Below are 52,371 nucleotides of genomic sequence, written 5' to 3'. Positions count from 1 at the left end.
ATCCACACGAAATGGTACTTCAGGTCGAAGCGACTATGCGAACCAGTCCGGTACTTTTCCATCACCCGATCATAGCAAACCGAAAAACCTCAAGGGTTCGCCTGACGGCGAGGGATTTAGACCCATCGCATGGACATTAATCGACGTCTACTGAGCGCAAATGCTTTGGCCTCGTAGACCCAAGCTATTTCACCGAGGCGAACTTCGCGGCCGCGGTTTCCTGCGGTCGGGCGGACTTCGGCTGGGTGGTACTTTTTTCTTGCAGCGCGTTGACCTTGGCCGCCAGGCGACGAGCCTTTTCGGATTCCTTGCGCTCGCGCCGCTCGGCCAACCTGCGTTCGCGATTCTCCTGCTTTTTGGCAGTCAACATGTTTTCTTGTTGCTGCAAATAGGCCTGCTGCAGTTGTGCCTGTTGTTGCTGGTAGGCCAATTGCGCCTGGTACTGATACGCCATTTGCGCTTGCTGCAGCGCCGCTGTAGCTGGACTCGTATTCAACGGCGACATCATCGAACCCATACCGGGTGATTGCATGCCACCTCCACGAGAGCAACCTTGAGCATACGCCTGGCTGACGAGCAGGCTTGCTAGGATGATCGAAAGCAATAGCGCCGTCTTCATCTGTGCCTCCTCCGCGATGTTAAAAGACGACCGGCCAACGTCTCTTCAGGCCCAGGGGCAAAGGGCCCGACTAGCGAGTGATCGGGTCATCACCGTTGGCCAGGTCGTCACGCTTCGTGTCGCGCTCAACTCGTCGTATGACTCAGATGATTTCGCCTGAATCAAGGCGACGACCGAGCGCTAAGAATCCCTCCGAAACTCTCTCCACTACTTTTTTGCAATTGCTTGCCTAATGACGCCGGAAAAACGATCGAAATCCATGCGAGCTACTCGACGCTGTCGGAGTCGCCAGCGTGCCGCTCAATGTTCCCACGGTAACCGTGCTGCCGGCAGCGAGCGTTGTCGGGAAGTTCGACGGCAAGGCCTGCTCATTCGAGGTCTTGGGATCGCTCGAAAGCGTCAGCGAGCCGGCACCATTAGTGTCAGTCGTAACTTGACCAACGACGGTGCCGTCGATGGCCACGTCCAGTGTCGTGCTGGCCGCGGCGCCGGCGACGGTAACCTTAAACTTCGTCACCGTCGTACCGTCAGTCGAGGTTCCCGTGGAATACGAGACGCTGCCGGTGGCGGTGCTGCTGGTTTCCGTGAGTTGAGCCGTGAGACGCGTAACGTCGCTCAGCCCTCCTCCTTCTCCACCGCAGCCCCCTTGCATGCCGGTCGACGTGGCCAGCGAACCACTGAGGGTTCCCACGGTGACGGCCGCGCCGGCGGCTATCGACGTGGGGAAGTTCGACGGCAGAGCCTGCTCGCTCGAGCTGGGATTGCTCGACAAGACGAGCTTGCCAGCGCCGTTTGCATCGGTCGTAATCTGACCGACAACGGTTCCTGCGAGCGACACGTCGAACGTCGTATCGGCGGCCGCGCCGGAAATGCTGACTGCAAACCTGGTTGTCGTCGTGCCGTCGACGGTGCCGGGCGAATACGTGGCCGAGCCCGTGGCGGTGCCGCTTGCGTCCGTCAACTGCGTCGTGAGCACGGTCTGCGCCGTCGAGGACGTCAAATGCGTCATCGCCGAGGTTACCGTCGGGGCAGATACCTGGGCGCTGGTCGAGAGCCCCAGGTATGGACCGAATTGTTGTAATGCCGGACCGAACGCCAGTCCGTGACCGGAGAGCATGTCTCGATTCTCAAGCTGTTCACACAAGCCGAGTCGGCGGAACGACGACGACTTCTTACGCGGATTCTTTGGTTGCATCTGCAGACCTCCTAACATCCTGGTGTGCCGCCTGTGGTGTGTGGCCCGCGTTTCCTAGCATCCCTGGCGATCGATGGCACTGCTGGCAGCAGCAGAATTGGTCCGGCCGGCCTCTTGAATGCTTGCTGCCGGGCGAGCGCTTCGCCGCGGCCAACCGCGCGCAAACGCATGCCGACGACCTCTCGATCGGCAAACGATTTGCTACAGCAGGCCGCAGGCGAATGCGCCGCAGCCCTTAGATCCTCTGTTTCAACCCCGTAGCGGTCCCGCGACTGATGGACGCGGAATTTTCGGCCGCAAGCGGATCAACACATCATGAACCGCCTGCGGCCTTGGCCTCTCTGATGGGTTAGTCACGGGCGGATTGCAAAAACCGCCGCCCGAGAAGGAATTTCTTGAGTTACTGGCAACCTTTCTGGGTTTGCAGGCCGTCGCGCCGTGCCCAAGAAGAAGCGCCCCCGTACACGCGAATTCCTGCCTCGACAGCGTGGGATCGCCGGGGAGTGAATACTTTTCCTGGTATCTTGCGGCGGATTGATTCCGTTTTGGTGACTATTTCGGCAGGCAGCCAGTAAGCGGAGAATGATCCTTCGAGATACGATTGATGGGAGGCCTTGCGGGGGCGAGGTTCCCAACGAGCGAAATCAACGACTCATGATGCCTACTGGCAAGCGGGGCTTACCGGCCCCGGATCAGCCCGACGCTTATTTAATGACAGTTTCTGAATCTGGCCCGAACCCTGATGAGCTGATTGCGCTGGCTAAGCGCAACAGTGAGGGTGCCCTGGGCCAACTGCTCGAGTTATATCGCAGCTACCTGGCGTTGATGGCGCGTGTGCAAATAGGTCGTCGCCTGCAAGGGAAGGTGGACGCGGCTGATGCTGTGCAGGAGACATTTCTCGAAGCACATCGAAATTTCGCGCAGTTTCGCGGCCAGAGCGAGGCGGAATTCGTTTCCTGGCTGCGGCAGATTCTTGGAGCCCGGCTTTCGAACCTGGTGCGGCACTACCTGGGAACTAAGGGACGCGACATACGACTCGAGCGAGCCATGGTTCACGAGATCAATCAATCGTCCGCAATCATGAACTTCCAGTTGGTCTCGGCTCAGGAAAGCCCCAGTAGTCATGCTTCACGCCGCGAGCACGCCGTGATGCTGGCCGATGCCTTGGACCGGCTGCCGGAAGATTATCGCGAAGTGATCGTATTGCGTCATCTCGAAAGCATCGCGTTTGCTGAAATCGCCACACGCATGGGGCGTAGCGAGGACAGCGTACAAAAACTGTGGGTGCGCGGCCTGGCGCGGTTGCGTCAAGAAATGGGAGCGACGGCGTGACGTCTGACGCCAACAACATGACACGCCCCGACGCGCTGGACTCAAATCCGCGTGCCAGCTACGTCGACGACAGCCCGGACGACCCGCGGGTTGCCCGCGCCTTGCACGAGTATGTGGCCGCGATCGAGGCGGGCGACCCTCCGGATCGCGAGGAGTTCTTGGCCCGGTACTCGGATATTTCGTCGGCGCTCGCGGCATGCTTGGATAGTCTGGCCTTGGTGCTGGCCGCAGCGCCGCGGTTGCGGCTGAATCCGGGAGACGACGCCGCATACTCGAGTCCCGTGGCGCTACCCGCGGCGCTGGGAGATTTTCGCATCATCCGCGAGCTTGGGCGCGGCGGCATGGGAGTTGTCTACGAAGCCGAGCAATTGTCGCTGGGCCGGCGCGTAGCTTTGAAGGTGCTGCCATTCGCATCCGCGTTAGACTCGACGCGTTTGCAGCGATTCAAGAACGAAGCCCAGGCCGCGGCGCAACTGCACCACACGAACATCGTGCCGGTGTATGCCGTCGGTTGCGAGCGTGGCGTCCATTTCTACGCCATGCAGTTGATCGAAGGGAAAACGCTATCGGCCGTAATTGTGGAAATGGCGCACGCCGCGCGTGGTGAGAACGGACAGCCCGGCGCCGTGGATGCCAGGCAGACCGAAGACTGGGTGATCGTCAAAGCCGAAGGACCATCCGCTGCAGCAGCAGGCGCGCGGCACCGCCGCCCTGAATCGCCAGCCAATCCGGTCAAACACGACCGCGACACCGCGTTTGCTCAAGACACGGCCCCCTTCACGGGACGCCGCTCGGCCGAGCGCAAGGCATCGCGGACCTCGTATTTCCAAACCGCGGCCCGGTTGGGGGTGCAAGCGGCCGAAGCGCTTGAGCATGCGCACCAGATGGGCGTGATTCATCGTGACGTCAAGCCAGGCAATCTGCTCCTCGACGAGCGAGGCAAGCTGTGGATCACCGATTTCGGGCTCGCACAGTTTCAAGCCGAAGGTGGCTTGACGCTGACGGGCAATCTGCCGGGCACAATTCGTTACATGAGTCCCGAGCAGGCGACCGGCAAGCGTGTCCTGCTGGACCATCGCACCGACATCTATTCGCTCGGGGTCACGCTGTACGAGATGTTGACCTTGACGCCGGCCTTCGACGATTCGGATGGTCGGGTCCTGGTGCGACAGATCGCGATTGCCGAGCCTGTTTCGCCACGCACGATCGATCCGTCGATTCCGCTCGATCTGGAGACGATCTTACTGAAAGCAATGGCCAAAGCGCCCGGCGATCGTTATGCGACCGCGCAGGCCATGGCTGATGATCTGCAGCGGTTTCTCGAACATCAACCGATTCAAGCCCGGCGTCCGAGCGCCTTGGACCGGTTGGTGAAATGGGCGCGCCGTCACAAACCCCTGGTGGCGGCGGGCATATTGCTGCTGGTGATCACGTCCGTCGGCTTTTTGGCGAGCACGATTTTGATCGCCCGCGAGCATGCCAAGACCAAGATCGCCTATCAGCGGGTGGTCGAGGAGCGGGCCGCGGCTGAGCGAAGCTTCCTGCAAGCACGGCAGGCTGTCGACACCTTCACGCAACTGGGCGAAGAGGAACTGGTTAGCAAACCGTCGATGTATCAGTTGCGGCGCAAGTTCCTGGAAACCGCCTTGGATTATTACGAGACGTTCCTCGAGCGTCATCGTAACGACGGTGCCGTCCAAGCCGAGTTGGCCGCGAGCCGGCAGTGGGTTTCAAAAATCATCGACGAACTATCAGCGCTAAGCAGCGTCCGCCCGCTGATGTTGCTGACCGATGAACGCGTGCAGGAAGAACTGGAGATCGATCCCGCACAGCGTCCTAAGGTCGAGGCTTTGATCGATCAGCTCTGGTCACAGCGAGCCGAAACGGCGAACGATCCCCAGCTCAATCGCGAACAGCGGCAGCACGAGTTGGCCGAGACTCTGCGCTTGCACGAAATGCAAATCACCGACGTCGTGGGTTCGGCGCGGATGAAAAGGCTTCGGCAGATTTCGCTGCAGCAGCAAGGGCCCTTTGCCTTCAAACGCCCCGAGGTCATTGAAGTGCTCGCGTTGTCGACCGATCAGCGCAAGCAGATCGTGGACATCATCGAGAAGCACGCACCGCATCGCCGAGGAGGCGAAATGCGCGACCATCCATTTCCGGGTGGTGGTGGCCCGCCTGACTGGCACGACGGGCCGCCCCCAAAACCAAAGATGCCTAAATCGGCGCGGGGGAGCGCGGCACCGCAACCTCGAACTGGTGAAACGTCGACGGCCATAGCCGTGGACGATGGGCGCGTCGCCTTTGAAGTGCCGCTCGCGGACGACGCAGACGATGAACGATCCGCCGACGAGCGCCGAGACTTCGAACGCAAATCACGATTCGATCACAAGCCACCGTTCCACGATCACTATCACGACTTTGGCGGCGGCCCGGGACATGGTCCGCCGCGGTCGCGAGAAATCAGCGACACAATGAAGCAAACCGTGGTGGAAATTTTGACCGTGCTGTCGCCAACACAATTGCAAGCGTGGCAACAACTGATCGGCGAGGCGATTTCGTTCGAACTGCATCATTCGCCGGAGGATGCGTTTCTGTACTAGAGGCGATTGCACACCCTGGGCCCGGAAAATCGTTACTCTCCGGCACGAACATTTGCGGAATATTAAGACGCCATTCGCGCAGCTTAAGATCACGTAAGAAACCATCAACTTGCTGGACAATCGTTATGTCGATCGGTATCGTCGCAAAAAGCCAGTTAACGGAACCAGGGGAGTGTTCTGGCCGGCCACTTTTCTGCCGGCTAAGGAACCATGACATGGTCCTGCGTCGTCTCTTGCGAGGGGGATGGGGCATTTCGAACTTCGGCCGCCGCAATTTCAGCGTGCCGAGCTTCAGCTATTGGGCAACGGCGATTGCTTGGCGGTTCGTGTATGCCGTGAGCGGGGCGGCATTGTCGCTAGCACGCAACGATCGAGGTGTAAATCCGCAATCAGCATTCGCGAAAAGCGATCTGCAAATGCGATGGACACGTACGCATGCTGTCCAACGCATGAATCGCAGGTAATGCCGCGACCGCACGTTTCGTAGTCGCGCACGCGGCTCTAACAGTTGTAAATCGACCACGAGGAATGAGAATCTCGCGATGTCGGCAGAAATGTCTGATGTCGCATCGAAGTCAAAGTCGTCCGATCGGGCCGGCGACGCACGTAGGCGTTGAAAAACCTTGAAGGGGTTGGCATAGGGACAGGTTACTTCACAATGGCTCGACAGCACCGATCGCGCAATTCACTCGTCAATAAGGGCCGTAAAGGCCGCGTCCTTCGCCTGGAAGAGTTGGAGGTACGAACCCTCCTGACCGCCACGGCCACGGCACATACGGATTACATCGAGATACCGGCCGCTTCGAGCGGCATTTCGGGCTATACCCCGGCTCAGATCAAGGCTGCTTACGGCATCAGCAGCCTGTCGTTCGGCTCGACATCGGCCGACGGCACCGGCCAAACGATCGCCATCATCGATGCCTATAACGATCCGAATATCGCCTCGGACCTGGCGGCCTTCGACTCGGCCATGGGTATTGCCGCGCCTCCCAGTTTCAAAGTCGTTAATCAAAGTGGCGGCAGCACGCTCCCTGGCACCGATCCCAGCCAGGGTTGGGAGGGAGAGATCGCCCTGGATGTCGAGTGGGCACATGCAATCGCGCCGGGTGCAAACATCGTTCTCGTCGAAGCGAACGACGCGTCGGATGCCAATCTGTTTGCAGCCGTCAATTGGGCTCGTCAACAGGCAGCCGTGTCGGTGATCTCGATGAGCTGGGGAAGCGACGATAGCCTCGCGAACGCCGCGAACGATCAAAGCCTCAGCTCGAAATACCTGGTCACCCCCAGCGGTCATCAGGGAATCACCTTCGTCGCATCCAGTGGCGATGACGGTGAGCCGAACTTCCCGGCTGAATCTCCGAACGTGCTGGCCGTTGGCGGCACGGATCTGCACCTGACCTCGAGTGGATCGATCACCAGCGAAACGGCCTGGACGCCAACCACCAGTGGTGGGCAAACCTGGAGCGGTGGCGGCGGAGTGAGCCAAGAGTTCGCGGGCCGTGACGTCCCTGACGTGGCGTACAATGCCGGCGTTGGCATGGCGGTCTACGACACGTATGGCCCCGATCATGGTTGGGTCAGCATCGGTGGCACTAGCGCCGGAGCGCCGCAATGGGCCGCCCTGATCGCCATCGCGGATCAAGGGCGGGCGCTGGCCGGCTCTGGTACTTTGAACGGCGCGTCGCAGACGCTGGCCGCAATCTACGCCGCACCGGCAAGCGACTTCCACGATATCACCACAGGCAGCACCGAATTCGAATCGGCCGGTACCGGTTACGACCTGGCCACCGGACGCGGTAGTCCGATCGCTAACCTGCTGGTCCCGTTCCTCGTTAGCTATGGGGCCTCGGGCAGCACCGGCGGGACAGGTACAACTTCGTCGTCTCCCACGGCGCCTACGAATTTCCAGGCGTCGGCCCTCTCAACGACGCAAATCAGTCTCAGTTGGTCGTCGTCCACCAATGAGACTGGCTATCGCCTGTACGAGCAAGAGAATGGCCAGTCGGTACTGGTTGGCACTTATGCCGCTGGCGTCACCTCGGCCACGATCAGCAATCTGACGGCCGGCACCACGTACAGCTTCGAACTGGTTGCCTACAACTCGTCTAGTACAGCAGCTACCTCGTGGGTCGAAGCAACGACGCAAACCGCAACGACAACGGTATCAGCTCCGCAAAACCTCACTGCCACGGCCACGTCGACGACCTCCGTACAACTCTCCTGGACCGCGTCGGCAGGCGCTACCGGGTATCGTGTCTACGAATACGTGAGCGGACAGGCCGTGCAGGTCGCCTCGCTGGGGGCCTCGGCGACCTCGACCACGATTAGTGGTTTGAAGCCGGGCGGGATTAATTATTTCTTCGTGACGGCGTACAACTCGACCTCGTCGGCTGCAACTTCCTGGGTAATGGCAATCACGCCGGCCGCGACGACGGTCAAGGTCAGTGCTCCGACAAACGTCGCGGCCACGGCCACTTCGAGCACCACCGCACAGGTGTCCTGGAACGCCGTGACCGGCGCCACCGGTTACCGTGTCTACGAGTACGAGGGTGGACAGGCCGTGCAAGTGGCCAGCGTCGCGGCCGGCACAACCACAGCCACGATCAGCGGCCTGACAGCAGGTTCGACCGATTACTTCTATGTCTCGGCCTACAACTCGACCTCCACGGCTTCGTCCGGCTGGGCCAGCGTCGTCATGCCAGCGGCCGCCTCGTTGACGGCGCCTAGCGTGACTGCCACGGCGACGTCGGCCACGGCTGGCAAGCTTTCCTGGACCGCGGTGGCGGGGGCAACCGGCTATGAAGTCATCTACTGGAATGGCATCCAGGCCGTGTTGCTCGGGAATTTCAGCGCGACAACCACGTCGGTGTCGATCAGCGGCATGACGGCAGGCTCGACCAATTACTTTGCTGTCATCGCCTATAACAGCACGCAGAGCGCCGCCTCGAATTGGATTACGCTGTCGACGCCCACGTCGAATGTCGCGAAATTGGCCGACATTTACTTCGCCCAGGCGGCGACCGCCGCGAATCGGCCGAACTGGTTGTTGTAGTTCGCTGGCGCAGGCGTCGGCCTGCGCGGCTGCATTATTATTTCCAACGAAAACGCGCCATTACCGGATAGTGATCTGACAAAGGAATTGTCGGATCGTGCGACTCCAGCCGGCGCCATGACAGCGGCGCCAGCGCAGCGTCGTGATAGAAGATGTGATCGATACGAGTGCCATCGCGCGTCGTCGGCACATTATCGTCGCGTCCATTCTCGCTGGCGGCCGAACAGGCTCGATACGCATCCTGCCATCCGTTCGACGTCAGGCGCGCATAGTCGCCGCGCTGCTGATCTGTATTGAAGTCGCCCAGAAAGATCATGGGTGCCCCTTGTTCCGCAAATGGCGCGAGGCGTTCTTCACACAGCGCTGCCATCTTCGTCTGGCAAGGTTGCGTATTGTCGAAGTGCGTATTGAAGACCAGTATCGTTTTGCCTGTGACCTTGTGCCGCAGCTTCGCCCAGACAACCAGTCGCGGCAGCACATTCCCGAAACCGATCGACACCCGTTCGGGCGTCGGTGACAACTACCAGTGGCCTCGCTCTTTTTCGAGGAAAGATTCTTTGCTGAAAAGCAATGTCGCGTCGGTATAGCCCTTGAAGGTCACAGCTTCGTAGCCCGGCAGTTCGTCGAGCAGGAATTTAACTTGGGCGGGGCTGGGTTCTTGCAGACCAATCAGGTCGGCGTCAGTCGTCCGCAACACACTCGAACAGAGAGCTTTTCGCTTGCTCCAGGCAGGCACCTCGGACGCGGGCGCAATATCAACCAGCACGTTGAAGGTTACCACTGTCAGCCCAATTTGCTCGTCGCGGTTCGCCGGTACGTCTTCTGCGCGCAAATCTCCCGTCGACAAGAAGAGAGTCGTGAGCCATACCGAAAGGGAAAGAATCGTTATCCCAATGCGGTCATGCATGAGCATTTCTTTTCGACTCCGATTGCCGCGCCGCTTCGCGTTGGTCGCAACAGCATTATCAGGCGACTCCATCGTGTTTGAATCTTTCGTCGTGACTGTGGAACTTTCGTCTACCAACCGCCTCTAAGTTCCCTGCAAGTGCATCGCACCGAACCTTTTCCACGTCTCCACGTCCAATCGGCACGATTCTAGCATTACACTCGGGTACTGCGTTTGGGACGTGGCATGTTCTCCGGCTCTGTAAGCTCCGTGGAGCAATTGCGCCCACAACGGACGCCGGCCAGCCACCCAGGGGCTTCATTTCTCGAGATTTTCTGGCTGGACGCGGTTTTCACTCGACAGCACAAGGCCCGCAGCAGATTATGAATCGCAACAATTCCGCTTCTGGGCGCACAGCGACGATGGCGGACCGCAGCCCGATCACGAACCTCCCGAATAGCCACGACGCCTCTGCGTCCGATGGCCCGTCGGATTCATTATTTCCGCTCAGCTTCACGCCTTTCGAATTCTATTATCTCCTCGAAGACCGCCCCGAGTACGCGTCGACTTTTCCGGTTCGTCTGCAATGCAGCGGGCTCTTGGACCGCGAGGCCTTCTCCCAGGCGTTTCGACTGGCGATGGAGCGGCATCCATTTCTCTCGGCACGCATCGCATTCGATCGGCGCGGTTGGCCGCGCTGGGAAGCCGGCGAACCTGGCTCGATTCATTGGGCGCAAATACCGGTCGATCCGCATGCCCCTTGCGATTCTACGTCGGTTTCGTGCGGCTTGAAGATGACGATCACGCAAACGGGCGACCTGACGGAATGGGAAATTGTCTTTCATCATGTCGCGGTAGACGGGCTGGGCGCGTTTCAATTCATCATGGATTTATTTCTGGCCTATGCGCATTTATCGACTGATAGCTCTGGGCCGTTCCCCTGGCGCAAGATCGATCCTCTTCGATTGCGCGACCGCGACGGCCATCAGTTGTTCAAGCAAGGAGTGCGGCTAGGCGACTTAGTGCGATTGGCGCGCGTTACGCTGCCACTCAATATTCGTCGCGCAGCCATTGTGAGTAATCACGCCCACCTACCAAGCGATGACGAGCTGCCCTCCTCCTCGGACGATCTGGTGCATCATCTGACCGAGCACGAGACGTGCGAGCTGTCCCGCATCGCGGCTATGCAATCCGTGATGCTAAACGATCTGTTGGTGCGCGATTACTTCCTGACGCTCGAAGCGTGGAATCGTGGCACATCCGAAGCGGAGCGTCCGATACGTATTCTTGTCCCGACCAATCTAAGGCGCCGCGAAGACTATCGCATGCCAGCGGCCAATGTCTTTAGTTTCAGCTTTTTGTCCCGGCGGTCGCGCGATTGTAAAAATCGTGACGAGCTACTAGATTCAATCCGCGATGAGATGGTCGAGATTAAGCGGCAGAAGCGGGGACTTTATTTCGAGGCGGGCCTGCGTATTTTCTGCATTTGGCCCGCATTGCTCCGCTGGTCACTGGGGCGCCCCTGGCCGTTTGCGACCGCGATCTTCAGTAACTTGGGCGCCGGGCTCGACAATGTCCCATTGCCGCTATGCAATGGACGGCGCGTTTGCGGCAACCTGGTTTTCGAAGGGGGCTCAGGCGCCGCGCCAATTCGGCCCGATACGAGGGTCTCGTTTGCCATTCACAGCTATTCCGGCCGGATGGCGGTCTGCTGCCGTTGTGATCCGCGCTCTTTCAGCCCCCAACAACGGCGCGAACTGCTGGATGCTTACGTCGAGCAGTTGCGAACGACGATTGAATGCGAATCCTGACCAACGGACTCACCGCGGTTGCCGAGCCAGCTCGACAGCCTGATTGCGAGCTGCCGGCAACGAGAGCATTTCTTGCCGCAGGAGAGTGGTCACTTCCGGCGAACCGCTGTAATAACGCCAACCATGATTGCGGCGCAGCGCCCCGCGCATGTCGAGTTCGATCAATTTCGCTTGGGCAGGCCCCAATCGCGCCCGTTCTACGACGCCCGACGCTCCCAGCGCTGCCGGCCCGCCGCGCCCCCAAAGCATTGGATAGAAATGCAACACTGCGTCGTCGGGATTGACTGTCACGAGCAGGCGTTCAACTTGCGTCCAGGCGCGGTCGTGCGGCATACCGGGCAAAAGCGTGTTGTTTGGCATGGCTGCACCGAGCAGCACGGCGTGGATTTTGCTGGCCTCGGGCGGAGCGGGGTCGGCGAGTCGACGCCCCTCTAGAACGCCGCCGCCGAGAACGTGCAGGGCCCCAGTAACCACGCCCGCACCAGAGCTGTAACCGACAACGCTGGTGGGACCTTGCGGCGATAACCAACGCAGACACGTCCCGAGAAAGTAACCTTCGATGCCCAGTCGAGCGGCGCTGGCTTGCGTCGTTTTTCGCACGCGAAGCGTCGTGGTCTCATTGGGCCAGGACCAGATCACGAATCGAGTCGGCGGCCCCGGCGTTGCCGGATTACCCAAAAGTTGGCCGTATAGCGTTGTGCCGCCACGCAGCGCGTAGTCAGCGTCCGTATCGTTCCCATGCACGAAGACTGTCGTCACAACGCCGCCGCCTCCGGCACTGACCAGTTCGTTAAAGCTCGCTTGAATCCATCCCCGCGCGAGCACATAGACATGCACATCCGGCGCAAAGTCGGGCGATGTGGGATTTCCACCGGGATAGGGCAGCCGGCGCGTGCTGACTAGCCACAGGCTGGTCGCTGCCGGCGGCACGGTCGATTCCGGCACGCCTGATATCGGAGGCGCCATCTGCCAAGGACCCATCCCGGGAACCGGCGCTATCGCGGAATCTGTTAACGCGGACTGCGGAGGTGGGTCCAGCGGCGACCGGCTGCCATCGACGTTGGGCAACCGGACCAACGGCAACGTTTGCGGAGCAGTCACAGCGACGGTCGCCGCCGTGGGCGTAACGGCCGTGGGGACGCGAGCGTAAATGCTCGGGGGCGCTGACGGGGACCGCGGGCCCTCATGATTCGAATCTTGTTGCGCAGCGAGCACGCCGCCCGTCGTCAGCCAGGCCGCCAGCGCGATGGCCCCTACGCAAACGGCACTTGCGAATTGGCGATTCATGCGGCGTCCTGCGCAATTCCCGACGTCGGTCCTCCGAGACCGACACGAAGGTTTCCTACTTGCATCAACGAGAGGGGCTCGCCGGGACGAGATGCACGCGCAGGGCGCGCACCATCCCCCCCGAACTGTTCCTCGTGGGGGAATGATAGCAATCTTGCGTCAATTGCTCGATACGAGATTTTCAGGCAATGCTATGGCAGCAGCATCGATCCTCAGGCTCGTAAAGCGAACGTGCCGACGGATCAGGTGGTCGTCGCTGCCTTCTGCGGACGCTGACGCTGTCCACGCCATTTATTCGGACCTGGCGATTTGCCGAAACGAGCCTTCTTCGGCTTGCGGAAGGAGCGGTTATCGGCACGATACTTGTTCGGCCGCTGGCCGGACTTCTGATCGGCCGGACGCGCCTCGGCGGGAGGAGCCGGCAGGTTCTGTGCCCCGTGAGCGGCATCGACCGTGATGGGTCGACGAATGAGACGTTCGATAGCATACAGATGCTTGCGTTCGTCGTAGTCGCAGAACGACACGGCGATACCCGCAGCGCCGGCTCGGCCGGTACGACCGATGCGATGCACGTAGGTTTCGGCCTCGTTCGGCATGTCGAAGTTAAAAACGTGCGATACGCTGTCGACGTCGATGCCACGCGCGGCCAGATCCGTGGCCACCAACACCGGCGGACGCTTCGACTTGAAGTTGGCCAGACTGCGCTGCCGTGCGGCCTGACTTTTGTTGCCGTGGATCGCCTCGGCGTTGATGCCGGATTGATTCAATTGCTTTGCGACGCGATCGGCGCCGTGCTTGGTGCGCGTGAAGACCAGGGCGCGCGTGACCGGAAGATTGCGGAGCATATCGGTCAAAAGTTGCGGCTTCTGCTTTTTTGGCACGAAGCACACCGATTGTTCGATCAGCTCGGTCGTGGCCTTGGCCGGCGCAACTCGCACGCGAATTGGATCGCGCAAAATGTCGCTCGCCAGTTGATCGATCGGGCCGGGCATCGTGGCCGAGAAAAAGACCGTCTGCCGCTCAACGGGCAGCTTGGCAATGATGCGGCGCAAATCAGGCAAAAAGCCCATGTCGAGCATACGGTCCGCCTCGTCGAGGACGAACGTCTCGACCGAACGCAAATCGACAAATCCCTGATTCATCAAATCGAGCAAACGGCCCGGCGTGGCAACAACCACATCGACTCCGTGACGGAGCGCCCGAACTTGCGGATTCTGCCCGACGCCGCCGAAGATCACCGAGTAGCGCAGCGCCGTGTGCTGGCCATAGCCCTGAAAGCTCTCGCAGATTTGCAGCGCCAGTTCGCGCGTCGGCGAAAGAACCAAGACGCGAACGCGGCGGCCCGAGCCGCGGGCCGGATTTCCAGAATTCGTCAAACGATGCAACAGCGGCAATGCAAAGGCGGCCGTCTTACCAGTGCCCGTCTGCGCGCAGCCCAGGACGTCGCGACCGGCCAGCACATGCGGGATCGACTGCGCTTGAATCGGGGTCGGCGTTTCGTAACCAGAGGCCGCGACGGCGCGCAACAATTGCGGCGCCAAACCAAGTTCTTCGAACGTCATTCGGGATTCCTAGACAGAGTTCCAGGACCGAATGCGATGAACGCGAGTCGCGCTCTCAGAAAACCATTGGACCTGGCAAATAATCCAATGGCCAAAAAAGCACTTTGCCGAGTGGATCAAGATAGCCAACTATACCACGCCCGGGCTAAAAGGGCCAGGGCACCCTCACCGGAGTTCCGTGCTGATTGCCCAAGAATTGTCAGCAATCGAGCGTATGCTGGCGTTCCCAGGGGGACACAAATCGCGCGTAATCGCGCCATTCCGCGCGCTTTAACTTAACAAACGAATCCGTGAACTTTGCTCCCAAGCCTTCGCGCAAGATTTCATTTGACTCAAGCGCCCGCAACGCATCGAGCAGATTATCCGGCAACATGGGCAATGTTGCCGCGGTCGCCGCATCGCGATAAATATTGGCATCCAGGCGCGGCCCCGGATCGCGCCGGTTCGCGATGCCGTCATATCCGGATTCGGCCACGGCCGCGGCCATGAGATATGGATTCGCTGCGCCGTCGGGCAAGCGTAGTTCGACACGCCCCGGCGCGGGAATGCGAATCATGTGCGTGCGATTGTTGCCGGCGTAGCTGATCACGTTGGGTGACCACGTCGCGCCTGAACTGGTCACCGGAGCGTTGATGCGCCGGTAAGAATTCACGGTCGGATTCGTCAGCGCGCAAACAGCATCGGCCGAGTGCAACAATCCGCCGATGAAGGAATAGGCCAACGACGTCAAACCCATCTCGTCCTGAGGGGAGTGAAACAGGTTTGTTCCTTGCTCGCGATCCCACAAGGAAACATGTACGTGGCAGCCGTTGCCGGTCAGATGGTCGAATGGCTTCGGCATGAACGTGGCGCGCAGCCCATGCCGCTCGGCGAGCGATTTGACCATGTATTTGAAAAACGCCTGGCGATCCGCCGTGACCAGCGCGGGGGCGAAGGCCCAGTTGATCTCGAACTGGCCCGTCGCGTCTTCGTGATCGTTTTGATAGGGACGCCAGCCGAGTTCCAGCATGCAGTCGCAGATCTCGGCGATCAGATCATAACGACGCACGAGCGATTGCTGGTCATAGCACGGCTTTGCTTGGGAGTCTTGTGCGTCGGCCACTGAATGACCATCGGGGGACACGACAAAGAATTCGCATTCGACCCCCGTGCGCAATTCATATCCCTGCCGTTCGAGCCGCGCCAGCGATCGCTTCAGCACATTGCGGGGCGCTTGCGCAAGTGGTTCGCCGTTCATGTGCAGGTCAGCCGCCAGCCAACCGATTTCTCGCTTCCACGGAAGCTGCACCAGGCTTTCCACCGCCGGCACAGCGAAAATGTCAGGATCCGCCGGGGTCATGTCCAGCCAGGTGGCAAAGCCAGCGAAGCCGGCTCCGTTCTCACAGACCTCGCGGATCGCGACAGCCGGCACCAGCTTCGCCCGTTGTGTGCCAAACAGGTCCGAGAACGACACCAGGAAGTACTTGATACCCAGCTCTTTCGCCTTTTGCTCCAGCATGATTCGCACCTTCGGTGTATAGGCCTGCCGCGGCCGCGAAGACACTTGTCGATCGGCAGCGTGCAGGATTGCTAGGCAGCCAGCAATTCGGCGATCGCGGCACGGATGAATGCTTCGTCAGCCGGGCTTTTCTGGGGATTACCTGCGCGGTGCCCCCAGAGGGAAGGAATGGAACGAAACTGGGCGTGCGGAATGAGGCGTGATTCGGCCAGGGCGTCTTCGGCCGTGAAGTACAAATCGGTAGCCGAGGGCATGATCAACGTGCGCGCCGTAATCGAACCAAGCGCGCGCGGCAAGTCGCCGTGATACCGATCGTTATCGCTGATATCGGACCGTTTCCAGGTTTCGATCATCGATAGTAGGTTGCCGGCATCGCGGCGCAAAAAGCTGGCTTCCCAATCGCGGATCAGAAAATCCTCGAGCGATGCATAACCGATCTCACGGTACAGTTGCTCGCGGTAAAAGGCCTGTGACAAGGCCCAGCCTGCGTAGACGCGTCCCAGGGTGCGCAATCCGCGTTCTGGTTTAGTGGTGAAGCGGTGGCCATTCCAGGCAGCGTCTGCGGTCAGCGTGGCTTGAATCCCTTCGAGAAACACGCGATTGTGAATCGAGGTCTTGGCCGAGCTGCAAATTGCCGCGATGCGCTCGACGCGATCGGGATACAGGGCGCCCCAGTGCAGGGCTTGCTGTCCTCCCATCGACCAACCATAGACCAATGCCAGGCGTTCGATGCCTAGGACTTCGTCCAGCAACCGGCGCTGCGCCCCGATATTGTCGACGTGCGTGAATGTTGGCCACGGACGGTCACTCCACTGCTCGCCGAGATTGCTAGGCGAAGTTGATAGTCCGTTACCGAACATGTTGACGATGATCACGAAGTACCGCGTTGGATCAAGAATCCGATCGGGCCCGATCAACCATTCGATGTCCGGATGCTGCGCCCCGTAGGACGTCGGATAGAGAATGGCGTTCGATTTCGCGGCGTTGAGCTGCCCGTAGGTCTGGTAGGCAAGCTGCGCTCGGGGAATTGTCTCTCCCGACCGCAAGAGCAGGGTATCGAACTCGACAATTTCCACCACGATCCCCCTACCCCGCGGATCAAGCCTGGGCCGTTTCCGAAGGTTCGCGCACCGAGAGCGAATGGACAACGCTACGATTTGCCGCCGTGTAGCTGGGCGCCAAGTGCATCAACCGTTCGCGCAATTTCCGATGGGCGCTCGGCAACTGGTGAAACGGGATCGACGGATACAGGTGATGCTCGGCGTGAAATGGCATGTTCCACATGTAGAGCCGCACCGGCCAGGCCGTGAGTGTGGTGCGCGTGTTGGTAAGACCGTTGGCGTCTTCGCTGCAGCCGGTATGCTCGACAATCAGCATGGCTCGCAACAGCGGCTGCGCCAGCAGGGCCGGCAAAAACCAGTAATACAAAATTGCCGTGTTACGCGTGGCGAGCGAAACCGCGATCGCCGCAAAGTAAACGCCGACCTGCGCCGCACCAGATAACGTCACGGCGCGGCGAGAATCGTCGGTAATGTAGGGCAAGTGCCGCGTTCGGCCGCAGGCGATCATTACCAATTCGCGCGGCTTGGCGAACCAAAATGGTAGGCCGCTCACGTGAATCACGTAATCCAGCACGTGCCGTGGGCGCGGCGTGGATAACTCGGGATCGCGCTCGAGGTCTTGCGTGTAGCGATGATGCCAGGTGTGATAGCGGCGGTAATAGGTCGCGTTGTAAAAGCAAATCAGGCCCGCGATCCAGCCAAACAGATCGTTCAGTTGTCGTGTCTTGAACGCCGTGCGATGGATGCATTCGTGCATCGGGGCAAACATCGTCACGATCCCGAAACCATGCAGGATCATGGCGGGAATCAGCAAGTACCAATGCGGCCGGGCCAGCCAAATCAGTGTGCCGGTCGCAAATAAGCACGCCAGGTGCGTGCCGAAGCGCAGAAATCCTCGCGCGTCCGAGCGCTGACTGAGGCCGCGGACGATGTCGATCTCAAGGACGTGCCGGCCCGGCAGCCCGGCAGTACCCATGTCTCCCGGATCGCTGGCTGTCTCGCCCGTTGAAATGGCGGAATCCGACGATTCACTTTCGGCCGTTGGTTGACCAATACAGTCAGAGGGACGCGGCATAACAGAATCCCAGCAGGAACGAGAGACGGTGCGTCGCGCGCGAACCGCCTGCTGGGAAGCCGCCTGAAGGTGTGCCAGGACGCGTAACCCAAATCCGCGCTAACTGACGTGATTGTATCTGGACGACTTCGACGCGACAACCACGACCATCGGTGCGCGATCATTGGCCTCGTCTATCAATCGGGCAATTAGGACCAACAAAAAAGGCGTGCCGTGCATTGGCACGACACGCCTCGATTCGAATTGCAGTCCGATCTGTCGATTACGGATCAGAAACGCCTACTTGCCTGCGCGGCGACGATACGCCTTGATGCCCGCAAACGCTGCCAAGCCGCAAGCGGCCAGCACGAAGGTCGAGGGCTCGGGAATCGGGTTGACCGGCAAGTTACCGACGAACAGGTGCAGATGGCTTTCGCCTTGACCCGTAACGCTCTGCGCGATGAGGCTGCCGTTGATCTGCCCGCCCGCAAAATTCACGGCCGCATTGGGGGCCAAAATCGTCCCCTCGATGCCAATCTGGTTTACCGTCAAGCTCGTGGCTTGCGAGAAGTTGTACAGCACGTGCTGATTGTCGACGCCCGCGAGCGAGATGCCCATGCTCTGGAACGAATCCGCAGTGCCGTCCACGTTTACCACCACGGTCGATCCGGAGGGAGCCGAAATCGACAGCCCGTGGTTGGCAGCAGCCGCGAGTTGGGCGCCAGTTACGTCAAAGACGTACAGTCCCTGCGGTCCGGTTGCCGTTAACGACACAGCCTGGAAGTTAATTGCCGTGGTGCCGTTCGGCGTCAGAGAAGCAAGGTAATTCGACTCATTCTGCAGTTGCGTCTTGACGCTGGCGAAATTAAACGGCAGCGGCGTGACAGTAGCCGGATTCTGGTTGGAGGGAAAGTAGTTCGGCGCGGAATAGGTTCCGAAAACGTCGACGGGGCCATTGATCTGGCCACCACTATTGCCAAACGAAGCGTTGCCGTTAACGGCCAACGAGCCTTGGATCGTGGGTCCCGTCCAACTGACGTTACCGTTGACTAGTACATTGCCGCGTACGGTATTGAACTGATTCGAGAGACTGCCGCCGACGATCAAATTCGTCGTCGAGCCTGAGGCCTGCGTGCCGATCGTCCAGCCGCTGGCGCTGAAAAATGCGTTTCCACCGACGGCTACGCGCCCTTCGGTATCGCTATTGCCTTGTGTGTCGTCGCCGAAAACGAAGATGTTGAAATCTCCGGCGGGTCCAAGAGCTACAGGACCTGCAAACGCCGGCATCACGCCAAGCGCTGCACAGAGCAGGACCGAGAGTCCTGCAGAAAGACCGAAATTACCTCGCGACCGATTCACTGGCATTCTCCGTTCCAAATACTACTGACCACAACCGCCTTGTGCAAACTCTACCGAAGTCGCGCAAGACAGACAGGAGCCATCCCGTGGATCCTGTGTTCACACCAGCTTTGTCGACAAGTCAAAAAATAACGACCCCCCTGCCGGGCCGCGTGCAAGACTTCGCCGATCGAGTGAGGCGAGTTAGAAGCGTTACTTCTGTGAGAATCGGAAGCATAGAGGAAATACCCTAGCTCGATAGTCCGGAGAATCGTTCCAGGAATCAGGCTGTTTCTGCATGCGCATTTCCCATGTTAGTAGAGAGACCCTAATGACTTACGAGATGTTCCACGTCCAACATTTTGATGGTGGAATTCATCGAAAACTAATCGCTTAGGCTGCAAATAGAAAACAGCGCGAACGAATTCCCCGCTCTCGAAATCATGAAAAATAATTCGAAAATCGGACGTAAAGCGCAGTGAACACGCAGCCGTTTAAAGGACGACCACCTGAGTATGAATCGATCGGCGCAGCGAATAGCAACACGCGGCCGTTACGATTGCCAACGAGGCACAGCGACCAATGAAAAGAGTGCTGACGGGTCAGCACGACCACGGGCGCGGCGTTCGGAGCGGAAAGAAAGAATGGAAACGTGCGCGCGCTGTCGCGCGACACGTTATCCATTTCAGGCGAGAACTAGCGCACGCCACTCGAGCGCCCGCCGGCCGCGGGGATGTAGCACTTCTCGACGTAATCGCGCACCATGCGATCGGCATTGAAGCGCCAGCCAAGCGTGCGGATCGCGGCCTTCATCCGCGCGATCCAGGCGATCGGCAGCCCATCCTGATCGCGGTTGTAGAACAGCGGAATCACCTCGTTGGCCAACACGCCGTACAGCGAGTCGGCATCGAAGCGATCGTGGACGTCGGTCAACACATGCGTGTCTCCCGTGCCGACGGCGAAGCCATTGTTGCCATCGTATGCCTCGGCCCACCAACCATCGAGGACCGAGAAATTCAGCCCGCCGTTGAGCACCACTTTCATGCCGCTGGTGCCCGAGGCTTCCAACGGACGACGCGGCGTGTTGAGCCACAGGTCGACGCCCTGAACCAGGTGCTCCCCAACGTTGATGTCATAGTTCTCGACAAACATGATCTTACCGAGAAACTGCGGATCACGCGTAAACTGGGCAATCTCCTGCAGGACCTCCTTGCCGGGGATATCGCGTGGATGCGCCTTACCCGCGAAGATGATCTGCACCGGTAGTTGAGGGTCGTTCAGCAGGGCGGCAATTTGTTCGAGGTCCTGGAACAGCAGGTTCGCCCGCTTATAGGTGGCAAAGCGCCGGGCGAAGCCGATGGTCAGTGCGTCCGGACTCAGTGCGCGTCCCAGCCGCTGAACAGTCTCGCGCGGCTCGCCTCGTTGCTCGGCTTGCCGCATGGCACGGCCACGGACAAAGCTGATCAGCTCGCTTTTCAAGACCTGATGCGTTTCCCACAATTCGCCGTTGTCGATCGAGGGAATTTTGTCCCAAAGCGTCGGATCGCTGCTGCGGCGAATCCATTCGGGCCCCAGGTGCCGATCGTACAATTGCCGCATTTGCGGTGCGAGCCAACTCGGAACATGAATTCCGTTGGTAACATGATCGATGGGCACTTCGTCTTCCGAGCGGCCAGGGTACAAACACTGCCACATAGCTCGGCTGACGTCGCCGTGCAGGGAAGCCACGGCGTTCGCGCGGCGCGAGTTCTTTAGCGCCAGCACCGTCATGCAGAAATCCTCTTCCGGGTTGCCGACGTCGACCCGCCCTTGTGACATTAAGTCGTCGGCGCTGACGCCCAATCCGTCGCGCAGCGGGCCCAAATGTTCTTCGATCAGCGACTCCGGAAAACGGTCATGGCCGGCCGGGACCGGTGTGTGCGTTGTGAAAACAACTTGTCTCGCCACGCGGCGCCGCGCCTCTTCAAAGCTGATCCCTTCGCGCTGCATCCGCTGGCGGACCATTTCTAGGCAAGCGAAAGCGCTATGTCCCTCGTTCAGATGCAAGACGCCTGGGACGATGCCCAACGCCTCGAGGGCGCGCACTCCGCCGACACCCAGCAGCAATTCCTGGCGAATGCGGACGCGTTGGTCACCTCCGTAGAGCCGGGCCGTTAGATCGCGATCCTCGGGTGCGTTGCCATCGACGTCCGAATCGAGCAGGTAGAGCGTGTTACGGCCAACAGAAACTCGCCAAACACGAGCGAATAGCTGACCGGTTCGCGTCTCCATCGCCACGGTAATAGGACGCTGGTCACGTCCCAGCGCCAACTCCATCGGCAATTTTTTGACATCGACTTCCAGGTAGTCTTCGCTCTGCCATCCTTCGGTTGTCAGGTGCTGGCGGAAGTATCCCTGGTCATAAAACAGCCCCATTCCGACAAGCGGCACGCCCAGGTCGCTTGCGCTTTTGAAATGGTCGCCGGCCAGGATCCCGAGTCCACCCGAGTAAATGGGCAACGACTCGTGCAAACCGAATTCGGCCGAGAAATAAATCACGGGCCGGGCGCGTAGCACACCGGCATGGGCCGCGCCCCAGGTGTCGTCGGATTTGACGTACTCCTGAAAGCGGCGGTAGGTGTAATTCAAGCTGCTATGTAGCACGTGCCGCCGCGAGCGCTCTTCGAGCTGTTCCATCGAGATTTCGCTCAACAGCGCGATCGGATTGTGATCCAGCTCGCGCCAGCGGACCGGATCCAACTCGCGAAAGAGCGACTCGGCAACCGGGTCCCAACTCCACCATAGATTCCGCGCCAAGGCCCAAATACGTTCGTAGGCCGGGGCAATAAATTGCTCGAGAGTCCGCGCCTCGGTGACGATCGGCGCGACCTGGTTGGCCGCTGCGACCATCATGGCTGTTTCGTCACGTGAAAAGCTACGCGAGTCGCGCGTTTGCACGACCAGCACTCCCTGAATCACGCCCTGATCCAAGAGCGGCACGCCGACAAACGAGCGATAGGGCTCCTCGCCAGCCTCGGCGAAGTACTTAAAGCGAGGGTGACGCGGGGCATCGTCGACGACAATCGGCCGCAACTGCTCGGCAGCTAGGCCAGTTAGCCCTTCGTGCAGCTTCATCGAAACGCGGCCAACACTTTCCGGCCGCAGGCCAACGGTGGCCGCGAGGACCAGATTCGCCCGATCCGGCTTGATCAGGTAGATCGAGCAGACGTCGGTCTGAAAATGCTGTTGGATCGCCTGGACGACGCTGTTCAATGTGCCGGCCGGATCTCCGGCACCGGGAACAAGCTGATTGAGGGCCTCGATGGTCGAGGGAGCGGAACTTGCGATTGTAGGGTCCACGGCAGGATGATCGAGCAGGCTCATGGTGGATGCTTCCCCGAGGGCTAAGGGAGCGAGGGCGCAAAACGTCTCTGTGCCGCCCTCTGCGTCCGCCGCATGAGGCACTTTACATGCCGCTCGCGCGAAACCATTTCGCAACCGACACATCCGGGCCAATTTGGCCCGTCATAAAGTCAATGCACCACGGCACAAATCGATCGTCAATTGCCCGACTGCACGGCGCGCAAAAATCGACAGGAACGCGCGAATCACTAATCTTCCCGCCGTGACTGCTAATGCTGTAGGCAGTCACCGCTCAAAACTTCACCCGTGCAACTTGCTATTCCGGCCACGAAGCCAGGTCTTACCCAGGCCCGAAATGCGGTCGCGCTCTGCAAACTGCGGTGGCGCTAGTGCTTTTCTTCGCCAATGACGCCGTGGGTCGCGGGCGCCGGTAGCTTGGTACGGCCTTTGCTTCTGAAAGGCGGGCTGCTTCGACGTCACCCTGAACACAAACGCATGAAACGCATCGGCATTCTTACCGCCGGCGGCGATACGCCCGCTCTCAACGCCACGATTTACGGGGCCGTCGTCCGGGCAAATCAATGCAAAATTGAGGTGCTGGGCTTCATCAAAGGCTTCAGCAGCCTATTCAACCCGCGGGTTCCTCACCTACGGCTCAACCCGCTTTTCACGACGATTCCCGAGCTTAACCCCAACTATGGTGGCACGATCATCGGGGCGTCGCGCGACTACGTCGACCCTCGCGACCGTGGCACGATCGAGGAAATCGCCGATCGGATGAAACGGCTGGGGGTCGAGGGGCTGATCTGCATCGGGGGCGACGGCACGCTCAGCGGTATGCAGGTCCTCTCCGACTACTTTCCGACGGTCCTGGCACCAAAGACGATCGATAACGACCTGGGACTGAACTATCGGCACGAGCCCGACGAGTGGCAGCGCGAGCCGTGCGAAGCTCCGCCCGGATATCGCTACCAACGGACACCCTCGCGGACGAAATTCGAACTCGACCACGTTATCAACTACGTTACGCCCGGCTTTGCCACGGCGGTCTATGTTTCGGCCGGCGGCGTGCAGCGCATTCGCACCACGGCTGAAAGCCATCGGCGCATCGCGATTGTAGAAGTCATGGGCCGGCATTCCGGCTACCTGGCCCTGGGCTCCGCCTATGGCCAGCCGGACATGGTGCTGATTCCGGAAGTTCCATTGAACGTCGATCGCGTCGTCGAGCGCGTCATTGAACTTTACGAGTTGCAGAAGAACGTCGTGATCGTTTGCGCCGAAGGAATCGTTGACGAACACGGACGAGAGTTGGGCGCCATCCATAATTCCACCGATCCGGCCGGAAACAAGATCCTCAGCGGCGCGGCCGAGGCACTCCGGCAGGTCCTCATCGAACGGATGGGAGACAGCTACTTCACCAGTAAGCGGCGCAACGAATCAGCCCGGGCCGCGATCTTCACCCGCAAAGTCGGCCACACCCAACGTGGCGGACGGCCGATTCTGTTCGATTCGTTTTACGCCACGCAACTTGGTGGCCATGCCTTGGATCTGCTGCTGCAGGGACAGGTGAATGGCGTCGCGATTCTGCAATATGACCGCGAGCGTGGATTTTACGTTAGCGGCATCAACGGCAACGACTTCCGCGATCGCTGGGGAATGATTCACGCACGGCAGGCACATGCCTCGTTCTACGATCCGGAACGGCTGGGACTGTCGCGCACGGGCATCGATTATTTGCTGCCGATTTTCAACAACGCACTTGGCCTCGATGACCTGGAACATGTGCGGCAAACGATGTTTCGGCGCAGCAATCTGGCCGAACCCTACCATTCGGTCAACGTCGACGTTAACAAACGCATCTGCTTTCTCGACTGACGGATGTTTCTTTTATGGCGGAAGCCCTGATTGCCCAAACGGAGTTGGCAGCCCGATTCGAGCCCCGTCTGGCGGGGAAGAACGGCGCCCCGCTGGCGGAAGAGCCTGGCCTGGAGTTTGATACACGCATGCTCGATCGAGTGCTCGATGAGACGATCCTTCGTCTCGAGGGGGAAGAAGCGTTTCGGCTGGTCGACGAAATTCGTACCGCGGGCCAGGAGCTGCGGGCGACTCCCTCGGTCGATGCGGCGCGGGTTTTGCGAGACCGGCTGACGAAGCTCGACCTGCGCCAGCTACGAACGCTGTCGCGTGCCTTTAGCCTGTATTTCGATCTCGTCAACCTTACTGAGCAACAGGCCCGCGTCCGCGCCTTGCGCAATCGAACCGAGCAAAACCCAGGACAACCGCTGCCGGAAACAACGGCCATCGCGCTCTCGCGGTTGCGCGATCGCGGCTATTCGGCCGACAAGATCGCGGCACTTTTGGATCGCGCCTTAGTTCGTCCTGTATTCACGGCTCATCCCAGCGAGGCCCGGCGGAGGACCATTCTCGAAAAACTCGATGCTATCGCCAGCCAGCTCGATCGGCTGGAGTATTGCCAGTTACTGCCCGTCGAACGTGCCGAGGCGATGTCGTCTATCACAGCCGAGGTCGAGGCCTTTTGGTTCAGCGACATCGTCCGCAACGAACGCCCGACCGTCATCGACGAAATCCGCCACGGATTGGGCCTGGTCAGCGACACGCTCTTCGAAATCGTGCCACGTGTCTATCGTGACGTGGAAGAAGCGCTCGCGGGCACTTTCCCCGACGACAAAATGCCGGTGCCACCGCTGTTGAGATTTGGATCTTGGATCGGCGGCGATCGCGATGGAAATCCCCACGTTACGCCCGAGGTGACGCGTGAAGCGGTTCGTTTGCATCAGGAAACGATCCTCAAGTTCTACCTGAAGCAGGTGCGCGAGCTTGGCCGGCGATTGAGTCATTCGAGCCATTTCCTCGAGCCAGGAGCGGCGCTGCGTGATTCGTTAGCCGTTGACGAAAAGCTGCTTCCCGAGGCGATTCGTCCCGGAGAGCTTGAGCCGTACCGCAAAAAATGCCGCTTCATTGCCGCACGTCTACAGCGCACTTTAGACAACCTGAAGACGACCACTCCCGATTGGTATCGGGACGCAACGCCGCCGGCGCCGGGCGTCTATCGGGACCCCTCGGAGTTGCGCGCTGATCTGACTCTGATCGGCGACGACTTGCAAGCCTCGCGAGTCTCGCACCTGGCTGCGGGACGGGTGCGCGACCTGACGCGGCAGGTCGACGTGTTCGGGCTGCACATGCTGTCGCTCGATGTTCGCCAGCACGCGAATCGGCATAGTCGGGCCTTGGAGGAAATCTTCGATTGGGCTGGCGTGTGCCCGCGCTATTCGAAACTGACGCCCAACGAGCGCTTCGAATTGCTCGAGAACGAGCTGGCGCAGAACCGCCCCCTGCTTCCCGCGCATTTGCCTTTTACGCCCGAAACGCGCGAAGTCGTGCAGACGTTTCGAACGATCGCGTCGATCCTCGAAGGGCAATGCAGCGAGGCGATCGATACTTACATTACCAGCGGGACGAGCGAGCCAGGCAATATGCTCGAAGTTCTGCTGCTGGCCCGCGAGGCAAGACTCTTCCGCCCGGCCGACGGTGTCAGCCGGCTGCAGATCGTGCCACTACTGGAATCTCTGGAACCATTGCGCGGCGCGGTACCGTTCGTGCAACGACTACTTAGCCAGCCGGTCTATCGACGGCATTTGGAACTGCGTGGCAACATTCAGGAAGTCATGCTCGGTTATTCGGATTCGAGTAAAGAGGCGGGCTTCCTGCAATCATGCTGGTCGATTTACAAGGCACATCGTGACCTTGGCGAATTGATGCGCCGCACGGGGGTGACGATCCAGATTTTTCACGGCCGTGGCGGATCTGTCGGCCGCGGTGGCGGTCCCGCCAACCAAGCAATCCTGGCCCAGCCGCGCGGCGCCGTGAATGGCCGCATTCGCATCACCGAACAAGGGGAAATGATCGCCGATCGTTACGGCCGGCCGGCGATCGCGCATCGGCATCTGGAGCAGGTTCTCAACGCTGTGCTCCTGGCGAGCTTCCCGGAAGAAGAACAGGTCGACCCGAGTTGGGATTGGGCGATGGAACGATTGGCGGCCAGCGCCTCGCGCCATTACCGCAGCCTGGTTTATGAGACGCCTGAGTTTCTTACCTATTTCGAACAGGCCACGCCGTTTGCGGAAATCAGTCAACTAAAGATTGCGTCGCGGCCGGCGTTCCGCGGCGCGACGCGCACCATCGACCAGTTGCGGGCGATTCCCTGGGTGTTCAGTTGGATGCAAAGCCGGCATACGTTGCCGGGCTGGTTCGGCTTCGGCAGCGCTGTTGGGGATTTCCTTCTCGATCACGGTGGCGATGTTGGGCAATTACAGGATATGTATCGACGCTGGCCGCTGTGGCGCACACTGATCGATAATACCCAGATGATTTTGGCCAAGGCCGACCTGACGATAGCCCGGCTGTATGCAGACCTGGTTCAGGACCAAGCGCTCGCCGATGAAATATTCCGTCGAATCGAAACCGAATTCCACGCAACCGTGGACTTCGTCCTAAAGATCACCGGGCAAGAACGCTTGCTGGAGAATGTTCCGGTGCTGCAGCGCTCGATCGATCGCCGCAATCCGTATGTCGACCCGCTCAGCTTTATTCAGCTGGTGCTACTCAAACGGCTGCGCGCTGGCGAGGAGCCGCACGCCGAGTTGCTCACCGCCGGGCTGGAGAGCGTCAACGGCATTGCCTCGGGCCTGAAGAATACGGGCTGAAGCAACATGCGTTTATTCACGACGCTCGCCTCAGCCGTTACTTCGCGGCATTCGCCTGCGCGTTGTCGTTTTGGAAAAACTTCGTGACACGCGTCAAGCCGTCGAAAATAAATCGCATTGCCGAGTAATGGCCGGCGTCCAACCAGACGATTTCGGGCTCGCCAAAGGCGTGCCACAAAGCCTCGGTGCAAACCTTGGGAATGATCTCGTCGTGGGTGGCGTTGAGCATCAGGATCTTGCGACCGCGCACCTTGTCGCCGTAGGTGACCGGGTCGATTTGCTTGATGATGTCGTAGAATTCCTCTTTGTTGCCGCCGCGCGCCAGCCAGCGCTCGCGCACTTCCTTAACCTCGGGCGACTCCCAGGCGATTTTCGCCATGTCTCCGCCCGCTAGCATCATGCAGATCTTCTGGAAACGCGGTTCGGCGGTGCCGGCCAGTGCGCTTGTGATTCCGCCCAGGCTAATGCCAAAAACGCCGAGCTGGTTTTTGTCGATGTCATCCTGATCGGCAAGAAAGGCGGCGCCGGTGCGAATATCGAGAATACCCTGCCGCATGTTGGCAACCGTGATCTTAGGATCGTCATTGATCATGCGCATTTCGACCCCCTCGGCGCGGCGCGGTCCATAGTAAGGGAGCTTTACAAACAGGGCCGAGATCCCGTGCTGCGCCAAGTTGCGGCAGAACAAGCGGGACAGGTCGAAGTCCCCCCCCAGGATGTGCAACACGATCACGCCCGGATGCTTACCGGGGCTCAAAGAGCGGAAATATTCGCAGTGGACGGTGTTGTTTTCGGGATGCGGCGTCACGACCGGCGAAGGAAACGTGACGAGCGAGATTTCCATCGCCGTCGAGGCCGTCTTTTGAAATTCCTGCTGGAACTTGAACGTGTGCGGTTCCATGCGGAACAACTCGGCCACGGTCGGCTCCTTGTCCGTGATCTCGAACTTGATTTCCCCTTCGCGCGGCGGAGGCAATGCCTGGGCCGTGGCGACGAAGAGCGAAAAGCCGATCAGTGCCGACAACGATTGGCGCAGGTTTTTCACGGTCTGAATATCTCGTAATGACGGGAATGTTGGGCGGGAATGGTCGATGAAAGGGAACAGAAACCTTGTGCCCTGCGACCCGCTCTATGGGAACCACTATACCAAGCGGTCGACTTGACCGCCCAGAGCCCTGGCGATCGGCGTTGGCCGGCCAGATCACGACGGTCCGCAGGGCGGTAAAGCTCTATTGGCCGATGTTCGGCCGGCGGATTATGATCCCCCACCCCGCCCTGCCCCACCTGCCGTATCCACCGGAGGATTAAGGGAATGCCTCAAGGAAATCCCCGTATCTTGATCGTCCGCCTCAGCGCCATTGGCGACTGCTTGCACACGCTGCCAGTGCTGTGCGCGCTACGAGACCAGATGCCGGGGGCCTTTCTGACCTGGGTCGTCGAGGGGCGATCGGGGGATTTGCTGCGTGAGCACCCGGCGCTCGACGAGCTGGTGATTGTGCCGCGAGGCTGGCTGAAGTCGCCACGGCTGGTTTGGCAACTCCGGCAGAAGCTGCGGCAACTCCGCTTCGACATTGCCATCGACGTGCAAGGACTAACCAAGAGCGCCGTGGCGGCCTGGCTATCGGGTGCCCCGCGCCGCATTGGCATGAAAGGGGTCGACGGGCGGGAAATCAGCTCCTGGATCAATAACGAACTGGTCGAACCACAAGACACCCATGTCGTTGATCGCAACATCGAATTGCTCAAGCCGCTGGGTATCGACGTGCATACGCCTCGGTTCGGACTGCCGCGAACTTCGCTCGAAGAATCGCGAGCCGATCAGATTGTCCGTACGGCCGAGGTGACATCCGGATTTGCAATCATCAACCCCGGTGCGGGCTGGCCTTCGAAACTGTGGCCTGCCGAGCGTTTCGCTGCTGTGGCGCGCTTTCTGGGGCACGACCACGGACTGCCCAGCCTGGTCCTATGGGCTGGCGCCAAAGAACGAGCTATGGCCGAGTCGATCGCCGCAGCCTCGGAGGGACACGCCTTGATGGCGCCGCCGACCTCGCTGCCCGAGCTTGTTTCACTTGCGCGCCGAGCGCGGCTGTTTATCAGCAGCGACACCGGCCCTTTGCACATCGCCGCAGCCGTAGGAACTCCTTGCGTGGCCATGTTCGGTCCGATGCCGGCTGAAAGAAACGGCCCCTACGGCTCCGGACATATCACGCTGCAGAATATGCGGCTGGAAGGAAATAGCCGCAGCCGCCGCACCGCTGGCCCCGAATCGATGCTCTCGATCAGCGTCGACGATGTGGTGAAAGCCTGCGGCAACGCGTTGCGTCGCCGGGCACAAGCCGCGTAAGCAGCTAATCGTCCATTTGGTGTTCACCAGGCTCCGAATTGCAACGAGAATTCATTACTCGTAGCGAATCTCTGGGCAAGTAGCGCGCAGCCGTGCCTTGAGCTCGATGATGGTAAGGACCAAGCGTTGCGGTTAAGCGACTTTCTTTGCCCCGCCGTATAAATACGGGTTCATGGTCGGATCGTTGTACATCTTAAGCTGACGGTAGAGCTGTAGACGCTTACGTCCACTCGAGATGTCGTCGACCAACTCAGCAAGCGCCCCGGAGAGATCGGAGCGCTGTCGCAAGCAGATCGACAACCGATCGGCCGCCTTCTGGCGGTGCTCCTCGGTCGCGTCGGCCCGTTCCATCTGCTCCTGCATGTGATAAATACGCAAAGAGATAATTGATAGTCGATCGACGGCGCTGCCTGGAGTTTCGGTATTCAGGCGCGCTCCTTTTTGCGGAGTGACACCTTCGCGCGACAGCCATTCCATCAGGAACATGTCCAGTCGCTCGATATGATCGTTGCGCTGCTGGTTATAACGGTCGATGGCGCGTTTGACTTCTGCGATGCGGGCATCCGTGACGTCCGTGCTGCGGGCGATGTCCTCTTCGTGCCACAGCAGGTAATTGAATTTGTGCTGTTCGCACGCGACCTGCAGATAGCCGTGGTAGGGATTTCGAACTTCTTGCTGATGCCAGAGAGCGACCGTGCTGGAGTGGAGATCGAGGACGTCCTGAACCCGAAACATAGCGCATTCCTTGCTGTTGAAAGGGCGACTTCGCCAGCGGCCTGCCCAGGGCCTGCAAATCTGGTTCCTGCGATTTCGGTGGCACGTCCGCGAGACGCCCCAGGGCGGCCGGATTATAAAAGAGGTTGGTAATTTTGACCAAGGCGAGTTGGGCCGGAGCCCGCCGCGCGGGAGCAATCGCCAAGGGCTATATTGAAACGGGCGGCACCCGGTTGCCGGATCATGCCGCACTTGTTCGCCGGTCCGTTGAGCCGTATCTTTTGGCCGACAGCGTCATTCCCGCGAACGGGGTGCTCGTAGCCCCGGCGAACCAGGGCCCGAAGGCTGTTTGATGGACAAACTCGCGTCAGAAAACGGAGCAAAAATGGCGGACGAATCGAATAACCTGCGCGAGACTTTGGCACGCTTGCACGACCAATTGCGCGGTGCGCCGAACGTCAGTCCCGAGACACGCACCGCCCTGCAGGACCTGCTAGCAGAGATTCGCGGGCTACTTGAACCGGGTACGTCGCACGATGCGTCAACGGTCGGCGGCACGTCGCGAGCCAAGCAGCATGAATCGATCGTGACACGCTTGGGGACTGCCGAACGTGAGTTCGAGGCCACGCATCCGACATTGGCCGGCATCGTCGGCAGCATCATCGACGCGCTGGGCCGGATGGGCATCTAGTCGTCACACGACGAAATCGATGCCACGATAAGGTTGCGATACCCGTTATTGATCGCCCTATCGTTTGGCGGACTTGGTGGTCTTCGATGACTTCTTCTTTTTCGCGGGAGCTTTGCTCGTCGACTCGAGCGGTTGAGCAAGCGTGATCGTCACATCCTCGCCGAAGACATGCCCCGGCTGCTGCCCGGAAGGGGGTTGCACGGTTCGTCCGCGCACGACAATTTCGTCACCGGCCGCGGCCAGAGTGTAATCGTCGACCTCGACCTTGATTTCAGCTTCCTTCGCCAATTGCACTTTCACCGGCTTGCCATCGGCCATGACCTGCAACTGATCGTCCTTGAGCAGCTTGATAGTGCCGATGACGACGCAGTTTTCGACAGCCGCGCGCTTTGCGGGGCGTTGCCCTCCCTCTTCGTTATTCTCACCGTTCTCACCGCCAGCCGCGGCGGCGGCCGCGATGTCCGAGTCGGAATGAATACCGGGCTGCGATGTTTCGGACTGCGTGACCACGTACAGCACTTCGAGTGGTCCGCTCTTGGGTTGCATGCGCTTGTCGAATTCTCCTTCGAAGCGCACCAAGACCCCCGGCTTCAGGTAGGAGCGGTCGGCCGTCCCATTGCACTGCACATGCGTGAGGTTGGAATCGACAGAAAGATTGAATGCCTGCCCTTCACACTTGATCGCCAAGCCATCGGCCCCGACTTGCTCAACCGTTCCTTTCAGGTCAACGACCGGCAGTTGCATCAACTGCGCTTTACGGACGAGAAAATTCGGATTGTTGTTATTGCCGCTATTGTTGTATTGAGCGTGAACTGTGCCAGCTAGAAACGCGAGCGCGACCGCCGCGGCCTGCCCTGCTGTGTGACCGTTCATCCGTGTCATCATTGCCACCTCTTCCCGCCGGATTCGTAAACCTGCCGCCCAATGGATTGAGCGCCCTGTCGCCGACTCTACGATATCGTCTGGCCGACAACTCGCCAACTATTTGGGGGCTAACGAGTTTCGCCGCGGCGTACACTTGAACGACCAACGACGTCCGTAACGGACTGCCTGTAGTATGGGCCTCGCGGGCAGTAGCATCGGGCGGTTGTCAGCCAAAGCCCCGCTGATAACAATGCCCTCGGCCTGTCGTCGCACGGGGGGCCGCCGGCCATTCCGCATCCACGTCCGCTTTCAACCAGGGTTCCATGAGTAAAGAAGACGGCCCGCTGACGGTGCCAAAGTTCGTGGCCATGAAGGCCGCCGGTCAGAAAATCAGCATGCTCACTGCCTACGACCATGCGATGGCGGGGCTGTTGGACGACGCAGGAGTCGACGGAATCCTGGTCGGCGACAGCCTTTCGATGGTCGTGCAAGGACATCCCACGACCCTCTCTGTGACCCTCGACCAGATGATTTACCACGCCGAAATGGTCGGCCGGGCCGTCCGCCGGGCCCTGGTGGTGGTGGACCTACCGTTTCCGACCTGCCACCTGGGTCCGTATAAGGCAGTCGAAGCGGGCAGCCGTATACTGAAGGAAACCCACTGCCGAGCGGTGAAGTTGGAGGGGGGCGCTGAGCAGGCCGAAACCATTCGGGCCTTGGTCGCCGCCGGTATCCCCGTAATGGCACACTGTGGGCTGCGCCCGCAAAACGTTCACGTTCTGGGTGGATACAAAGTGCAGCGCGAGGAAGAAACCTTGATGGCTGACGCTCTCGCGGCCCAGCACGCAGGCGCCTTTGCCGTGCTGCTCGAGTGCATCCCGACGCCGATCGCCGAGCGGATCACCGCCAAATTATCGGTCCCGACGATCGGCATTGGCGCTGGGCCCGGTTGCGACGGACAGGTGCTAGTCGTCAACGACATGCTGGGAATCACCAGCGGCTATCTGCCGCGTTTTGTGAAGTCCTACGCCGACCTGGGAAGCCAGATTCGCGAGGCGGCAACCCGCTATCGTCAGGAAGTGCAGGACGGCACTTACCCGGACGCGGCGCACTCGTTCAAATAAGAGCAAGCCGTGTCCCCGGGCGCGCGGCTTGGCGCTGTCGCCGGACTTTTGCCGAAGCAGACGCGCTGTTTCCTGCCACGCCCTCTTTCGAAGAACGTGCCCCGATGCCAAATCGACTGGCCAATGAGACCAGCCCTTACCTTCTGCAACACGCCGGAAATCCGGTGGATTGGTATCCGTGGGGCCCCGAGGCGCTTGCGCGATCCGTGGCAGAGGATCGGCCGATTTTCTTGTCAATCGGCTATTCGGCGTGCCACTGGTGCCACGTGATGGAGCACGAAAGCTTCGAGAATGCCGCGATTGCGGCGCAATTGAAGGCCGGCTTCATTTCGATCAAGGTCGACCGCGAGGAACGGCCCGATCTGGATCATATCTACATGAACGCCGTGCAGATGTTGACCGGCCGCGGCGGCTGGCCGATGTCGGTTTTCCTCACACCGCAATTGAAACCGTTCTACGGCGGCACCTATTTCCCGCCGCAAGCTCGGATGGGGATGCCGGGCTTCGACCAGGTGTTAACGGCGGTACTTAACGCTTGGAATAACCAGCGCGCGGAAGTCCTCGCCGCGGCCGATCGCCTGACCCAACAATTGACCGCCATGACCAACATGGCGGTGTCGAAGAAGGCGCCCACCCGCGCGGCGTTCGAAAATGCGCGGCGGGAGTTGGCTCGACTCTTTGACGCGCGCGAAGGAGGATTCGGCGGCGCTCCAAAATTCCCTCATCCACTCGAGCTGCGATTACTGCTGCGACTGTGGTGGCATGATCGGCAGGACGAGACGCTCGATATGGTGCGATTGACGCTCGACAAAATGGCCGCCGGCGGAATCTACGACCATCTCGGCGGTGGCTTTCATCGCTATTCGGTCGACGATCACTGGCTGGTACCGCATTTCGAAAAGATGCTCTACGACAACGCGCTGCTCGCCTCGAGCTACACGGAGGCGTACCAGGTAACAGGCGAAGAGCGTTACGCTCACGTGGTGCGCGAGACGTTGGACTACGTACTGCGTGAAATGTGCGATCTGGACGGCGGATTTCGCAGTACACAGGACGCCGATAGCGAAGGAGTCGAAGGAAAATTCTACGTCTGGCGTCCTGAAGAGATCGAAGAAGTGCTCGGCCCTGACCGGGCTGAAACCTTTTGCCACGCCTATGACGTCAGTGCTGCGGGGAATTTCGAGGGAAATAATATCCTCAACCAGCCCAAGTCGCTCGCCGAATGCGCGAAGATGCTGGGGCGCGATCCCGTTGAATTGAGCAAGGAATTGCAGGAGAGCCGTGCTCGCTTGCTCGAGGTACGAAACCGGCGCGTACCGCCGGCGCTCGACGACAAGGTACTGGTGAACTGGAACGGCCTGATGATCGGGGCCATGGCGCTGGCCGGCAGCGCATTAAACGAGCCTGCTTACGTTGCCGCGGCGGCGAAGGCGGCGGATTTTGTTCTCACGCGCATGCGGCAGGCCGACGGCCGGCTGTTACACACGTACCGCAATGGCCAGGCACGATTTGACGCTTACCTGGACGATTACGCATGTCTGGCCGATGCGCTGGTGACGTTGTACGAAGCCGATTTCGACGAGCGCTGGATTGCCGAGGCCGTGTCGCTTGCGCAGGTTATTCTCGACCGATTTGCGGACAAAGCGTCGGGAGGATTCTATTTCACGGCCGATAATCACGAATCGCTCGTCGCGCGCCCCAAGGATGTGCAAGACAGTTCGACTCCCAGCGCGACCGCGATGGCGGTAACCGCACTTTTGCGTTTGGGAAAACTCACAGGGCGGACTGATTTTCTTGACGCGGCACATCGCACGCTGAACTTGTTCACGGACCTGATCGAACGGCATCCGATGGCGGCGGGCCAGATGCTCATGGCGCTCGATTTCCAACTCGGGCCGACGCCGGAATTGGTACTCATCGCTGAGCCCGGGAACGCGTCTCGTAGCGAGGTGCTGGAAGGTCTGCGACGTCGCTTCTGGCCAAACAAAGTGCTCGCGGCGCGGCCGGGGGGACACGAGTCCGATGTTCTAACGCCGCTCTTTGCCGGCAAGGCCGTCGACGGCCCAACTACTGAGCCGGCGCTCTACGTTTGCCAAAACTTCGCCTGCCGTGCGCCAGTCATCGGCGTCGAGGCCGTTAAAGCGGAGATCGAACGCGTGACGAAATGAGTTTGGATCGCAACCGCGCAACTGCCAACGCGGCACCGGCGACCAGGCTGAGCAAGACTGTCGCCGGTTCCGGCACAGGCGCCATTGTGTTTGCGTTGGCCAAGTCGCCATGTCCAAGTGAAGTCCCCAGCCAATTCGACGAGGCCAGCGCCAGGTCTTGCGCGTTGACGATACCGTCGTTGTTGAGGTCCCCCTGCAGGAAATAGCCGTTATGGCTCCATTGGCTGGCGATCGTGGCCAGGTCCTGGGTGTTAACAATGCCGTCGCCGTTGGCATCGCCGTACAGCGGGATCACTGTGACGCCATTCATCGCCTCAAACGCGGGCCCCGCGCCGTGCGTTGCGTCGGAAAGTAGGGCACGATTGCCGGTCAAAGGATCGATTGTGAGTAGGCCGTTGGCATTGTGTCCCTGAACTGTCATTAGGATTGTGCCAGCCGATCCGATGGCCAACTGCATGGTTCCCGTCGTATCGAGCGGTCCATTTCCTACCGTGCTGCTAGACACGACCGAACGATTGCCCGTCACGGGATCGATGCGAAAAACGCCGTAGGTCGCCGCGTTCGATGATTGACCGGCGCCCGAGACATAGATCTGGCCGCCGTACGCAGCGGCGCTGTATCCCACCGTAAAAGCTGGTCCGGCACCGGCGTTTGCTCCAGAAAGGAGAATTCGGTTGCCGGTTGCCAGGTCGATCTTGAACAGGCCTTGAAAATAGCCCGGGGCAAATAGCGAGTTACCCGAGGCCACCATGCCGCCCATCCATTCCGGCGCAGGTCCTGTTCCGACATTGAAGTTAGAAAATATGGCACGATTGCCGGTTGCTGGATCGACAGTCATCAGACGTCCCGCCAAATTCAAATCACCATTGTTGTTGGCGGCACTTACCAGAATTTGATTGCCTACCTGCCTGGCGTAACCGGCTGCGCCGAAGGCAGGGCCCGATCCGATTTCAGAATAGACCGGGCTAGACGTGGTCAGGCTGTCCTGCGAAATCACGGTGCGATTGCCTGTCGTGGGATCGACGATGTACAGACGCGCCGGGGTCGCGGGCGGAAGACTGTTCGTGGATACTGAATCCGGGACCGGCACCGGCGTATCCGCCGATTGGTAAGGCGTCCCACCATCGGCCACAAGCAACTGGCCGTTGCTCATCACGCTTACGTCGTTGGGATACGTGAACGGCATCCCTGTCCCATGAGTATTGTCGGATAGAATCGTGCGATTACCGGTCGTGGGATCGATCAGCATTAACCCCGGGTCACCGCTAGTGATATCGGCCGTGACGACGATATCTCCCGCAGGCAGGCCCGCCGCGCGACTTTCGGAAATCAGAATTGCAAGTCCAATCATCGAAAGATGACCGGCAACGACGAAAACGAAGACCGATCGCACACCGCTCGCAGTCGATGTCATGGTCGCCTCCGACATTTCATTATCAGACGAATTACGCGCCGACGATTCAACCTCTTCGGCAAACGCGAAACGATATCGCCCCTTTAGAACAAGCCTTGCTCTGTATTTGCCAAGCGGCGTCGGCTTGTTAGTTCCGATGACGTAGTCCACAGAACGTGGATTTAAGAAATGATTCTCGCTCCGACGCCCAGCTTACATATTTCACCTTGGCATTTACAAGCAAAAACTTACCAGTATCAGGCGCCTCACGGGCGCTCTCGAGAGCGGCGACACTAATTAAGATCATAAGCGCGCTAATGCATCGTGAAAATCGAACCAGGGATCAATCTGTCAAAACATAATTCGCACGCAACGTGCGTTTCATACGGTCAAGTTCCTCGGCCGTGAGTGCGGGCTGTTTTTGCAAGCCCTCCTGAACCGTTTTCGCCTCGGCCACGCCTGGTTGCTGCACCAGGTTGACGATGCCGCTGGAATCGTCCACGGCAAACCAAGTCGGCTCGAGCTTCATGTTGTTGGGATTGGTCGCCGTCAGGCGCAGCGTGCGAAATCCTCCCAGTTTGGCGTCGCGAAAGCGGACGATCACGAACCCTTCGCCATTGCCGGTGAGGCCCATGATCTCACTCTTTTCACCGGGCTTTGGGACGCGCACCGCGTAGAATTGTCCGGGCTGAATGACAAACCCATCCGACCACTTGACGCCGTCAGCACGGTGAAACTGCACCGTGAACGGGCGCGCGGTCAGATTATACAATCGCCCTTCGCCGCGCGGCATCGCCGTTTTTTCTGCCGGCGCCACTTGCCCGAAGGCTTCGCCCGCGCCAAGGGCGGAGATCGTGATCAGCGCGATAACTACGAATGCCGCCCTGACCATTCGCGTGATCGCCATTGTCGCGAGCGCCATGTTACTTCTCCTGAACGTGATTTCGAACATTGATGAATAGTAGTTGGTTTAACCTTGCGTCGAGCATTTCGACACTCGGCAGCAATCGACTTTGCCCCTTCCCGCTATTTCGCTAGCGCTGCAGCCAGACCGGGCACCTCGCCGGCACCGACGGGCACGGTGATGCTGGAACCTGTGAATGCCTTCCCGATCGGCTCGTAGCGTCCGCCGAGATGCTCGGCGAGAAAAGCTTCGCTAACGGCGAAGAACGACATTCGATTTTCCGGACGCGCAAAGCCGTGTCCCTCGTCGGGGTACAACACGTACGTTACTGGGATGTGCTTTGCTTCCATCGCGGAAACGATCTGATCGGCCTCGGCCTGCTTCACGCGCGGGTCATGGGCGCCTTGCCCGATCAACAATGGCTTTTTAATATTCGCGACGTGCGACAACGGCGACAGTTTCGTCAGTGTGGTTTTACCTGCCTCGGTCGTGAAATCCCCCACCCGATCCTTGAACAACTGAATCTGTGGCTGCCAATAGGGCGGAATCGATTGCAACAGCGTGATGATGTTCGACGGCCCGACGATGTCGATGCCGCAGGCGAATACGTCCGGCGTCATCGTCATGCCGACCAAGGTCGCGTAACCGCCGTAGCTGCCGCCGGTGATGGCAACAAGCTTTGGGTCCGCGATCTTTTCGGCGACCGCCCAATCCACGGCGTCCAGCAAGTCCGTGTGCATTTTGCCGGCCCATTCTTTGTTGCCGGCATTGACGAATTCTTTGCCGAAGCCGGTCGAGCCGCGGAAGTTGATGCTCAGCACAGCGTAGCCTCGGTTAGCCCACAGTTGGTGCGTCGCATCGTATCCCCAGTCGTCGCGTGCCCAGGGGCCACCGTGTACGTCCAGCACCATCGGGAGCGGCTGCGAAGGCCGGGCATCGCCGTCTTCATCGGTCCCCTTGGGAAGCGAGAGGTAGCAAACCAGATCCAGACCGTCTCGTGATTTTACGACAAGGTCGTGCATTTTCACCAGCGGAAGACCATCCAGATCCTGACGATTCGTGAATAAGAATTTCGCCTTCTTCTGCTCATGATCGTACAGGTAATAGCGCACCGGTCCGTCGTCGGTCAGGTAGGCGACGGTCCACCAGCGATCGTCCAGGGTACGGCTCGTGACCTCGACGTCGCCGCGCGTCACGGTGGCGAGGTAATCCAGATCCGGTTTGATGGCCTGATCGAGTATCTGCCATTGCTTGCGACCGTAAGTGAACGCCACGGCTTGAATTGTCTTCTCCGTCGGGTGCGTAAGCACGCCTGACACGTCAGCCTTTGGGTTGTCGGCCAGCGTCGCTTGCTTGCCCGTCTCGAGATACACCGTGGTAAGAGCACCCGTGTTACGATCGCGACTGTCGATCAGGTACAGCAGATTGCCGCTTTTGTCGAAGCCCGACGGCTGCGTTGTGAGCGTGTCAGCCATGGGAACCTTCATAAAGTCGTCCCATCCGCCCGCGCCATTCGGCCGGAGAATCACGCTGCTGCCATCGGGCAAATACTGCATCGCGAAGCGCACTTTCAAATCTTCATCCGTCAGGTAACCGGCGAAGCCCTGTTTGTTTTGCTCGACTAATTTGCGCTCGCCCGTCGAAATATTGACGCGATAAATGTCGTGGTATTGCTGATCGCGATCGTTGAGGCCAATCAAGATTTCCTTAGGCGCGCGCTCGCTGACCGCTTCGATCTGCGCCGCCACGTTTGCCAGCGGAGTCAGGTCCTGGGTCGTATTGTCAGCCAGGCTTACTGCGTATACGTGCCAGTTCTCGTCACCATTCTGATCTTGAACGTAGAGGACGTGCTCATTCGTGTAGGCCCAGAAATATGCGCGGATGCCACGCTTCTTGTCTTCCGTGACCGCCTTCGCCGCGGCAGGATCGTCAGCCGGCCCCACCCAGACGTTCATCACGCCGTCGACCGGCGCGAGAAAGGCCAGCCGCTTTCCGTCGGGGCTGATACGGGGGCTCGATTTTTCCGGATTGCCGAAAAGCGCTGTCCGCGGGATGAGCGGTACGCCGTCGAGATATTTTAGAGGGGCTGCGGACGCTTTGTCGGGAGCATCGGTATCGGTAGCCTTGATCGAAGCGGTTTCGGTTGGAGTGGAGGTGCTCGCAGGCGCCACGTCGGTCTTGGCCGATGGGGCTGTAACTTCTGCTGGCGCCTCGGTAGCATTCGCTGCATCTGTAGAGGCTTCCCTCGTGGCAGTCGCGGCACCGGCCGGCGGCGCGATCTCTTCGGCGGGCAAAGTTGCCGCCGAACTTGTAGGCTTCTTCGCCTTCTCGCTCACTGCGGGATTGCACGCGGATAAAATGCCCAAGCCCAGCACGCAAATCCACGCCATTAATCCTATAGGGCCGCGATGCATAGCTACACCTCCTGGAGTCGGTTCTGCAAATCGTCTCGCGAATCATCCGTGACTTTTGGCGCAACATAGCGGATTCGGCGAGGGACCGCCAAGGCCGTCCTCAGCGCGCCAGAGGCCCGCTCGCGCGCAGGAAGGCCGCAAAAAACTAGCATCGCGGCCCTCGCGGGCCTACAGTGCATCACTGCCGGTGAATCGAAAACACTGCCGTCAGGACCGTTCGTGTGACCGCGCGCCGCGACAATAGAAACGTCCGAGCGACGACCGGCTATCAACCGTTGGTCGTCGTCGCTGTAGCGGTTTGCGCGGGAATTGTCGTCGATCATTTGTTGCCGGCGCGCTGGACCGCCTGGTGGCTTGCTGCGATTGTGCTGTGGGGGGCTTGGCTCGCCGCGTGGCGCCAAGCAAGACTGCGCATCGCCGGAATCATGATGCTCGCCTGTCTCGCCGCAACCGGCGCCGCATGGCACCAGGTACGCTGGGCACTTTACCCAAATGATGAGTTAGGCACGTTTGCGCTCGATACAGCACAACCGGTTTGCCTCGAAGCTATTGCACGGTCCAGCCCGCGACGTATGCCTGCGCCCGAATTCGATCCGATGCGGCCCGTCACATCGGGCGATCGCAGCCGGCTGACGGTTCATTTGCTACGTATTCGCGATGGCGATCGGTGGCTGCGGGCCTCGGGAACGGCAACGCTGGACGTCGATGGCCACCTGCTCGGCATCCAAGCGGGCGACCATCTACAGGTCTTCGGGCAACTGCGCGCGATCAGCGCCCCTGCCAACCCTGGCGAGTTCGATTTCGCCGACTACGAACGAGTCGATCGCCGCTTGGGCCGGCTATCGGCCGATCATCCCGAGTGCGTGACCGTGCTCGCCCCGGGTTCACTCTGGCAACCGCGACGATGGTGGGACAAAGCGCGATTGGCCGGTGATAACGCGCTGTGGAACTCGCTCGGTCGCACACATTCCGGTTTGGCGCTGGCGCTAATTCTGGGCCAGCGCGAACAACTCGACGCGGCCGCCACACGGCACTATTACGAGACCGGCACCGTCCATCTGCTGTCGATCTCGGGCCTGCACGTGGGATTGCTTGCGTTGGTGCTGTTTCGTGGGTTGGAATTTGGATTTCTTCGCCGCGGCCCGGCGCTGGCCGCCGTGGCGATCATCACGGCGTTGTACGCGCTGGTGATTGATGCCGAGCCACCGGCGGTGCGCGCCACGGTCATGGTGGCGATCGTATGCGCCGCGTTGTACGCGGGCCGGCCAAGTTCGATGTTCAATCTCTTGGGCGCCGCGGCCGTGATCGTTATGGCGTGGAATCCTGCCGAGGTCTTCCGCGCGGGCACGCAATTGTCGTTTCTGGCCGTGGCAACAATGGCCTGGTTAGGACCGCATGCCTGGAAAAGACCAGCGCTGGATCCCTTGGATCGATTGATCGCACGAACGCGACCTTGGCCCCAACGCATTGCAACCAGTCTGGGCGCCGGGTTCGGTCGCATGATGCTCATCACGACTGCGATTTGGCTCATCTCGCTACCGCTGGTCCTGGCGCGTTTTAATCTGATCTCGCCGGGCTCGTTGCTGCTGACTCCGCTGCTGGCTGTTCCTGTCGCACTAGGATTATTCACCGGCTTCGTCCTGGTATCCGTTGGTTGGCTGATCTGGCCCTTGTCGATTCCCTTGGGAATGTTATGCGATACCTGCATGGCAATCGTGGGCAACTCGGTGCGTATCGTCGATCGACTACCTGGAAGCCATGTTTGGTTGCCGGGGCCGCCCACTTGGTGGTTGGTTGGGTGTTACGGACTGATCGCGACCTGGGCCGTCGACGCGCGGTTGCGACCACCACGGCGCTGGTGCGCGGCGCTGCTCGCTGGCTGGATTGCTGTTGGATTCTTTGCCTCGCAAGGCGCTCGACCCCAACGTGACGAACTCGAATGTGCCTTCTTATCGGTAGGGCATGGCTGCGCGGTCGTGATGTCGTTGCCCGACGGTTCCACAGTGCTCTACGACGCGGGACAGCTTGGCTCGCCCACGGCCGCGGCGCGATCGATTTCCGGCTACTTATGGTCTCGCGGTCGCCGACACATCGACGCCGTCGTGATCTCGCACGCGGATATCGATCACTACAACGCCTTACCCGAACTGCTGCGACGTTTCAGCGTCGGCGCGGTTTATGTTTCGCCCGTCATGTTCGACGATGGCGGAGCCGGCGTTGCCGCTTTGCGGGACGCCATTGAAGAAGCCGACGTCCCCCTGCGCGAGATATCGGCCGGCGATCGCCTGCGCGGTTCGAATGAATGTTCGTTGAACGTACTTCATCCGCCGGCGCGCGGCGCCTTGGGCAGTGACAATGCGAATAGCATCGTGCTCGAGGTCATCTATCGGGGGAGACGGTTATTGCTGCCCGGCGATCTCGAATCGCCGGGCCTTGACGATTTACTGGCTGAAAGCCCGTTGGATTGCGATCTTGTCTTGGCGCCGCATCACGGCAGCGCCCAGAGCGATCCGCCAGGTTTCGTCGCTTGGACGACGCCGGAATTTACCGTGATCAGCGGCGATAGCCGATCGAATCGTCCCGAAGTCGCCGGCGCCTATCGCCGCCACGGAGCGCAGGTGTTTAACACATCACTCTTGGGCTCAATCATGGTAACGATCGACGCCCGAAACTTGCGCATCTCCTCATGGCGAGATGAACCGTCGCGCATGCCGGTTGTGCCCTGGCCCCCTGACGAAGGGGAACAATAAACCACTCCTGTGGGCTGTCTGCGAATCGACGATCGCGCGATCGTTGAGGCGGTCGCTCGTGCTATGACGTGAAGTTTTCCATGCGATTTCACGCGCAGAACGCCAGCGCGCTGTGAACAGCGCACCTAGTAGTGCTCTGCTCGTTCTTGGACCAGGTCGAGTCCTCGACAACAGGACGGATTCACGGCGCGCGGGACGGGGCTCTAGCCAGCAGCGCCCGCACATTTTCCGCGACCGTCACCAATTATCAGACGGCCGACGTAACTGCTGGCTCTGTCTATGGATATGGCGTTATTGCCGTCAACTCGCAGCGCCGTCTGTACCGATAGCAGAATTGTCGCCATTAGCGGGCGTGCGCGTCGCGCTCTGTACACGGCGTATGCGTTAAGGATTTGTGATCTTGCAGGCGTTCAGGCGGGCTCCTGCTTCTTCTCCTAACCCAGGAATAACGGAGTGTGGGTCATGAGGTTAACCAAGCGAGCGATGGCACTCGCCATTGCCGGCCTGCTGGCTGGAGGCCAGGCCGCCATCGCGCAACAACCGTCGCGGGTGACGGCGCCTGCCCGAACGACGGCGTACGAGTACGACAGCTACTACGCGCAAGAATCGGAAGGCGCAACTCCCGAGGCCGCTCCCCCCGCTGCTGCCCCCGCAGCGCCGGCTAGCGGCGGCTGTGCCACAGGGTGCGGCGAAAAGAATGGCTGCGGCGATAGCTCCGGCTGCGCTAGCGCCTGTGGTGATGACGCATCTCCCGAGATGTGCCATCTGTTCGAAACGTGCTGGACGAAAAAGGTCGGCCTGCAAATCGGCGGCTGGACCACGCAAAGCTTCACCTGGAATACCAGCAATCCGGCGGACCGCTTCAACGGCCCGGTGACCTGGACCGACCAGGCGAACCAGTACCAGCTCAACCAGCAGTACTTGTACATCGATCGCCCGACGAATACCGAAGGCGACGGCTGGGACTTCGGCGGTCGCGTCGACTTCCTGTACGGTACTGACTATCGTTTCACGACTGAAGCCAACCTGGAAAACCGCATCAACTCGGTAAACCACCCGTACATGGGCTTGGCGATTCCGCAGTTCTACGGCGAAGTGGCGGCCGACAACTTGAAAGTCAAGTTAGGTCACTTCTACTCTCCGGTAGGTTACTTTGTCGTGCCTACGATCAACAACTTCTTCAACAGCTTGCCTTACACGTTCCAATACGGCGAGCCGTTCACTCACTCCGGCATGTTGGCCACTTGGACTGCCAACGAACATTGGACTTTGGGCGCCGGACTCATTCAAGGCTGGGACAGCTTCTTCGGTGGACCGAACCCGCACCTGGGTTCGATCTGCACCGCCACTTGGACGGGTGAAAAGAAAGACTCGTTCGCGTGGGTGTGGATTCAAGACCATGAGCCCGATGCCAACTCGTCTGGCGTCGTCGCTCCGACTGGTGGCCGCGTCTATACGTCGCGCTACTTGCACACCATGGTCTATACCCGTCCGTTGACCGAACGGTTGACGTGGGTTGCCCAAAGCGACTTGGGTGTTCAAGGTGCGGCTTTCGGACCGGGAACGCAAACGGCCCGTTGGTACGGCTTGAACCAATACTTGTTCTATAAGGTCAACAACGCGTGGACCTGGGGTGCCAGCTACGAGTGGTTCCGCGATGAAGAAGGCTTCCGCGTCGGTGCTGCGGTACCGAGCGTATTCAGCCCGAACTCGAGCGGCAACGCCGTCGGCCCTGGCTTCGCCGGTAACTTCTGCGAGACTACCTGGGGTCCGCAGTGGCGTCCGGGCGGCAGCCAGAACCTGTTGATCCGGCCCAACTTGCGTTGGGACTGGTACAACGGCAAGGCCAACTCGGCCGGCCAACTGCCGTATGACAGCGGCACCCGTAGCCAACAGTTCATCTGGGGCACGGACGTGACGTTGATCTACTAGTCGTCTGCAAGATCGCAAGTCCGCCTGACCAGCCGCCCACGCCTCCCTCGGCGTGGGCGGCTTTTTTTTGTTTTGCACGCACAATCTTATGCGCATTGAACACGCATCGCGTTAAGCGCGCTTTTGACGAGATATCGCGCGCGATTCCCACGCCGTGGGCGCTCCGCGCAATGTTAAACGAGATGACGCGATGCATACGGGTCGCGTACCAGACGCATCGCGAGTCACCGGGACAGTCGTCCTAATCGGTAAACCTTGCGTATTTTCCTTGACAGGATATCCCGCGTGGGTACGATCTGAAGTGGCCGTATATCACTGCTTGCAGTGCCGCTTAACCGGTCGGGCTGGTCGGTTGGGTCGCGGCCTCGTGGTAAATTGAGACTGAATCGAGTTTGCACATCTCTAGCGCCGTCGGCGTTCGTCGCCGATGCTGTAGCTCCCTACGTCGTTGGCAATGGTTGTTTCTGCCGTTGCGCGATTGAAGGGGGATCTCTGCGCACACGCGTTTGGTGCAACCGTGTTGATCCTTGCAGTACCCATTGCCGCCGATCGGATTATGGCAAGGAATTCTATCGTACTGTCGGGCTAGGGCGGTCGTCTTGTTGCACTGCGTCAGGGGCTGCGTACCGCTTTCTTTTTTTGCGGTCGTTGAGATCGAGTTGGCGCGATGTTGCGCCGTGTCTCACTTGCACAATGGGTCAGAACCAGGAGCGCCATCTGGCGCTCGAAACACGCGCCCTGCAGGCAGCAGGCGCATATCTAGTTACGGGGGCGGTCGCTCGCAGAGAGCATCAGAGGGAACACCATGACGAAGCATCGCAAACTATCGCTCGAGTATCTCGAAATTCGCAGCCTGATGACTGTGAACCTGGCAACACTGGTTGCCGCCAACCTGCCTCCTTCGTACAGCGTGACGGGGGCGGGCAACAATCTTGCCAATCCGAGTTGGGGAAGCGCCGGCGCTGATTTGGTGCGCAGCATTTTGCCGGCTGATTACGGCGACGGTATCTCGACGCCCAACGGCCAGAACCTGGACAGCGCTCGGGCGATCAGCAACGCCCTCGGATCGCAATCGGGTGATATTTTGGACTCGAACAATCTCTCGGCGTTCACGTATGCCTGGGGTCAGTTCATCGACCACGATTTAGACCTGACTCCCGACGGCGGCGCATCGGACCCGATCGCAGTCCCTACAGGCGACCCGCAATTCGATCCGAATTCGACCGGCACGCAAACGCTGCCGTTTACGCGCTCCGTCACCGATCCAACGACTGGCACCAGCACCAGCAATCCGCTGAATCAGCCGACCGTCGTCACATCGTTTCTCGACGGCTCGATGATCTACGGATCCGACCCGACGCGCGCCGCGGCACTGCGCACATTCCAGGGCGGGACGCTCAAGACCAGCGCCGGCGACCTACCGCCACTCAATACGACAGGCCTGCCCAACGACAACGAAGGACTGGCCGCGGATTCCTCGCTATTCCTGGCCGGCGATGTCCGCGCCAACGAGAACATCGAACTGACCAGCCTGCAGACCCTGTTCGTGCGTGAGCACAACTATTGGGCGGAAAAAATCTCGACAGCCAATCCCAGCTTGAATGACGAGCAGATCTATCAGGCCGCCCGCAGCATCGTGATCGCAGAAATCCAATCGATCACGTTCAACCAGTTCTTGCCCGCTCTCCTCGGACAGAACGCACTGACGACCTACAAGGGATATAACCCGAATGTGAATCCCGGCATCACGCCGGAGTTCTCGGAAGCCGCCTATCGTTTCGGACACAGCCAGCTCGACGACGATGTGCAGTTCCTGACCAACAGCGGCGGTCAATTCTCGTTCAGTTACACCATGCCGGACGGGACGACTCAGACCGTCAATTCAGCAACAGACGTGAGCGGCGGCGAGACGGGAATGCCGCTGGTCGATGCGTTCTTTGCACCGTATGTCATGCAGGGGGGATCAGGCGTCGAGGACTCGATCCTTAAGTACCTGGCCTCGGATGTGGCACAGGGGATCGATACCAAGATGGTCGATTCGGTGCGCAACGTCCTGTTCGGGGCGCCCGGAAGCGGCGCTGGGGGACAGGATTTGTTCGCTCTCGATATTCAGCGAGGGCGCGACGTCGGGTTGCCGACCTATAACGAGGCGAGGGTCGCATACGGCCTGCCGGCCGTGACCAACTTCAGTCAGATCACCAGCGATCCGAACCTGCAGCAGGAGCTAAAGTCGATCTACGGCAATGTGAACAACGTCGAATTGTTCGTCGGCGGCCTGGCCGAAAACCATGCGGTCGGCAGTAGCATGGGAGCAACGTTCCAGGCCATCATCGCCAACCAGTTCGAACGATTGCGCGATGGCGACCACTTGTGGTACCAGAACATTTATCACGGCGCGGAACTGGCCGCAATTCAGAACACCACGCTTGCCGATATCATTCGCCGCGATACGGACGTCACGAATTTGCAGGCGAATGTCTTCGTCTTCAAGGCCTCGGTGTCCGGCACCGTCTTCAACGATGCTAACGCCAATGGACGGCTGGATTTTTCGGATCGCGCACTTGTCGGCCAGACAGTGCAACTGCTGGATGCGAATAGTGGTCAGGTCGTGGCCACGACCAAGTCTGGGCTGTTCGGTACCTATTCGTTCAACATCACCGAAGCCGGCCAATATGTGGTGCAAGTCGCAGCGTCAGGTGCAAGTACCGCTGCCGCGGTGCCGAGCCGGGCGATCGACATCACGAGCGGTAATCAATTCCTGAGGCAGGTGAACCTGGCGGTAGCGCCGAACCATAGCCCGGGCCACCCGACCAAGCCCGGTACTACGGCGGGCGGATCAACGGGAAGCGATCCGGGTGGCTGGAACTGGAACGATCTCATCGGCAATTGGGACAACATCCCCGCGGGGCAACTCTTGGCGAGCATTGTCGACAAGATTCATGCTGCGGGCGTTATCTCCTGAGATTCGTAACGCCTGGGGCATTTTGCCTATGTGAGAGGATCGTGAGAATTTCGCGGGTCGTGCGCGGTCAAAACCGCCGGCGAACGACCCGTTATTTTTGCGCCTCGACCCGATGGCCTCGTCTCTCAGATTCCATTGCATGCTTGCGCGACGCGCCGTGCATTATTCCCAGGCAGATCGCAGCCCGAAAATTGGTCTGTGCCAAAATCCGCGAGCATTTCGAATTTCAAAAACCCCTTACGGCACTTAGCCCTACGACCAATTCAAGAACGCGGGCACGGTTTCGGCACACCGCTTGCTAAAGGGGAAGTGGGCGTGCGATGCGTGACTCGCGGGTGAAGGGCCCTCACCCGCGAGTGACTTTTTTTCTCGCCTGATGTGCATGGAACAACGATACAACAGGACCGATTGCGAGACGCCTCATCCGACGAGATTCGAGGCGATTCGCGTAAAGTAGCAACGGGATGTCGCGGTGGCTGACCAACGCGTTTGACATGCGTTCAGAACATTGTCATGAGCACTAAACCGCGATAACCATCCGTCCAGAAGGATGCCCCAATCGCTTGGGTGGGCGCTCCGCCTAGCCCACCCAAGCTGGGGCGTCTCTTCTCTTCTTTTGCGGCGAGGACCTTTGCTGGTTCTCGCTTTTCAGCAAGTTACCGCCTCTTGAAATCACGGTAATGCTTTTGATTTTCACGGTCGAACAATCGACTCGTTGGCTGCCGCAATATCGCCTCTAGCTGTCCCGCACCATCTCTCGTTGCCGGGGCAATTCCTCTGAACGCGCAAACTGCTTCGCGAACGGGACCTTACGGGCAGGCCTTGCGGGGGCGGCTCTGTCGCGGCTAACATCAAACTCGTATTACACGCCCCGCGGAGTCCCGTTGATGAAGCTCATTATCGCCATTATTCAGCCCAGCCGTCTCGAGGCTGTTAAGGCCGCCCTCACCGAGGTCGAGGTCTTTCGCCTCACGGTTATGGACGTGCAGGGCTTCGGCCGCCAGAAGGGGCACACCGAAATGTTTCGCGGTCACGAGTTTTCGGTAAACTTGCTACGCAAGGTGCAGCTGCAAATTGCCGTGAACGAGGATTTCGTCGAACCCACGATTCAGGCCATCATCAAGGGGGGCCGCTCGGGCCCTGGTGGCGAGATCGGCGACGGAAAAATCTTCATTCTGCCGATGGACGACTGCATTCGCATCCGCACTGGCGAGCGTGGTACCGAGGCGATTTGATCGCTAAGGCGACTTGGACGCCGTTGGAACGCGAGCGAAACAGCGATTTTGGTTCTAACGATATGGGGACCAGTTCGGCCCGGTCGCCTCGGGTGCTGCTGCCGTCTCTTCGACTGGCTCCGGTGTCTTCGGTTTTTCAGCAGGCAACGCACTAACCGCGGATGGTTCCCGTTCGGGCAGTGGCGCCGTGGCGCGCTTCCACATCGTGATCGGTCCACTGGCACGATTCAACGCAGCCCTCGGCCGATCTTCGACGTCGGTCCATGCGGCAGGATTGTTGCCCGACGTTGGTCGTAAGGCGAACTCAGCCACGAACTGTTGACCGTCTTCGGTCGTCAACCGAACAAATAGCATGAGGTCGTCGCGGGTCGGAACAGCATTCGGCCATTGCAAAGTGAAGTGCAAGCCGGCGCCGGACGCGCCGCTTTGCCATTTTTCAGCGACCTGCTCGGCCGAAAAGTTCCACCGCGCGAGCCGGGCCGCGTCTCCTTCAGCCGATGGATCGATAACGGCGATCGCCATGATGCCCGAGGCCGGCACAACCTGCCCAGCGGCATCGCGAGGCTCGACCACCACCCGCAAACCTTCATCGACCGACGTATCACCACCCGCCTTTCGCCAGACGGTGAGCTTCGTATTTATGACCAATGCCGATACGGGCCCGCCACGCGATTGAGACGCCAGGTGCGCTTTGGCGCTCGGCGCAGCGGGCGGAGGTCCAGGTAGTTCTTCGGCCGGGGCGCGCCGAGTCGAGTCGTACGGCGGGGCTTCCATCGGCGGGGCATAGGCCGGTGCTTCAGGTTCGGCCTGCGGGGGTATCTCTTCCGGAGTTGCAGCGTCAGGCGGATAGGCGCCTCGATCGGCCGGCGGTGCGTCAGCCTCGGCGTCACCAGGCCGCGCGGAAATCGGCGCGTAGCGGTTCTGATTCGAAGGCAGCTCCTCCGGATTACGCGAGGCCGTATTTTCCGGCGCAGCCGCCGGGGGGCGCGACATACCCTCTGGAACGTGCGGATCCGGAGGACTGATCACCGGCGGGCCGGTGAACCGCGGTACAAATTCACGAGACCGGCGGCGAGCGCCATTGTTCCGCATCTCTTCGTCAGGTAGCTCGACCTTCGGCGCTTCGATATCAGCATCCGGCGCGGGGCTGCTATCCTGCCTCGAAGGGCTGGAAAACAGCGGCGTGCGGCGCGGCTTGGTCGTTGGGCCGGGCGTCGAGGCCGACGTCGACGAACCGGGCTCCGTGGCGCACGCCTGGCAAGTTTGCAGGGCCGATTTAGCATCCTCAAGCTGCCAGGTCAGCTCGTCCAGCCTTTGCTCCAACTGAAAGTTCTCGCGCTCCAGATCCTCGTTTGCGGTGCGCAGTTGTTGCAAATGACAACCGCTCGTCGTGCATAACAGGGCCAGGGCGGCCATTGACTGCCATCGCATCATGTGCGGCCTCGCGCAGAAATCAGACCGGCTCGCCGGAGCAAGCATCTGTCAGCTTCCTGGAATGTTCGTTGAAACGCCGAATCGGCAACGCGGGAGATTGTCTACAAAGCGCGCTGGCGGCGTCACGACGCGGCCGCCGCGCCTAGGGCGTGGCTTACTGCGTCGCGTGCCGTGGGGCGATCCGCTGACTCACTTCCTTGTGTTTTGACGGGAATCCGTATTTTTTTTGCGACGGTGGCCAATTTGCGGGATGGGAAGCCACGGTCGGTCACTGGCCTGCTCGCGAACTGCAATAGCGCCGTGCGGTGACGCGGCAAGCCTTTCTCGCTACTTACGCACCCGCCGGGGTCGGCGCCATGTGCTCGATAACGCGGTCAATCAACGCATACTCGTGGGCCTCTTCGGCCGACATAAAACGATCGCGATCGGTATCCTTTTCGATCTTGTCCAGGGGATGACCCGTGTGCTTGATCAGGATGTGATTCAGCTTGGCCTTTACCTTCTGAAATTCCTTGGCGTGAATCATGATCTCCTCGGCAGTGCCTTCCATGCCGGCCAGCGGCTGATGAATCATGATCCGTGCGTTCGGCAGAGCATTTCGCTTGCCTGTAGCGCCAGCGGTCAACAGCACCGCGGCCATCGACGCACATTGACCGATGCAATACGTCGCGACATCGCAGGTGATGAACTGCATGGTGTCATAAATCGCCATGCCCGAAGTGACGCTGCCGCCGGGCGAATTCAAGTAAAGATGGACGTCGGCCTTGGCATCTTCGGCCTGCAGGAAGAGCAGTTGCGCGACGATCGAGTTTGCGACTTCGTCGTTGATGCTGGAGCCGAGAAAAATAATACGGTCCTTCAGAAGCCGGCTATAGATGTCCATAGCCCGTTCTTCACGGCCGCTTTTTTCGATGACGTAGGGAATCAATGGCATCGGGAAAACTCGCTAGCTGAAAGTGTTTTGTTCGTCGGAGTTGCCGGCGGCGGAAAGGGCTCAGTCGGCCTTCTCTTCTTCTCCGGTATCGCCCGGAGGCTTCGTGAGGATTTCGTCGACGACGCCGTACTCCTTGCCCTGGCCTGCGCTCATGTAGAAATCGCGATCCGTATCTTTCGCGATGCGATCGATGGGCTGACCGGTATGGTCGGCGAGAATTTTGTTCAGCACGTCGCGTGTCTTGAGAATCTCTTGGGCCTGGATTTCGATGTCCGACACCTGCCCCCCGACCTGGCCGTAGGGCTGATGGATCATGATCTTGGCGTGCGGCAAAGCGTAACGCTTGCCCTTGGCGCCGCCGGCCAGCAATACCGCGCCGCCGCTGGCCGCCAGGCCGACGCAATAGGTGGCGACCGGACAGGTGAGAATCTGCATCGTGTCGTAGATCGCGAGCGTGGCGCTCACGCTGCCGCCGGGGGAATTAATATAAAAATGAATTCCTTTGCGGCGATTTTCGCTCTGCAGGTACAGCAGCTTCATCACCAATTCATTGGCGTTGCCGTCGTGAATCTCGCCCTGCAGCAAAATAATGCGGTTTTCCAGCAGCAAATCGCCCAGCGTCAACTGCCGCTGACGCTGGTAGTCGCGGTAGCTGGCCATGGGCTCGAAGTGGGAAATCCCTGCGTTGCGATTCATGAGAGGTCCTTTATCCTGCGTTTAACATCCGGCGAGGAATTGTAGGCGCACGTCGGCGAGTTGTCTCGTCGTCGCACGGTCGCTCCCCAAGCCGCGTCATTCGCACTCCGCGTCACCAGGAAACCGTTACCGGACACTTGGCGTTGCAGGGTAAATTATTTGGGCAGATCCACCGCGGCAGATTCACTACCGCTTCCCGGACAAGTACCTCGCCCGAACGAGTCGGACTGCCCGACGGCAGAAACGTCGACACGGGCATCCCTGTCCGTAAAACGCTGACCGTAAAAAACGCTATCCGTAACGCTGACGTGATTTCGGTGCTTTAGCCACGTTCCTGTGGCTGCTTCAACGACTCGGCCCCACCGCTGTGCTTCGCGGCGGGAATGTACTCTTCTCCTTCGTCACCACCAAGCGCCTGATCCAGAGCCTCGGCGTCGGAGGCGTCAGA

General features: G+C 59.9%; 32 protein-coding genes and 1 pseudogene. 14 read left to right on the top strand and 19 right to left on the bottom strand.

The genetic code is table 11. The features are described 5' to 3' along the window. Positions 1 to 184: 184 nt before the first annotated feature. Both VGN12_17875 and VGN12_17870 read right to left on the bottom strand, forming a co-directional pair. Positions 185 to 619 carry a hypothetical protein gene (locus VGN12_17875; GenBank protein HEY4311322.1) on the bottom strand — a complete coding sequence of 145 codons (435 nt, stop codon included), beginning with the start codon at positions 617 to 619 and terminating at the stop codon, positions 185 to 187. A gap of 229 nt (positions 620 to 848) precedes the next feature. Next, complete coding sequence (locus VGN12_17870; GenBank protein HEY4311321.1) at positions 849 to 1,814, bottom strand: hypothetical protein; 966 nt, start codon at positions 1,812 to 1,814, stop codon at positions 849 to 851. 711 nt (positions 1,815 to 2,525) lie between these two features. On the opposite strand from VGN12_17870, the gene VGN12_17865 reads away from it, so the two are divergent. The 3 genes from VGN12_17865 to VGN12_17855 all read left to right on the top strand — a co-directional run bounded on the left by VGN12_17865 (position 2,526) and on the right by VGN12_17855 (position 8,801). Continuing rightward, positions 2,526 to 3,146 (top strand): sigma-70 family RNA polymerase sigma factor, encoded by a 621-nt coding sequence (locus VGN12_17865; protein HEY4311320.1) that lies wholly within the window; start codon positions 2,526 to 2,528, stop codon positions 3,144 to 3,146. Continuing rightward, a complete protein-coding gene (locus VGN12_17860) occupies positions 3,143 to 5,749 on the top strand; it encodes a serine/threonine-protein kinase (protein ID HEY4311319.1) in 2,607 nt (868 codons plus the stop codon). The genes VGN12_17865 and VGN12_17860 overlap by 4 nt, the downstream gene beginning before the upstream one ends. Before the next feature lie 658 nt (positions 5,750 to 6,407). Next, complete coding sequence (locus VGN12_17855) at positions 6,408 to 8,801, top strand: fibronectin type III domain-containing protein (GenBank protein HEY4311318.1); 2,394 nt, start codon at positions 6,408 to 6,410, stop codon at positions 8,799 to 8,801. Between the two features lie 37 nt (positions 8,802 to 8,838). Here VGN12_17855 and VGN12_17850 read toward each other — a convergent pair. Beyond that, positions 8,839 to 9,708 (bottom strand): annotated as a pseudogene (locus VGN12_17850) (endonuclease/exonuclease/phosphatase family protein). Between the two features lie 401 nt (positions 9,709 to 10,109). Between VGN12_17850 and VGN12_17845 the strand changes: the two are divergent. Beyond that, a complete protein-coding gene (locus tag VGN12_17845; GenBank protein ID HEY4311317.1) occupies positions 10,110 to 11,498 on the top strand; it encodes a hypothetical protein in 1,389 nt (462 codons plus the stop codon). A gap of 9 nt (positions 11,499 to 11,507) precedes the next feature. On the opposite strand, the gene VGN12_17840 is transcribed toward VGN12_17845, so the two are convergent. The 7 genes from VGN12_17840 to glgP all read right to left on the bottom strand — a co-directional run bounded on the left by VGN12_17840 (position 11,508) and on the right by glgP (position 22,661). Beyond that, positions 11,508 to 12,785 (bottom strand): hypothetical protein, encoded by a 1,278-nt coding sequence (locus tag VGN12_17840; protein ID HEY4311316.1) that lies wholly within the window; start codon positions 12,783 to 12,785, stop codon positions 11,508 to 11,510. Between the two features lie 242 nt (positions 12,786 to 13,027). After that, positions 13,028 to 14,347 (bottom strand): DEAD/DEAH box helicase, encoded by a 1,320-nt coding sequence (locus VGN12_17835; protein ID HEY4311315.1) that lies wholly within the window; start codon positions 14,345 to 14,347, stop codon positions 13,028 to 13,030. A gap of 199 nt (positions 14,348 to 14,546) precedes the next feature. Then, positions 14,547 to 15,845: a type III glutamate--ammonia ligase gene (gene glnT / locus VGN12_17830; protein ID HEY4311314.1), complete on the bottom strand. Its 1,299-nt coding sequence runs from the start codon at positions 15,843 to 15,845 to the stop codon at positions 14,547 to 14,549. Between the two features lie 71 nt (positions 15,846 to 15,916). Continuing rightward, a complete protein-coding gene (locus tag VGN12_17825) occupies positions 15,917 to 16,924 on the bottom strand; it encodes an alpha/beta fold hydrolase (GenBank protein HEY4311313.1) in 1,008 nt (335 codons plus the stop codon). Between the two features lie 19 nt (positions 16,925 to 16,943). Further along, complete coding sequence (locus VGN12_17820) at positions 16,944 to 17,981, bottom strand: fatty acid desaturase (protein HEY4311312.1); 1,038 nt, start codon at positions 17,979 to 17,981, stop codon at positions 16,944 to 16,946. A 279-nt stretch (positions 17,982 to 18,260) separates the two neighbouring features. After that, the gene (locus VGN12_17815) at positions 18,261 to 19,319 is read right to left on the bottom strand and encodes a choice-of-anchor A family protein (GenBank protein HEY4311311.1); all 1,059 of its coding nucleotides are present in this window, start codon (positions 19,317 to 19,319) and stop codon (positions 18,261 to 18,263) included. Positions 19,320 to 19,994: 675 nt separating this feature from the next. Next, complete coding sequence (gene glgP / locus VGN12_17810; GenBank protein HEY4311310.1) at positions 19,995 to 22,661, bottom strand: alpha-glucan family phosphorylase; 2,667 nt, start codon at positions 22,659 to 22,661, stop codon at positions 19,995 to 19,997. 474 nt (positions 22,662 to 23,135) lie between these two features. Here glgP and VGN12_17805 point away from each other — a divergent pair, with 474 nt between their 5' ends. Both VGN12_17805 and ppc read left to right on the top strand, forming a co-directional pair. Beyond that, a complete protein-coding gene (locus tag VGN12_17805; protein ID HEY4311309.1) occupies positions 23,136 to 24,515 on the top strand; it encodes a 6-phosphofructokinase in 1,380 nt (459 codons plus the stop codon). 14 nt (positions 24,516 to 24,529) lie between these two features. Beyond that, the gene (ppc, locus tag VGN12_17800; protein HEY4311308.1) at positions 24,530 to 27,364 is read left to right on the top strand and encodes a phosphoenolpyruvate carboxylase; all 2,835 of its coding nucleotides are present in this window, start codon (positions 24,530 to 24,532) and stop codon (positions 27,362 to 27,364) included. A gap of 37 nt (positions 27,365 to 27,401) precedes the next feature. Here ppc and VGN12_17795 read toward each other — a convergent pair whose 3' ends face one another. After that, the gene (locus VGN12_17795; GenBank protein ID HEY4311307.1) at positions 27,402 to 28,409 is read right to left on the bottom strand and encodes an alpha/beta hydrolase family protein; all 1,008 of its coding nucleotides are present in this window, start codon (positions 28,407 to 28,409) and stop codon (positions 27,402 to 27,404) included. A 267-nt stretch (positions 28,410 to 28,676) separates the two neighbouring features. Between VGN12_17795 and VGN12_17790 the strand changes: the two genes are divergently transcribed. Beyond that, positions 28,677 to 29,708 carry a glycosyltransferase family 9 protein gene (locus VGN12_17790; protein HEY4311306.1) on the top strand — a complete coding sequence of 344 codons (1,032 nt, stop codon included), beginning with the start codon at positions 28,677 to 28,679 and terminating at the stop codon, positions 29,706 to 29,708. 132 nt (positions 29,709 to 29,840) lie between these two features. Here the strand turns inward: VGN12_17790 and VGN12_17785 are convergent, their stop codons facing one another. Next, a complete protein-coding gene (locus VGN12_17785) occupies positions 29,841 to 30,443 on the bottom strand; it encodes a DUF4254 domain-containing protein (protein ID HEY4311305.1) in 603 nt (200 codons plus the stop codon). A gap of 364 nt (positions 30,444 to 30,807) precedes the next feature. Between VGN12_17785 and VGN12_17780 the strand changes: the two genes are divergently transcribed. Next, entirely contained in the window at positions 30,808 to 31,113 is a 306-nt protein-coding gene (locus tag VGN12_17780) for a DUF4404 family protein (protein ID HEY4311304.1), read from the top strand. Positions 31,114 to 31,170: 57 nt separating this feature from the next. Here the strand turns inward: VGN12_17780 and VGN12_17775 are convergent, their stop codons facing one another. After that, complete coding sequence (locus tag VGN12_17775; GenBank protein HEY4311303.1) at positions 31,171 to 31,986, bottom strand: hypothetical protein; 816 nt, start codon at positions 31,984 to 31,986, stop codon at positions 31,171 to 31,173. A 314-nt stretch (positions 31,987 to 32,300) separates the two neighbouring features. Between VGN12_17775 and panB the strand changes: the two genes are divergently transcribed. Together panB and VGN12_17765 are read left to right on the top strand one after the other, a co-directional pair. Then, complete coding sequence (panB, locus tag VGN12_17770) at positions 32,301 to 33,101, top strand: 3-methyl-2-oxobutanoate hydroxymethyltransferase (protein ID HEY4311302.1); 801 nt, start codon at positions 32,301 to 32,303, stop codon at positions 33,099 to 33,101. A gap of 104 nt (positions 33,102 to 33,205) precedes the next feature. Then, entirely contained in the window at positions 33,206 to 35,269 is a 2,064-nt protein-coding gene (locus VGN12_17765; protein HEY4311301.1) for a thioredoxin domain-containing protein, read from the top strand. Here VGN12_17765 and VGN12_17760 read toward each other — a convergent pair. The 3 genes from VGN12_17760 to VGN12_17750 all read right to left on the bottom strand — a co-directional run bounded on the left by VGN12_17760 (position 35,238) and on the right by VGN12_17750 (position 39,980). Next, on the bottom strand, positions 35,238 to 36,683 hold the full coding sequence (locus VGN12_17760; protein HEY4311300.1) for a dockerin type I domain-containing protein: 1,446 nt from the start codon (positions 36,681 to 36,683) through the stop codon (positions 35,238 to 35,240). The genes VGN12_17765 and VGN12_17760 overlap by 32 nt on opposite strands. Positions 36,684 to 37,005: 322 nt before the next feature. After that, positions 37,006 to 37,584: a hypothetical protein gene (locus VGN12_17755; protein HEY4311299.1), complete on the bottom strand. Its 579-nt coding sequence runs from the start codon at positions 37,582 to 37,584 to the stop codon at positions 37,006 to 37,008. A 104-nt stretch (positions 37,585 to 37,688) separates the two neighbouring features. Continuing rightward, positions 37,689 to 39,980, bottom strand: a complete 2,292-nt coding sequence (locus VGN12_17750) for an alpha/beta fold hydrolase (protein HEY4311298.1) — start codon at positions 39,978 to 39,980, stop codon at positions 37,689 to 37,691. Positions 39,981 to 40,201: 221 nt separating this feature from the next. Here VGN12_17750 and VGN12_17745 point away from each other — a divergent pair, with 221 nt between their 5' ends. The 4 genes from VGN12_17745 to VGN12_17730 all read left to right on the top strand — a co-directional run bounded on the left by VGN12_17745 (position 40,202) and on the right by VGN12_17730 (position 48,859). Next, a complete protein-coding gene (locus tag VGN12_17745; GenBank protein ID HEY4311297.1) occupies positions 40,202 to 42,730 on the top strand; it encodes a ComEC/Rec2 family competence protein in 2,529 nt (842 codons plus the stop codon). 462 nt (positions 42,731 to 43,192) lie between these two features. Continuing rightward, on the top strand, positions 43,193 to 44,662 hold the full coding sequence (locus VGN12_17740; GenBank protein ID HEY4311296.1) for an outer membrane beta-barrel protein: 1,470 nt from the start codon (positions 43,193 to 43,195) through the stop codon (positions 44,660 to 44,662). An 805-nt stretch (positions 44,663 to 45,467) separates the two neighbouring features. Then, on the top strand, positions 45,468 to 47,624 hold the full coding sequence (locus tag VGN12_17735) for a peroxidase family protein (GenBank protein HEY4311295.1): 2,157 nt from the start codon (positions 45,468 to 45,470) through the stop codon (positions 47,622 to 47,624). Positions 47,625 to 48,511: 887 nt separating this feature from the next. Beyond that, positions 48,512 to 48,859, top strand: a complete 348-nt coding sequence (locus VGN12_17730) for a P-II family nitrogen regulator (GenBank protein ID HEY4311294.1) — start codon at positions 48,512 to 48,514, stop codon at positions 48,857 to 48,859. A 54-nt stretch (positions 48,860 to 48,913) separates the two neighbouring features. Here the strand turns inward: VGN12_17730 and VGN12_17725 are convergent, their stop codons facing one another. From VGN12_17725 to VGN12_17715, 3 genes are all read right to left on the bottom strand, one after another. After that, positions 48,914 to 50,293: a hypothetical protein gene (locus VGN12_17725; protein ID HEY4311293.1), complete on the bottom strand. Its 1,380-nt coding sequence runs from the start codon at positions 50,291 to 50,293 to the stop codon at positions 48,914 to 48,916. 331 nt (positions 50,294 to 50,624) lie between these two features. Then, positions 50,625 to 51,227 (bottom strand): ATP-dependent Clp protease proteolytic subunit, encoded by a 603-nt coding sequence (locus tag VGN12_17720; protein HEY4311292.1) that lies wholly within the window; start codon positions 51,225 to 51,227, stop codon positions 50,625 to 50,627. A gap of 60 nt (positions 51,228 to 51,287) precedes the next feature. Further along, on the bottom strand, positions 51,288 to 51,923 hold the full coding sequence (locus VGN12_17715; GenBank protein HEY4311291.1) for an ATP-dependent Clp protease proteolytic subunit: 636 nt from the start codon (positions 51,921 to 51,923) through the stop codon (positions 51,288 to 51,290). Positions 51,924 to 52,371: the final 448 nt, after the last annotated feature.

Source organism: Pirellulales bacterium, assembly GCA_036499395.1.
In the GTDB taxonomy this organism is placed as follows: Bacteria; Planctomycetota; Planctomycetia; order Pirellulales; family JACPPG01; genus JACPPG01.
Note: the sequence above shows the minus strand (reverse complement) of the source record. Positions and strands in the feature narration are given on the sequence as shown.

Bases quoted from the DNA above. Each gene is read 5' to 3' on its own strand.
- VGN12_17875 (HEY4311322.1), bottom strand. From the start codon at position 619: ATGAAGACGGCGCTATTGCTTTCGATCATCCTAGCAAGCCTGCTCGTC.
- VGN12_17870 (HEY4311321.1), bottom strand. From the start codon at position 1,814: ATGCAACCAAAGAATCCGCGTAAGAAGTCGTCGTCGTTCCGCCGACTC.
- VGN12_17865 (HEY4311320.1), top strand. From the start codon at position 2,526: ATGACAGTTTCTGAATCTGGCCCGAACCCTGATGAGCTGATTGCGCTG.
- VGN12_17855 (HEY4311318.1), top strand. From the start codon at position 6,408: ATGGCTCGACAGCACCGATCGCGCAATTCACTCGTCAATAAGGGCCGT.
- VGN12_17845 (HEY4311317.1), top strand. From the start codon at position 10,110: ATGGCGGACCGCAGCCCGATCACGAACCTCCCGAATAGCCACGACGCC.
- VGN12_17840 (HEY4311316.1), bottom strand. From the start codon at position 12,785: ATGAATCGCCAATTCGCAAGTGCCGTTTGCGTAGGGGCCATCGCGCTG.
- VGN12_17835 (HEY4311315.1), bottom strand. From the start codon at position 14,347: ATGACGTTCGAAGAACTTGGTTTGGCGCCGCAATTGTTGCGCGCCGTC.
- glnT (HEY4311314.1), bottom strand. From the start codon at position 15,845: ATGCTGGAGCAAAAGGCGAAAGAGCTGGGTATCAAGTACTTCCTGGTG.
- VGN12_17820 (HEY4311312.1), bottom strand. From the start codon at position 17,981: ATGCCGCGTCCCTCTGACTGTATTGGTCAACCAACGGCCGAAAGTGAA.
- glgP (HEY4311310.1), bottom strand. From the start codon at position 22,661: ATGAGCCTGCTCGATCATCCTGCCGTGGACCCTACAATCGCAAGTTCC.
- VGN12_17805 (HEY4311309.1), top strand. From the start codon at position 23,136: ATGAAACGCATCGGCATTCTTACCGCCGGCGGCGATACGCCCGCTCTC.
- ppc (HEY4311308.1), top strand. From the start codon at position 24,530: ATGGCGGAAGCCCTGATTGCCCAAACGGAGTTGGCAGCCCGATTCGAG.
- VGN12_17790 (HEY4311306.1), top strand. From the start codon at position 28,677: ATGCCTCAAGGAAATCCCCGTATCTTGATCGTCCGCCTCAGCGCCATT.
- VGN12_17785 (HEY4311305.1), bottom strand. From the start codon at position 30,443: ATGTTTCGGGTTCAGGACGTCCTCGATCTCCACTCCAGCACGGTCGCT.
- VGN12_17780 (HEY4311304.1), top strand. From the start codon at position 30,808: ATGGCGGACGAATCGAATAACCTGCGCGAGACTTTGGCACGCTTGCAC.
- VGN12_17775 (HEY4311303.1), bottom strand. From the start codon at position 31,986: ATGAACGGTCACACAGCAGGGCAGGCCGCGGCGGTCGCGCTCGCGTTT.
- panB (HEY4311302.1), top strand. From the start codon at position 32,301: ATGAGTAAAGAAGACGGCCCGCTGACGGTGCCAAAGTTCGTGGCCATG.
- VGN12_17765 (HEY4311301.1), top strand. From the start codon at position 33,206: ATGCCAAATCGACTGGCCAATGAGACCAGCCCTTACCTTCTGCAACAC.
- VGN12_17760 (HEY4311300.1), bottom strand. From the start codon at position 36,683: ATGACATCGACTGCGAGCGGTGTGCGATCGGTCTTCGTTTTCGTCGTT.
- VGN12_17755 (HEY4311299.1), bottom strand. From the start codon at position 37,584: ATGGCGCTCGCGACAATGGCGATCACGCGAATGGTCAGGGCGGCATTC.
- VGN12_17750 (HEY4311298.1), bottom strand. From the start codon at position 39,980: ATGCATCGCGGCCCTATAGGATTAATGGCGTGGATTTGCGTGCTGGGC.
- VGN12_17740 (HEY4311296.1), top strand. From the start codon at position 43,193: ATGAGGTTAACCAAGCGAGCGATGGCACTCGCCATTGCCGGCCTGCTG.
- VGN12_17735 (HEY4311295.1), top strand. From the start codon at position 45,468: ATGACGAAGCATCGCAAACTATCGCTCGAGTATCTCGAAATTCGCAGC.
- VGN12_17730 (HEY4311294.1), top strand. From the start codon at position 48,512: ATGAAGCTCATTATCGCCATTATTCAGCCCAGCCGTCTCGAGGCTGTT.
- VGN12_17725 (HEY4311293.1), bottom strand. From the start codon at position 50,293: ATGATGCGATGGCAGTCAATGGCCGCCCTGGCCCTGTTATGCACGACG.
- VGN12_17720 (HEY4311292.1), bottom strand. From the start codon at position 51,227: ATGCCATTGATTCCCTACGTCATCGAAAAAAGCGGCCGTGAAGAACGG.
- VGN12_17715 (HEY4311291.1), bottom strand. From the start codon at position 51,923: ATGAATCGCAACGCAGGGATTTCCCACTTCGAGCCCATGGCCAGCTAC.